At 48.2% G+C, this 57,061-nt stretch carries 57 protein-coding genes (2 of these 57 only partly in view); 30 read left to right on the top strand and 27 right to left on the bottom strand.

Annotation, left to right across the window (positions count from 1 at the left end):
• Both K384_RS02210 and K384_RS02205 read right to left on the bottom strand, forming a co-directional pair.
• Positions 1–33 carry the start of a mechanosensitive ion channel family protein gene (locus K384_RS02210; RefSeq protein ID WP_071837411.1) on the bottom strand. Its footprint begins 1,608 nt before the window's first position, so the window shows 33 of its 1,641 coding nt (coding positions 1–33); it begins with the start codon at positions 31–33; its stop codon lies beyond the left edge, outside the window.
• Positions 34–78: 45 nt separating this feature from the next.
• A complete protein-coding gene (locus K384_RS02205) occupies positions 79–825 on the bottom strand; it encodes a class I SAM-dependent methyltransferase (protein ID WP_038028856.1) in 747 nt (248 codons plus the stop codon).
• A 44-nt stretch (positions 826–869) separates the two neighbouring features.
• Between K384_RS02205 and K384_RS02200 the strand changes: the two genes are divergently transcribed.
• Entirely contained in the window at positions 870–1,625 is a 756-nt protein-coding gene (locus K384_RS02200) for an ABC transporter ATP-binding protein (RefSeq protein WP_038028854.1), read from the top strand.
• A gap of 30 nt (positions 1,626–1,655) precedes the next feature.
• On the top strand, positions 1,656–2,462 hold the full coding sequence (locus K384_RS02195; RefSeq protein WP_038028852.1) for a thymidylate synthase: 807 nt from the start codon (positions 1,656–1,658) through the stop codon (positions 2,460–2,462).
• A gap of 40 nt (positions 2,463–2,502) precedes the next feature.
• On the opposite strand, the gene K384_RS13205 is transcribed toward K384_RS02195, so the two are convergent.
• Positions 2,503–2,979 carry a J domain-containing protein gene (locus K384_RS13205; protein ID WP_051633027.1) on the bottom strand — a complete coding sequence of 159 codons (477 nt, stop codon included), beginning with the start codon at positions 2,977–2,979 and terminating at the stop codon, positions 2,503–2,505.
• Positions 2,980–3,091: 112 nt separating this feature from the next.
• Between K384_RS13205 and K384_RS02185 the strand changes: the two genes are divergently transcribed.
• On the top strand, positions 3,092–3,991 hold the full coding sequence (locus K384_RS02185) for an SDR family oxidoreductase (protein ID WP_038028849.1): 900 nt from the start codon (positions 3,092–3,094) through the stop codon (positions 3,989–3,991).
• Between the two features lie 73 nt (positions 3,992–4,064).
• Here the strand turns inward: K384_RS02185 and K384_RS02180 are convergent, their stop codons facing one another.
• Positions 4,065–4,583, bottom strand: coding sequence for a Spy/CpxP family protein refolding chaperone (locus K384_RS02180; RefSeq protein WP_038028848.1), 519 nt, complete (start codon positions 4,581–4,583; stop codon positions 4,065–4,067).
• 78 nt (positions 4,584–4,661) lie between these two features.
• Complete coding sequence (locus K384_RS02175; protein ID WP_038028846.1) at positions 4,662–5,126, bottom strand: hypothetical protein; 465 nt, start codon at positions 5,124–5,126, stop codon at positions 4,662–4,664.
• 149 nt (positions 5,127–5,275) lie between these two features.
• Here K384_RS02175 and K384_RS02170 point away from each other — a divergent pair, with 149 nt between their 5' ends.
• The 3 genes from K384_RS02170 (at position 5,276) to K384_RS02160 (ending at position 7,330) form a co-directional block, all read left to right on the top strand.
• A complete protein-coding gene (locus K384_RS02170) occupies positions 5,276–6,520 on the top strand; it encodes a metallophosphoesterase (protein WP_038028843.1) in 1,245 nt (414 codons plus the stop codon).
• Positions 6,521–6,597: 77 nt separating this feature from the next.
• The gene (locus tag K384_RS02165; protein WP_211245208.1) at positions 6,598–6,915 is read left to right on the top strand and encodes an ArsR/SmtB family transcription factor; all 318 of its coding nucleotides are present in this window, start codon (positions 6,598–6,600) and stop codon (positions 6,913–6,915) included.
• A gap of 19 nt (positions 6,916–6,934) precedes the next feature.
• Complete coding sequence (locus tag K384_RS02160) at positions 6,935–7,330, top strand: rhodanese-like domain-containing protein (RefSeq protein WP_038028838.1); 396 nt, start codon at positions 6,935–6,937, stop codon at positions 7,328–7,330.
• Here K384_RS02160 and K384_RS02155 read toward each other — a convergent pair.
• Positions 7,327–8,643 (bottom strand): sensor histidine kinase, encoded by a 1,317-nt coding sequence (locus tag K384_RS02155; RefSeq protein ID WP_038028836.1) that lies wholly within the window; start codon positions 8,641–8,643, stop codon positions 7,327–7,329. The genes K384_RS02160 and K384_RS02155 overlap by 4 nt on opposite strands.
• On the bottom strand, positions 8,633–10,015 hold the full coding sequence (locus tag K384_RS02150; protein WP_038029045.1) for a sigma-54-dependent transcriptional regulator: 1,383 nt from the start codon (positions 10,013–10,015) through the stop codon (positions 8,633–8,635). The genes K384_RS02155 and K384_RS02150 overlap by 11 nt, the downstream gene beginning before the upstream one ends.
• A 35-nt stretch (positions 10,016–10,050) precedes the next feature.
• Here K384_RS02150 and K384_RS02145 point away from each other — a divergent pair, with 35 nt between their 5' ends.
• The 7 genes from K384_RS02145 (at position 10,051) to def (ending at position 15,573) form a co-directional block, all read left to right on the top strand.
• Positions 10,051–10,794 carry an ABC transporter ATP-binding protein gene (locus tag K384_RS02145; protein WP_084147080.1) on the top strand — a complete coding sequence of 248 codons (744 nt, stop codon included), beginning with the start codon at positions 10,051–10,053 and terminating at the stop codon, positions 10,792–10,794.
• Positions 10,795–10,801: 7 nt separating this feature from the next.
• Entirely contained in the window at positions 10,802–11,224 is a 423-nt protein-coding gene (locus tag K384_RS02140) for a hypothetical protein (RefSeq protein ID WP_038028835.1), read from the top strand.
• Positions 11,225–11,369: 145 nt separating this feature from the next.
• Positions 11,370–12,056 (top strand): response regulator transcription factor, encoded by a 687-nt coding sequence (locus K384_RS02135; protein ID WP_038028833.1) that lies wholly within the window; start codon positions 11,370–11,372, stop codon positions 12,054–12,056.
• 43 nt (positions 12,057–12,099) lie between these two features.
• Positions 12,100–13,188 carry a sensor histidine kinase gene (locus K384_RS02130; protein ID WP_071837410.1) on the top strand — a complete coding sequence of 363 codons (1,089 nt, stop codon included), beginning with the start codon at positions 12,100–12,102 and terminating at the stop codon, positions 13,186–13,188.
• Between the two features lie 51 nt (positions 13,189–13,239).
• Positions 13,240–14,523, top strand: a complete 1,284-nt coding sequence (locus K384_RS02125; protein ID WP_038028832.1) for a UDP-N-acetylmuramoyl-tripeptide--D-alanyl-D-alanine ligase — start codon at positions 13,240–13,242, stop codon at positions 14,521–14,523.
• A 12-nt stretch (positions 14,524–14,535) separates the two neighbouring features.
• The gene (gene ruvX / locus K384_RS02120; RefSeq protein ID WP_038028831.1) at positions 14,536–14,949 is read left to right on the top strand and encodes a Holliday junction resolvase RuvX; all 414 of its coding nucleotides are present in this window, start codon (positions 14,536–14,538) and stop codon (positions 14,947–14,949) included.
• 45 nt (positions 14,950–14,994) lie between these two features.
• A complete protein-coding gene (gene def, locus K384_RS02115; RefSeq protein ID WP_038028830.1) occupies positions 14,995–15,573 on the top strand; it encodes a peptide deformylase in 579 nt (192 codons plus the stop codon).
• Positions 15,574–15,670: 97 nt separating this feature from the next.
• Here def and K384_RS02110 read toward each other — a convergent pair whose 3' ends face one another.
• Positions 15,671–16,102 (bottom strand): SpoIIAA family protein, encoded by a 432-nt coding sequence (locus K384_RS02110; protein ID WP_038028829.1) that lies wholly within the window; start codon positions 16,100–16,102, stop codon positions 15,671–15,673.
• A 440-nt stretch (positions 16,103–16,542) separates the two neighbouring features.
• Between K384_RS02110 and K384_RS02100 the strand changes: the two genes are divergently transcribed.
• The 3 genes from K384_RS02100 to K384_RS02090 all read left to right on the top strand — a co-directional run bounded on the left by K384_RS02100 (position 16,543) and on the right by K384_RS02090 (position 18,576).
• Positions 16,543–17,250 carry a hypothetical protein gene (locus K384_RS02100; protein ID WP_157630010.1) on the top strand — a complete coding sequence of 236 codons (708 nt, stop codon included), beginning with the start codon at positions 16,543–16,545 and terminating at the stop codon, positions 17,248–17,250.
• A 152-nt stretch (positions 17,251–17,402) separates the two neighbouring features.
• Complete coding sequence (locus tag K384_RS13200) at positions 17,403–17,840, top strand: DUF3592 domain-containing protein (protein WP_051633026.1); 438 nt, start codon at positions 17,403–17,405, stop codon at positions 17,838–17,840.
• Complete coding sequence (locus tag K384_RS02090) at positions 17,830–18,576, top strand: hypothetical protein (RefSeq protein WP_038028826.1); 747 nt, start codon at positions 17,830–17,832, stop codon at positions 18,574–18,576. The genes K384_RS13200 and K384_RS02090 overlap by 11 nt, the downstream gene beginning before the upstream one ends.
• A 90-nt stretch (positions 18,577–18,666) precedes the next feature.
• Here K384_RS02090 and K384_RS02085 read toward each other — a convergent pair whose 3' ends face one another.
• The 4 genes from K384_RS02085 to K384_RS02070 all read right to left on the bottom strand — a co-directional run bounded on the left by K384_RS02085 (position 18,667) and on the right by K384_RS02070 (position 22,342).
• Positions 18,667–18,993 (bottom strand): HesB/IscA family protein, encoded by a 327-nt coding sequence (locus K384_RS02085; protein ID WP_038029037.1) that lies wholly within the window; start codon positions 18,991–18,993, stop codon positions 18,667–18,669.
• Between the two features lie 59 nt (positions 18,994–19,052).
• Positions 19,053–19,634: a hypothetical protein gene (locus K384_RS02080; protein ID WP_038028825.1), complete on the bottom strand. Its 582-nt coding sequence runs from the start codon at positions 19,632–19,634 to the stop codon at positions 19,053–19,055.
• 23 nt (positions 19,635–19,657) lie between these two features.
• Complete coding sequence (locus K384_RS02075) at positions 19,658–21,607, bottom strand: GAF domain-containing protein (RefSeq protein ID WP_038028824.1); 1,950 nt, start codon at positions 21,605–21,607, stop codon at positions 19,658–19,660.
• 207 nt (positions 21,608–21,814) lie between these two features.
• A complete protein-coding gene (locus tag K384_RS02070; RefSeq protein ID WP_245605269.1) occupies positions 21,815–22,342 on the bottom strand; it encodes a YfiR family protein in 528 nt (175 codons plus the stop codon).
• Between the two features lie 234 nt (positions 22,343–22,576).
• Between K384_RS02070 and prfA the strand changes: the two genes are divergently transcribed.
• The 4 genes from prfA (at position 22,577) to K384_RS02050 (ending at position 27,851) form a co-directional block, all read left to right on the top strand.
• Entirely contained in the window at positions 22,577–23,650 is a 1,074-nt protein-coding gene (prfA, locus tag K384_RS02065; protein ID WP_038029035.1) for a peptide chain release factor 1, read from the top strand.
• Between the two features lie 2 nt (positions 23,651–23,652).
• Positions 23,653–25,008 carry a choice-of-anchor Q domain-containing protein gene (locus K384_RS02060; protein ID WP_038028819.1) on the top strand — a complete coding sequence of 452 codons (1,356 nt, stop codon included), beginning with the start codon at positions 23,653–23,655 and terminating at the stop codon, positions 25,006–25,008.
• Between the two features lie 88 nt (positions 25,009–25,096).
• Positions 25,097–26,476, top strand: a complete 1,380-nt coding sequence (locus K384_RS02055) for a CsgG/HfaB family protein (protein WP_038028817.1) — start codon at positions 25,097–25,099, stop codon at positions 26,474–26,476.
• Positions 26,466–27,851, top strand: a complete 1,386-nt coding sequence (locus K384_RS02050; protein WP_169737599.1) for an LPP20 family lipoprotein — start codon at positions 26,466–26,468, stop codon at positions 27,849–27,851. The genes K384_RS02055 and K384_RS02050 overlap by 11 nt, the downstream gene beginning before the upstream one ends.
• Before the next feature lie 76 nt (positions 27,852–27,927).
• Here K384_RS02050 and K384_RS02045 read toward each other — a convergent pair whose 3' ends face one another.
• Positions 27,928–30,567 carry an AAA family ATPase gene (locus K384_RS02045; RefSeq protein WP_038028814.1) on the bottom strand — a complete coding sequence of 880 codons (2,640 nt, stop codon included), beginning with the start codon at positions 30,565–30,567 and terminating at the stop codon, positions 27,928–27,930.
• A gap of 95 nt (positions 30,568–30,662) precedes the next feature.
• Positions 30,663–31,619 carry an ABC transporter substrate-binding protein gene (locus K384_RS02040; protein WP_038028813.1) on the bottom strand — a complete coding sequence of 319 codons (957 nt, stop codon included), beginning with the start codon at positions 31,617–31,619 and terminating at the stop codon, positions 30,663–30,665.
• A 156-nt stretch (positions 31,620–31,775) separates the two neighbouring features.
• On the opposite strand from K384_RS02040, the gene K384_RS02035 reads away from it, so the two are divergent.
• Positions 31,776–32,930 (top strand): anhydro-N-acetylmuramic acid kinase, encoded by a 1,155-nt coding sequence (locus K384_RS02035; protein ID WP_038028812.1) that lies wholly within the window; start codon positions 31,776–31,778, stop codon positions 32,928–32,930.
• Between the two features lie 41 nt (positions 32,931–32,971).
• Here the strand turns inward: K384_RS02035 and K384_RS02030 are convergent, their stop codons facing one another.
• From K384_RS02030 to K384_RS02020, 3 genes are read right to left on the bottom strand one after another with little or no spacing between them, the layout of a single operon-like run.
• Positions 32,972–33,436, bottom strand: a complete 465-nt coding sequence (locus K384_RS02030) for a hypothetical protein (RefSeq protein ID WP_038028810.1) — start codon at positions 33,434–33,436, stop codon at positions 32,972–32,974.
• A gap of 21 nt (positions 33,437–33,457) precedes the next feature.
• Positions 33,458–34,327: a UbiA family prenyltransferase gene (locus K384_RS02025; protein WP_038028808.1), complete on the bottom strand. Its 870-nt coding sequence runs from the start codon at positions 34,325–34,327 to the stop codon at positions 33,458–33,460.
• A complete protein-coding gene (locus tag K384_RS02020) occupies positions 34,327–34,839 on the bottom strand; it encodes a Sua5/YciO/YrdC/YwlC family protein (protein ID WP_038028806.1) in 513 nt (170 codons plus the stop codon). Before K384_RS02020 ends, K384_RS02025 begins: the two co-directional genes overlap by 1 nt.
• Before the next feature lie 155 nt (positions 34,840–34,994).
• On the opposite strand from K384_RS02020, the gene K384_RS02015 reads away from it, so the two are divergent.
• Together K384_RS02015 and K384_RS02010 are read left to right on the top strand one after the other, a co-directional pair.
• Positions 34,995–37,259: an aconitate hydratase gene (locus K384_RS02015; protein WP_038028804.1), complete on the top strand. Its 2,265-nt coding sequence runs from the start codon at positions 34,995–34,997 to the stop codon at positions 37,257–37,259.
• Positions 37,260–37,344: 85 nt separating this feature from the next.
• Positions 37,345–37,980 (top strand): tetratricopeptide repeat protein, encoded by a 636-nt coding sequence (locus tag K384_RS02010; RefSeq protein ID WP_169737598.1) that lies wholly within the window; start codon positions 37,345–37,347, stop codon positions 37,978–37,980.
• Positions 37,981–38,054: 74 nt separating this feature from the next.
• Here K384_RS02010 and K384_RS02005 read toward each other — a convergent pair whose 3' ends face one another.
• The 4 genes from K384_RS02005 to K384_RS01990 form a co-directional block, all read right to left on the bottom strand.
• Positions 38,055–39,515 (bottom strand): SUMF1/EgtB/PvdO family nonheme iron enzyme, encoded by a 1,461-nt coding sequence (locus K384_RS02005; protein ID WP_051633025.1) that lies wholly within the window; start codon positions 39,513–39,515, stop codon positions 38,055–38,057.
• A 193-nt stretch (positions 39,516–39,708) separates the two neighbouring features.
• On the bottom strand, positions 39,709–41,142 hold the full coding sequence (gene gldJ / locus K384_RS02000; RefSeq protein ID WP_245605268.1) for a gliding motility lipoprotein GldJ: 1,434 nt from the start codon (positions 41,140–41,142) through the stop codon (positions 39,709–39,711).
• A gap of 157 nt (positions 41,143–41,299) precedes the next feature.
• Positions 41,300–44,647 carry a transcription-repair coupling factor gene (gene mfd / locus K384_RS01995; RefSeq protein WP_211245212.1) on the bottom strand — a complete coding sequence of 1,116 codons (3,348 nt, stop codon included), beginning with the start codon at positions 44,645–44,647 and terminating at the stop codon, positions 41,300–41,302.
• A gap of 120 nt (positions 44,648–44,767) precedes the next feature.
• Entirely contained in the window at positions 44,768–45,361 is a 594-nt protein-coding gene (locus K384_RS01990) for a NifU family protein (RefSeq protein WP_038028798.1), read from the bottom strand.
• A 54-nt stretch (positions 45,362–45,415) separates the two neighbouring features.
• Between K384_RS01990 and K384_RS01985 the strand changes: the two genes are divergently transcribed.
• Positions 45,416–46,087: an acetyltransferase gene (locus K384_RS01985; RefSeq protein ID WP_051633024.1), complete on the top strand. Its 672-nt coding sequence runs from the start codon at positions 45,416–45,418 to the stop codon at positions 46,085–46,087.
• Here the strand turns inward: K384_RS01985 and K384_RS01980 are convergent.
• From K384_RS01980 to recO, 4 genes are all read right to left on the bottom strand, one after another.
• Positions 46,078–46,917 (bottom strand): transglutaminase-like domain-containing protein, encoded by an 840-nt coding sequence (locus tag K384_RS01980; RefSeq protein ID WP_038028797.1) that lies wholly within the window; start codon positions 46,915–46,917, stop codon positions 46,078–46,080. The genes K384_RS01985 and K384_RS01980 overlap by 10 nt on opposite strands.
• Before the next feature lie 97 nt (positions 46,918–47,014).
• On the bottom strand, positions 47,015–48,661 hold the full coding sequence (locus K384_RS01975; protein ID WP_038028795.1) for an acyl-CoA carboxylase subunit beta: 1,647 nt from the start codon (positions 48,659–48,661) through the stop codon (positions 47,015–47,017).
• 101 nt (positions 48,662–48,762) lie between these two features.
• Positions 48,763–49,650: a ChaN family lipoprotein gene (locus K384_RS01970; protein WP_038028793.1), complete on the bottom strand. Its 888-nt coding sequence runs from the start codon at positions 49,648–49,650 to the stop codon at positions 48,763–48,765.
• Positions 49,651–49,670: 20 nt separating this feature from the next.
• Positions 49,671–50,354: a DNA repair protein RecO gene (recO, locus tag K384_RS01965; protein ID WP_038028791.1), complete on the bottom strand. Its 684-nt coding sequence runs from the start codon at positions 50,352–50,354 to the stop codon at positions 49,671–49,673.
• Positions 50,355–50,448: 94 nt separating this feature from the next.
• On the opposite strand from recO, the gene K384_RS01960 reads away from it, so the two are divergent.
• The 6 genes from K384_RS01960 (at position 50,449) to K384_RS01935 (ending at position 55,676) form a co-directional block, all read left to right on the top strand.
• Positions 50,449–51,411, top strand: a complete 963-nt coding sequence (locus K384_RS01960; RefSeq protein ID WP_245605272.1) for a thioredoxin family protein — start codon at positions 50,449–50,451, stop codon at positions 51,409–51,411.
• An 83-nt stretch (positions 51,412–51,494) separates the two neighbouring features.
• A complete protein-coding gene (locus tag K384_RS01955; protein WP_051633023.1) occupies positions 51,495–52,538 on the top strand; it encodes a DHH family phosphoesterase in 1,044 nt (347 codons plus the stop codon).
• Between the two features lie 7 nt (positions 52,539–52,545).
• On the top strand, positions 52,546–53,466 hold the full coding sequence (locus tag K384_RS01950; RefSeq protein WP_169737596.1) for an FKBP-type peptidyl-prolyl cis-trans isomerase: 921 nt from the start codon (positions 52,546–52,548) through the stop codon (positions 53,464–53,466).
• 3 nt (positions 53,467–53,469) lie between these two features.
• Positions 53,470–54,423 carry an FKBP-type peptidyl-prolyl cis-trans isomerase gene (locus tag K384_RS13195; protein WP_051633022.1) on the top strand — a complete coding sequence of 318 codons (954 nt, stop codon included), beginning with the start codon at positions 53,470–53,472 and terminating at the stop codon, positions 54,421–54,423.
• Positions 54,423–55,019 (top strand): RdgB/HAM1 family non-canonical purine NTP pyrophosphatase, encoded by a 597-nt coding sequence (gene rdgB, locus K384_RS01940; protein ID WP_211245207.1) that lies wholly within the window; start codon positions 54,423–54,425, stop codon positions 55,017–55,019. Before K384_RS13195 ends, rdgB begins: the two co-directional genes overlap by 1 nt.
• Positions 55,020–55,097: 78 nt before the next feature.
• The gene (locus K384_RS01935; RefSeq protein WP_051633021.1) at positions 55,098–55,676 is read left to right on the top strand and encodes an LPP20 family lipoprotein; all 579 of its coding nucleotides are present in this window, start codon (positions 55,098–55,100) and stop codon (positions 55,674–55,676) included.
• Between the two features lie 59 nt (positions 55,677–55,735).
• Here the strand turns inward: K384_RS01935 and K384_RS01930 are convergent, their stop codons facing one another.
• Positions 55,736–56,137: an Hsp20/alpha crystallin family protein gene (locus K384_RS01930; RefSeq protein ID WP_038028782.1), complete on the bottom strand. Its 402-nt coding sequence runs from the start codon at positions 56,135–56,137 to the stop codon at positions 55,736–55,738.
• A 168-nt stretch (positions 56,138–56,305) separates the two neighbouring features.
• Positions 56,306–57,061: the 3' portion of a succinate--CoA ligase subunit alpha gene (gene sucD, locus K384_RS01925; protein WP_038029028.1), read on the bottom strand. The gene runs 129 nt beyond the window's last position; only the last 756 of its 885 coding nucleotides appear in the window; its start codon lies off the right edge, out of view — the gene reads right to left on this strand; its stop codon occupies positions 56,306–56,308.

Genomic DNA, 57,061 nt, shown 5'->3' with positions numbered 1-57,061 from the left:
AAGAAGGACAAGAAGGCGAAATGGTTTTTTCATTGCTTTTTTGTACAAAATTAAGAAGGCACCTTTGTTTATCCCAAATTATTTGCGGGCAATTAGTACAATATAAGGTGAAAACCACCGGGTTTTTATGGGGATGAGCTTGGCAAGTACCTTTCCGCCCAGCCAAAGCCCTTTGACCATGGCACGCACATACCATGGTTTGGGGGGTTGTTTTTCGAGCCACACGCTAAACACCTTATAGTAGTCACAATGCAATACACTTAAGCCCACGGCTTCGGCAGCGGCACGCAAATGCGCTTTCGACATGCAAGGGATATAGTGCTTATCGTAATTTTCACGGTCAAATGTCTTTTGTACCCACCCGTTGAGCCCTCGAAAATTGGGGACGGCTACCATCAAATGCCCCCCGGGTGCAAGAAACTTGACATGCTGCTGCAAGATATGGGCCGTATCGGAAAAATGCTCCACCAAGCCCACCGAAAACACCAACTCATAAAGGCGGGCAGGTGTATGTTCAAACAAATCGGCGTGGATAATCTCTACATCATCGAGCGATAAACCATTGCGCTGCCACAGGTCTTGCATCAACGGGCGATCTATGAAGTAGTCGAGCAAAGCCACCTCTGCCACCTGCATGTGTTTTTTTAAATAGAGCGCATAGAAACCGGGGAACCCGCCCAACTCCAAAGCAGAACGAAACGGCGCTGAACGGTATATTTTTTGAAACACGTCGCCAAAAATGTAGTTTTGTTCTATGGCTTTATAGAGCACCGGATGCTGCAACCAGTAGTCACGCCAGAAATCCTTTCCGGTAAGCTTTTCCATAAGCTTGGATTATTTCGTATTTTTTCAACACAAAGCGCAATCTAATGATAGAAATCCGGAATATAAAAAAGAGCTTTGGCTCAAAAGAAGTGCTCAAAGGCATCAGCGGGCGCTTCGAGAAAGGGCGCTGCAACCTCATCATTGGCGCCAGCGGCACCGGCAAAAGTGTGCTGCTCAAGTGCATTGTGGGGCTGATTCAGCCCGATGAAGGCGAAGTGCTTTTCAACGGAAAAAACTTTTGGGAAGCCTCCAAAGAAGAGAAGCTTGCCATCCGGCGGGAAATAGGTATGCTTTTTCAAGGGGGCGCCTTGTTTGACTCCATGACCGTAGAGCAAAACGTCATGTTTCCGCTGAATATGCTCACCAACATGCCTTTGAGCGAAAAGCGCGACCGCGTGTTTGAGTGCCTGCGGCGTGTAGGGCTTGAAGATGCCGCCCATAAGATGCCTTCGGAAATAAGCGGGGGCATGAAAAAACGCGTGGGCATTGCCCGCGCCATCGTCATGAATTCCAAATATCTGTTTTGCGACGAGCCCAACTCGGGGCTTGACCCCCTCACCTCCATCAAAATAGATGCCCTGATTAAAGAGCTGACCGAAGAGTATGACACCACTACCATTGTGGTAACGCACGACATGAACTCCGTGCTTGAAATTGGCGATTACATTATGTTTCTGTACCGGGGGCACAAGTTGTGGGAAGGCAACAAAGAAACCATTATCGATGCGGAAGTACCCGAACTGCAGGAGTTTGTCTTTGCCAACAAAATTTTGCGCTCAATGAAAAAGCATTTACATTAGCGGGCTGTATCAAGTCAAAAAAGAGTTGTCATGTCGAAAAATGAACAACAATATTTAAACCTGCTGAAGCACATTCTGCAGAACGGAACCAAAAAAGAAGACCGCACCGGCACCGGCACAATCAGTGTGTTCGGCTATCAGATGCGTTTCGACCTGCAGGAAGGTTTTCCCCTGCTTACCACCAAAAAAGTGCACTTCAAGTCTATTGTGCACGAGCTGCTGTGGTTCATCAAAGGCGACACCAACGTGCGCTACCTGCAAGAAAATGGTGTTACCATTTGGGATGAATGGGCAGATGAAGCCGGCAACCTGGGACCTGTTTACGGCAAGCAATGGCGCAGCTGGGGCACTGCTGACGGGCAAAGCATAGACCAACTCAAGCAGGTGATTGAAGACATACGACGCACCCCACATTCGCGCCGTCTGCTGGTAAGCGCCTGGAATGTGGGCGAACTGCCGCAAATGGCACTGGCACCTTGTCATGTGCTCTTTCAGTTCTATGTAGCCGACGGCAAGCTCTCTTGTCAGTTATATCAGCGCTCGGCAGATACCTTCCTGGGGGTGCCGTTCAATATTGCCTCCTATGCCCTACTTACCATGATGATAGCACAAGTGTGCGGTTTGGAAGCCCACGAGTTCATATGGACGGGCGGCGATGTGCATCTTTATTTGAACCACCTGGAACAGGCGCGCCTTCAGTTGTCGCGCACACCACGCCCCTTGCCGCGTGTGCGTCTCAATCCTGAAATAAAAGACATCGATGCCTTCCGCTACGAAGACATCGAGCTGATAGGCTACGATCCACATCCGGCAATCAAAGCGCCGGTAAGCGTATAGCATAACGACGCGGCAAGGTACAAGACTGCTTGCCGCGCTTTTATTTTACTTTGTGTTTTTTCTCGAAGTAAGTGTAGGCTTCGTTGAGCTTGCGGCATACCTCTTCGGCTATTTGCCGCTTTTTTTCATCTTGATAAAAGCGGTCCGGATGATATTGTTTCATCAGCTTTTTGTATGCCTTGCGTATGTCTTCGAAAGAAGCGCCGGGCTGCAACTCCAAATAAGCGTAATAACGCGCCTCTACGCTTTGCGTGGCGGTGTTCTTTGTGAATGAAGACTGTTTGTAATCGTTTTGTTGATAGGAATATTGTTGATAAAACTGCTCGTAGCGCTTTTGTTGATATTGCTGATAGCGCGCATACTTCTCCTCAAACTCTTCGAAGGGGTCTTTGCGCTTGTATTGCTGTTGGCGCCCGGCAGTGTCTTCTTCCTCCCCAAAAAGCAAGTCATCCAAGTCCTTGTCGAGGGCGTCTATCATGTGCGACATAAAAATTTTCCAAAACTTATCGGCAAGCATACTTTATTAGGTTTTTTGTGTATTTTAGAGCAAGTATTCGGGCAAAGGTTTGCAATTAAAACAACTATTTTAAAGGTGTAATTTCATCAAACAATTAAAATTATAGAAAATTATGGCATTGTACACACAACCTATGTTGCCTGAAGGCAGCATGAAAGACCGCGTGATAGTAGTAACAGGCGGCGGTACCGGCCTGGGGCGCTCCATGACAAAATATTTTTTACAGTTAGGCGCTCACTGCGTCATCACCAGCCGTAAGCTGGAGGTGTTGCAAGAAACAGCCAAAGAGCTGGAAAAAGAAACCGGCGGCAAAGTGCTGGCTGTAGCCTGCGATGTGCGCGACTACGAGTCGGTGGAAAATATGCTCAAGCAAGCAGTGGAACATTTCGGCAAAGTAGATGGCTTGGTAAATAACGCAGCGGGTAACTTCATTTCGCCTACCGAGCGTTTGTCGCACCGGGCATTCGACACCATCGTAGATATCGTATTGCGGGGCAGCTATTACTGCACCTTGGCGTTTGGCAAGTACTGGATAAAAGAGCAAATACCGGCTACGGTGCTCAATATAGTCACTACCTATGCATGGACCGGCTCGGCATATGTGGTACCTTCGGCTTGTGCCAAAGCGGGCGTGTTGGCAATGACGCGTTCACTGGCTGTGGAATGGGCAAAATACAAGATACGTATGAACGCCATTGCGCCCGGTCCGTTCCCCACCGAAGGAGCATGGAGCCGCTTGTTCCCGCCGGCATTGGCAGAGACAGAACTGGGACAAAAGCTCAAGCCTGAAAATAAAATACCGGTAGGGCGTGTAGGCGAACACCAAGAGCTGGCAAACCTGGCAGCCTATTTGATGTCCGACTTCTCTGCTTATATAAACGGCGAAGTGGTCACCATCGACGGCGGCGAATGGCTCAAAGGTGCCGGTGAGTTCAATATGCTGGATGCTGTACCACAAGAAATGTGGGATATGCTCGAACAGATGGTGAAAGCCAAAAAAGGAAACAAATAAACCGGATAGGCATAAAGCAAAAACGGGCGCCATTCTGCGGAAGGTGCCCGTTTTTGTGTGCTTGGCCGTTTTTTTAGTCTTCTATTTCAATTTCTTCCTCTTTCTCCTCTACCGGCTTGCCTCTTTTTCTCTCACCGCGACGGTGCTTGCGTACATCTTTGCGTTTTTCCACGCGCTCATGATGTTTTTCTTTTCTCTCTTCTATCCACCGGTCATACTTTTCGCGCTGCTCCTCGTTCAGTTCTGCGCGTATAGCTTCCTCTCTTTCTTTTTGCACTTCTTTCCATGCCTCATGGTGTGCTTTCATTTTTTCACGCATGGCTTCACGCTCTCCCTTCGCCTCTTCGCGCATGGCTTCGCGCTCTTTTCGCAATTCTTCCAGCTGCTTTTCAGCTTTCAGGTTAATGTCGTACACCTGTTGGTACTGCTCATCGCTGAGGGCAAGCTTTTCTTTCATGCGGTCGGTTACTGCCTTGGCGCGTTCTTCGGGTGTTTTATGTTCTTTTTGCGGTGGCTTGGGCGCTTCTTGTGCAAATACAGACAAGCTAAAACACATAGCTGCCAACAACATCCATACTTTTGTCAGTTTCATAGTACTTTCTGTTTTTGGTTTACATGCTATTAGAGCCGTTCAAAGCTCAAAGGTTTAAAGCGCCATTGAAAGAATAGCTCACTCTCTCATCTCCGTTTCTTTCATCTTTTGTTGCATGAGCCGGTCTCTCAGACGAAGCAGCGCCTGTTCTGCTTGCAAAATTTGCGATACCAGTCCGTTGATGGCTTGTTCTTTTTGCAGACGTTCTTCAAGCCATTGATTCGTTTGCTCGAAAATCTCTTTTTGAATCGCTTCCATCTGCTCCCGCAGTTCCTCCATCTTTTGATGCAGCTCCTGAGCCTTTTTTTGATATGCTGCGTCTTTTTGTGCAAGCTCTGCTTGAATTAGTTGCATCTGCCTGTGAAGCTTTTCGAGATGCAATTCAAGTTTGGCCGTTTCTTGTTGAATCCGGGCTTCTTCTTTTTGTAAGTCAGCGGTTGCCTCTTCTTGCCCGCTGTTCTGCGGATTTTTCTCTTGGGCAAAGCTATTGCCCACGTAGCCGCAGAAGAATAACATAAACGAAATCAGGAAAATTGCTCGCATGGTAACCTTATATTTGGTTCTTCTATCAAGTTACTTTTTTCCAAGCAGATAAGCAATCTATTTTGCTTTTATTCATTCAAAATAAACCTCCTTGCTTTTTGATGTGTTGTTATGAAGGTTTTTCCCTTTAACAAAACTAAAAAGTATAGATGCAACAGGGTAGAATTATCTTTCTTGTGGTACTCACCACTATTTTTTTGCTTTTAGATTGGTACGTATTTCAAGCCGTACGCACCGTATGGCACGACAGCCCTCCCACCACACGCCAACGCATTTATACCCTTTATTGGTCTATTTCTGTATTTAGTGTGCTGAGCGTGCTTTCCTATAATTTTTTAGGCACCGAATGGGCTACGTGGAAAACACTTAGCATTGGCTTTACTTTCGTCTTTTTCGTATCGAAACTGCTGGTGGCCGTGGTGCTGCTCATAGACGACCTCGGACGTCTATTCCGGTGGACTGCCCAAGTGGCTGTTTCGCATGGCAGCAACACGCAAGGCATCAGTCGCAGCGAATTTTTGAGCCAAGCTGCTCTGGTTACGGCTGCAGTGCCCTTGGCCACCATGAGTTTTGGTATTTTATCGGGCGCACATGATTATCGCGTACGCCGCCGGCAAATATACCTTCCCAACCTTCCCAAAAAGTTCGATGGTATCCGTTTGCTCCAAATATCCGACATCCACAGTGGCAGTTTTTTCAACAAACGCGCCGTGCAGGGCGGCATTGAAATGATTCTCAACGAAAAGCCCGATATTATTTGCTTTACCGGCGACTTGGTGAACAACGAAACCAAAGAAGTCAACGATTACATACAGCTGTTTGAGAAGCTAAAAGCCCCCTTGGGCGTATATTCCACGCTGGGCAACCACGATTACGGGGACTACCGCGCGTGGGCAAGCGCTGAAGACAAGCGCAAAAACTTCGAAGATATGTTGCTGGCACACCGCCGCCTTGGCTGGCGCTTGTTGCTCGACGAGCACCTGCCCATACAGGTAGAAGGCGAAGCCATTGCCCTCATAGGTGTGCAGAATTGGGGCACCGGGCGCTTTCCCAAATATGGTAAACTGCACAAAGCCTATCAAGGCGCCGAAGAATATCCGGTAAAAATTTTGCTTTCGCACGACCCCAGCCATTGGGACGCGCAAATACGTCCTGAGTTCCCGGACATAGACCTCACCCTTGCCGGGCATACCCATGGCATGCAGTTTGGTATAGAAATTGGCGATTTTCGTTGGAGCCCGGCCAAGTACCGTTACAAACAATGGGCAGATCTTTACCGCGAAGGGCAGCAGTATTTATATGTCAACCGGGGCTTTGGCTACATAGGGTTCCCCGGGCGGGTGGGCATTCTTCCGGAAATCACGGTATTGGAGCTGCGCAGTGGTAGAGCCTAAAAAAAACGTAGCTTTGTTTTTACATGAACATATTTTCATTTAAATTTGTTGCTTAAATGAGTTGAATACAGAAGCATATGACAACGATGGAAGAAGTAAACCTGCAAGGCCTTAGTGCAGAAAAAATCGAGAAGGTAGCTTTCATATTGAAAGCCATTGCCCACCCCATGCGTTTGGGCATTGTAAAATTGTTGGCAGAGCATGAAGAACTATCGGTGTCTGCCATTTGTGAAATGATGGGCTCGGAGCAATCGCTCACTTCACATCATTTATCCAATATGAAGTTGAAGGGCATTCTTGAGTGTAAGCGTGAAGGGAAAAATATTCTTTACTCACTCAAGATGAAAGAAGTGCTGGGCGTACTGAAATGCATGAGCAGCTGCGATGCTTTATAAAATAAAACCCCCGATAAATATGAAAGCCTTTGCCGTTTCTATCATAAGCATTCTTTTCTTGTTGCTTACTGCCTGCTCCGGTTCTTCGCAATCGCAGGGCGTAAAAGACTTAGACGCCCAAGCTTTTGCCCAACAGCTAAAGAAAGAACCGGGCGTGGTGCTGGATGTGCGCACGCCCGAAGAGTATAGCGAAGGGCATTTACCCAATGCCCAATTGCTGAATTTCTATGACGATGATTTCCGCAGCAAGTTGCAACAGCTGGACAAAGACAAGACCTATTATGTTTATTGTCGCAGTGGGGGGCGAAGCAGTCGCGCCGTTGCTCTCATGAAAGAGCTTGGCTTCAAGAAGGTATATAACCTAAAAGGAGGCATCATGCAGTGGCAGGCGCAAAAGTTGCCGGTAGAGCGCTAAAAATCGATACGGATGCGTGTACCCTTGCCCCATTCCGATTGCACACGCAAGCGCCAACCATGTGCCCTTACGATCTGTCGTGAAAGGCTCAGCCCTATGCCTGAGCCTTTTTTCTTGGTGGAAAAGAAAGGGACAAAAAGCCGCCTCATTGCCTCGGGGCTGATGCCCGTGCCATTGTCTTCTACTGCCAAATAACGCTCGCCCTCTACGGCCGTCAATTGCAGCTTGCGCACCCGTTCTGTTTCTGCCAAAGCATGCAAAGCATTTTTGCACAGATTGATAAGCACCTGCATGAGCAAGCCTCTGTCTGCCCACAGCTGCATATGGGCAGGCTCTACTCTTATTTCAATACTTGCCTGTATGGCTTCTGCCTCTTGTTGCATCAGCTGCGCCACTTCTTCAAACAACTGACGTACCTGCACCCACCGGCGGTTGGGCTCCGGCATCTTGGTTAAATTCCGGAACTCCTGCACAAAATGGATGAGGTCTTGGGCGCGGCGCTCCACCAAAGCCAATGCTTGTTGTATTTCGGCATGGTCTTCTGCCGTCAAAGCTTCGGCTTGCATCAGCTCGCGCACCGAAGACAATATGGAAGCAATGGGCGTTACCGAATTGCTGATTTCGTGCGTAAGCACCCTGGTCAGCTGTTGCCAGGCCATCATTTCTTTGTCTTCCATCAAATGCTGCAGGTTTTGAATACCTACGGCTATGAATGCTTCGCCCAATACTGCAAAGCGGCTCACTTTCGAAGCGAAACTCATCAAGGAATGGTCCATGGCTATTTCAAACAAACGCTCTTCGTGATGCGCAGCCTGCAGCACCCACTGCTTCCATGCTTCCCATGCCGGGGGCAGCTGCTGCACATGCCGTGCGGCCGGGGGCAGTTGCAACCAACGCATGGCAGCCGGATTGTGCCAGTAAATGCTGCCATCGGGGCGCAGCACCACAAGCCCCACCTCTATATTGGCAAGCAAAGTTTCTAAAAACAGCTGTCGTGCTTCTTGTTTTTCTTGTTGCTGTTGCAATGCCGCCATGCTTGCCAGCCAACGGTCATGGGCTTTCGCATAGTAGCGCTGAAAAGCAGCCGGCCGGCGCGGCTCACCTGCTTCCCATGCATCGAAAAGCAGCCACCATCTGCGCTCGATACGCCCCAAAACACGCCACATATGCACCAACGCCACCATAGCAAGCAGCATAAGCAACAAGGCTGTCAGTGGGCGCCCCTGTTCATAGCTCCACGTGCTTGTGCCCACAAACACACATGCCAGCACCGCATACACAAACAATTGCCGGTAGGGAGATTTAAAGTCCATATTTTTCCATACGTCTATATAAGGCGGCACGTGTGATGCCCAATTCTTTTGCGGCGCGGCTCACATTGCCCTGATGCTTCTTCAAAGCCCGCTCAATAGCTTGGCGTTCCAAGGCTTCCAAGTTCAAAGGCAAATCGCCGGGCAAGGCAGCAGGCGCCGCGGTCTTTTGCAGGAAGGCGAAATCGCTGCTGTCCAAGCTGCTTTTATCTGCCATGATAACAGCCCGCTCGATGGCATGCTCCAGCTCTCTGATGTTGCCGGGCCAGTGGTACGCCGTTAATGTCTTAAGTGCTTCGGCAGAAAACTGCTTTACTTCTTTTCTATACTTTTGGGCGAAGCGCTTGAGAAAGTGGTCTGCCAAAAGGGGAATATCCTCATTGCGCTCACGCAGAGGGGGCAAGTAAATCTCCACGGTATTGATACGATAAAGCAAGTCTTGGCGGAAGCTGCCTTCCCGGACCATATCATGCAAAGGCATATTGGTAGCACAAATCAGGCGCACGTCTATGTCTATCCAGTCATTGCTACCAAGCCGGCGAATGCGCCTGTCTTGCAGCACGGTCAACAACTTGGCTTGCAGCGACAGGGGCAAGTTGCCAATTTCATCTAAAAAGAGCGTGCCGCCATGCGCCAGCTCCATCTGTCCTATACGGTCCTGCTTGGCATCGGTAAAAGCGCCTTTTTTGTGCCCAAACAGCTCACTCTCAAAGAGCGTTTCGCTTACGGCGCCCATGTCCACACTGATGAAAGGCTTGGCTGCGCGCTTCGACCTGCGGTGAATCATCTTAGCCACCAGCTGTTTACCGGTGCCGTTTTCGCCCAAAATCAACACATTGGCATCGGTGGCAGCCACCTTGTCAATAAGCAGACGCACCTTTTGCATGGGGGCGCTCTCACCCAGCATTTCCACGTCTGCCCGGTTGATAAGGTCTGTGAGTTGCTCGTTTTTGCGTTCCAGCTGCTCCACTTGACGGTAAGAATCGCGCAACTTAAGCGCTGCCTGCACGGTAGCAATCAGTTTTTCATTTTCCCATGGCTTCAGCACAAAATCAGTGGCACCGGCCTTCAAAGCCTGCACAGCCGTATCCACATCGCCATAGGCAGTAATCATAATCACTACGGCATGCGGATCTATCTCCAATATCTTAGACAACCACTCAAAGCCTTCTTTCCCCGAAGTGGTGTCTTCGCGAAAATTCATATCCAACAAAATAAGGTCAAAAGCATGCTGCGACACCAAGAAAGGGATGCGGCGCGGATCCTGCTCGGTGCTCACCTCCCACCCTTGCCTTTTGAGCAGCATTTTCACTGCCCATAGCACATCCTCGTCGTCATCCACAATCAGTATTTTCTTTTTTGCTGCTTGTGCCATATCTTGCATATTTGAGCGTAAGCCTCTTCTTGCGAATGTACAAATTTTATAAACTATTTGACAGGTCTTCATTTCGACAGCCCACCACTGCCGACGAGCTCTACCCTATTCAACTGAAAGACGTGCACAAATATTATGACTCGGGCGGCATACAAACACCCGCTTTGCGTGGGCTCAACCTGCGCATAGACCACGGCGATTTTCTGGCGGTCATGGGACCTTCGGGCTGTGGAAAAACCACCTTGCTCAATATGCTGGGCTTGATAGACGTGCCCTCGTCCGGCAGTATATACTGGGGACAGCAGCCGGCGCCGGCTACCGAAAAGGGACGTACCACGCTGCGCCGCGACTACATAGGCATGGTGTTTCAGCAATTCAATCTGGTGGAAGAGCTGAATGTGTATGAAAACATCATGCTGCCGCTGCGCTATAAAAAGCAAAAAGCGACTTTCGACCCTGCCGAGCTCAAAGAATGGATGCAGCGGCTGCGCCTGTGGCACCGGCGCCATGCCTACCCTTACGAGCTTTCCGGCGGACAACAGCAAAAAGTAGCACTGCTGCGTGCTTTGGCAAGCCGCCCTTCTCTGCTGCTTGCCGACGAGCCCACCGGTAATTTAGACAGTACCGAAAGTGTGCAGGTCATGCAGCTGATGCAAGAGTTGCATCGAGCCCAACGCCTCACTATTGTGATGGTTACCCATGCCGAGCAATGGGCACACTATACCCAACGCATCGTGTATATGCTGGACGGAAAAATTATTGGCGAAAAACAAACATAGGGAACCCATGCAAACAGTTTTCCGGAGCGAACACAGCTGTATAAAAATAGATGCTTCTAAAGGATTGATTACGGTAGAATGGTGGGGCTTTGCCCCCTCAAAAGAGCACCGGCAGGTGTGGAATGAAAGTGTGCGTCTGGCAAAAGAGCAGGCACTAAAACGCTGGCTCATTGACTTGCAAGATGCCGCCTTGCAGACAGTCGAAGAAATACGCTGGACCTACGAAGAGTGGTATCCGCAAGCCATTGCCCGCATCCCCTTCCCCTTTCGCGTAGCTATTTTGCCATTCCGGAATGCTTTCGGCGAGCTGAGTTTGCACGTACAGCTCAATAAGAAAGTACCGGAGCGCGGCTTGTCGCTTCCCCCCATTCGCTATTTCCAAGACGAAGAAGAAGCCCTGCAGTGGCTATTTGAAGACATAGTACATTGATTTCCGCGCACTTAGCTATGGCAGCCGTAAGGGGGCGTAAAGAAATCATTACCAAAGAGTTAAAATTTTGTCAATCAAACACTTGTCACTTATCATTTGATTAAAAAAACTTAATTTTACCACAAAACAAAAACACACATACACTATGAGCACAAGCCCTTACAAGGTGTTAGTAGTTGACGATGAACGGGATATTGTTGATTTATTGAGTTATAACTTAAAAAAGGAAGGCTACGAAGTAAGAACGGCCTTCGACGGACAAGAAGCGGTAGAAGTAGCCCGGCAGTTTCGTCCCGACCTCATCATCATGGATATCATGATGCCCAAAATGGATGGCGTAGAAGCCGGACGACGCATCAAAGAAGAAAACGAAGACACCTACTTGCTCTATCTTACAGCCCGCAGCGAAGAGTATTCCGAAATAGCAGCCTTTGGCATTGGCGCCGACGATTACCAAACCAAACCCATACGCATACGGGCACTCATGTCACGTATTGCCACCGTATTGAAGCGGGAAACCAAGCGTAGTCGTGAGTTTCAGGGCAACCGCATAGAAATTGGTGACCTTGTCATTGACCGCGATAAGTATTTGGTTAGCTTGCGCGGCCAGGACATGGAACTCCCCCGCAAAGAGTTTGAATTGCTTTTCTTTTTGGCACAACACCCCGACAAGGTATTTAGCCGCGAAGAGCTGCTGCAGAACATATGGGGCGATGATGTGTTCATTCTCACCCGCACCGTAGATGTGCATGTGCGCAAAATACGCGAGAAAATCGGCGACAACTATATTAAGACAGTCAAGGGCGTGGGCTATAAGTTTTCCATAGAGTAAAAAAAGCCAAAAGTAGTTTTGAACTGTTAAGACCATAAATCATATGCTTCGTTCACCCAAACGATGGGCTGTGTTCATATCGGCATGTATTGCCGGCCTTACGACCCTTTTTGTCTCGCTGTTTCCTGAAAGCCACCCCTGGTTGCTTGTTACGTGCTTCGGCATTGCCTTTGCGGCCGGTGTCATACTCAACACTTTGGCTTTGGAGTTGCTCATCTTTCGCGAAGTGAATCAACTGTACACCTCACTCAACAAAATCAAAAAGAAAGACTTTAAGCTTGCCAAGCGGCAATTGGCTACCATATCGGGACCGCTGCAAGACCTGCACAAAGAGATATATAGCTATGCAGCCAAGAAACAAAAGGAAATTGACGACCTGGTAAAGTTGGAAGCCTTCCGGCGCGAGTTCATTGCTGACATATCACACGAGCTCAAAACCCCTATTTTCGCCGCACAAGGTTACATACAAACCCTGCTGGATGGCGCCATTGACGATGAAGAAGTGCGCTATGTGTTTCTGGAAAGGGCAAACAAAAGCCTCGAAGGACTCGAGCACCTGGTCCAAGACCTGCTCATGCTCTCGCAGATGGAAACAGGTGTCATTCAAATGAATTTTCAAGAAGTGGACCTGCACCGCATCTGTGCGGATGTGTTCGAACAACTGCAAAATAAAGCAGCGGCACGTGCAATCGAGCTGAAGCTGGAGTCGCCCGGACAATGCAAGGCATGGGCTGACCCACAGCGTATCCGGCAGGTTTTTGTAAACCTGGTAGAGAACGGCATTAAATATGGTAAAGAAGGCGGCTTTGTGCGTGTGCGTTTGCAGCCAAGCAAAGACTTTTGCCAGGTGGTCATTGAAGACAACGGCGTGGGCATTCCCAAAAAGCACCTGCACCGCATATTTGAGCGCTTCTATCGTGTGGAAAAAAGCCGTTCGAAAGAGAGCGGCGGCAGTGGGCTGGGGCTTGCCATCGTCAAGCAAATCATCTTGGCGCACCACAGCGAAATAGAAGTAAAAAGCAAAGTAGATGAAGGCACCCGTTTCAGCTTTTATCTTTCTACTCATGCGAAAGCCCTGCCCGTTTTACAGACTTCAACCACACAAAGCCAAAGCATGGAAGCAGGCAATTAGCTGCAAACTTTCGTATCTTTGGCGGCAGCATCCGGCTCTAAATAAGACGACATGTACACTTCCATTGCGGAGCTCTACCGGCTCTATAAAGAAAGTCAAGGCATTTGTACCGACACGCGCAGCCTGCAAGCAGGGCAACTCTTTTGGGCATTAAGGGGCGAGCGCTTCGATGGCAATCAATTTGCTTTACAAGCACTGCAGGCAGGTGCCATGGCGGCGATCGTCGATGACCCTGCCATAGCCCGGGCAGATGCGCGCTGCCATCTGGTAGAAGACAGCCTGCAGGCGCTACAAGCGTTGGCGCATCATCGCAGAAAACAATTCAATATTCCTGTCATAGCCATTACCGGTTCCAATGGCAAAACAACGACCAAAGAGCTCACCCGGCTGGCACTTGCCTGCCGCTATCGTGCTTTTGCCACTCCGGGCAACCTCAACAACCACATAGGCGTGCCGTTGACCCTCTTGCGCATGCCCTCTGATACCGAGATAGCTGTCATAGAACTGGGCGCCAACCACGAAGGCGAAATAGCAGCCCTGTGCGAAATAGCAGCCCCCACCCACGGACTCATCACCAATATAGGCATGGACCATCTCGAAGGCTTCGGCAGCTTGGAAGGTGTTGCCCGTGCCAATAGCGAGCTGTATTATTACCTGTTGCAACACGAAGGGACTGCCTTTGTCAATAGCCGCGATGAGTGGTTGATGCGCATGGCAAGCCGGCTGCCCCATCGAATAGAATACCCGGCGGGCATTGCGCTTGCCGAAGGAAACTACTTTGTCAGTATCCGGGACAACGAAGGCAATGTATTTCAAACCCGGCTTTTTGGTGAATACAACTTCGACAACATAGCTGCTGCCCATTGCATAGGCTTGCACTTCGGCGTGCCGGGGCACGAAGCGCTACAAGCGATTGCCACTTATACTCCACAAAACCAACGCTCACAGCTTATTGAGCAGGGGCAAGTGCGCATCATACTGGATGCCTACAATGCCAACCCAAGCTCTATGGAGCAGGCTATCCAGAGCTTCGCACGTCTGCCACAACGCCCTAAAATGCTGATTCTGGGCGACATGCTTGAACTGGGCACTTATAGTCAACAAGCGCATGAAGAGCTGGGGCGCTTGGTAGCCTCTTTCCAATTCGACAAAGTGGTGCTTTACGGTAAGGAAATACAAGCAGCCTTGCGCCACCTGCCGGCTGCCTACTATTTTCCCGATAAGTTTTCGCTGCATAACTGGTTGTCGGACCAACACTGGCACGGCTACCATATACTTATCAAAGGCTCGCGGGGCATGCAGCTGGAAAGTGTTCTTCCTTTTATTCATGACTAAACAGGCGGCATTATGGCGCGTATTTTGGCATTTGACTACGGCATGAAAAGAACCGGCTTGGCGGTAACCGACCCGCTTCAAATCATCGCCTCGCCTCTGGAAACGGTAGCCACTGCCCACCTTTGGGACTTCCTGCACGGTTACATGCAAAAAGAAGAAGTAGAAGCATTTGTTGTGGGCTACCCGCTCAAAGCCGATGGCAGCCCTACCGACTCCACCGCTGCCATCGACGCCTTCATCCAGGAATTAAAAAAACGATACCCCTCGGTTCAGGTACACCTCGTAGATGAATACGGGAGTTCCAAAGATGCCGTGCGGGCAATGATTGCCGGTGGTACCAAGCAAAAATACCGCCGCCGCAAAGAGAACATAGACCGCATGGCTGCCACATTGCTGCTGCAAGAGTTTCTACAGCAGCGCCTCTAAGCAATTTTGTTTGTATCTTTGTTACAGCAAACAGTTCATAAAAATATGATTTACCCTATTGTAGCTTACGGTGACCCCGTGTTGCGTAAAAAAGCAGAAGATATTGCTCAAGGCAGCGACCTCAAGCAGCTTATCGAAGATATGTTTGAAACGATGTACCAAGCCCATGGCGTAGGCTTGGCTGCTCCACAAATAGGCAAAGCCATTCGCCTGTTTATAGTGGACACCCTGCATTTGAAAGAAGAAGAAGAGGAAGCAGATACAGAGGAGCAGTATATTAAAAAAGCGTTCATCAACCCCGTCATAATCGAAACCGGCGGTGAAGAGTGGACAATGGAGGAAGGCTGTCTGAGCATACCGGATGTGCGTGAGAATGTAAACCGTCCGGAACGTGTTAAAATCCGCTACTTTGACGAAGATTGGCAGCTACATGAAGAAGAATATGACGGCTTTACTGCCCGTGTGATATTGCATGAATACGACCACATCGAAGGCAAGCTGTTCATTGATTACCTTTCACCTCTGAAGAAACGACTGATTAAGCGCAAATTGCAAAAAATAGTAAAAGGTGAGGTGAATACTTCCTATCCCATGAAATTTGCTGCGAAAGAGATTGCCCTGTAATTCTGCCCGCCGGAAAGGATAAAGGCATGCAAACCCCTTCCGGTGAATGTTTGCATGCCTTTATTTTTTTCAAAAGCGAAACAGCTGTAAGCAGCTCTTAACTCAGAGCCATGGTTCGCAGCCAGCTGCGCGCTTCTTCCACGTCTTTAAAGATGCGCACTTTTCCTTCCAACTCCGGCCGCCGCCGCATCAACATGCGATACAAATTGTCCAGTGAAATGCGTGGCAACAGTTCTTCCGGTGCCACAAAAGCAACGTATCGAAGGCGTAAGCTCTGGGCATCGCTTACCCATTTTTCCACAATCCAGCGGTTGGCTGAGTCCCAAGAGTTCGTTACTGCCCTGTGGTCTGAAAGCAACTTGTTGCTTTTCACTTCTTTTAAAATCTTCAATGCCTTCTGCATGGCTTCCTGCACTTCAGCAAACGAAATGTGCCCCTTCCATCGCATCTCCAACCAGTTTTCAGGGGCAGACACGTAAAACATATTCACGTGTTCGGTATGATAATAAGCGCTTGACAGGTCTATCATAAAATTCAGCTTTGAATAAGATTGATGAAGAAGAAACAGGCTTGCAAAGATAAAATTTCAAAGTAAACTGATGTGTTTTTGCCTTGGCAATATCCCTTTACATAATTTACAAAATCATTGGCACATAAGCAACTAAGCTACTGCAAAACAAAGCACTTATTCTCATATTTTTCTTTTTAAAAGAATATAAACTTATTATAACCTCTTCAACAGGTATTCTTTCTTTTTTGACAAGCGGCATTTTTTCAAAAAAGGGCATATTTCACTTTTGCATATTTGTTACTCAGCCTAAAAGTTTCTATCTTATAATTAGAAATCCCACTACATCGGTGCAGTGTGTCACGGTTGCCTCAAATAGAACGTACCTCCCGGTTGCCATTCGCTCTGCCACTAATGCAACATCCAGCTGTGCCATTCTTTCAACAAACAATCCAAAGACTATGGTCATTAAAAAAATCACTACTGTATTATTCGCATGCTTAGCTGTTGGCTGCTTTTTATTAATAAGCAGCTGCTCTGGCGACGGTGAAGATAGCGGCGACCGGTTATCGAACACCCTATCTGAAAAAATGGCAGATGCTGCTCTTGAAGCCGGCATGGATGAAGAACAACTTCAGTTTTTGGCCAACATCAAAAAACACACCCTGACAGAAAAAAAACTGCTTTCGTTTATAGAAACCATGCAGACGCTAAAGCAAAAAACGGGTAGGGAGGCCCTGCTTCGTTTTACTCAAAAAGAGCAGAAGTCGAGCCCGGAAGTAATTCAGGCTATCCGGGAAGCAGGCTGGGAGCCGGATGAGTTTTACTGGATATACCACAAAGTAGCCGGCATATGGACACTTGTCGGAGCGCACTCAACAGCTGTGTCAAGCCTTGAAAGCGCCTCCGATATGTACGAGAAAATGCTTCAAGATCCCAATTTTCCGGAAAGCCAGAAAGAACACATCAAGGAGCAGATGGAAGAGATAAGGCAAAAACAAAAGGAGCTACAAAGCAAAGAATCGAAGGAAGGCTTTGAAGCAGGTGAAAAAGCAATAGGACAAGTCCTTTACAAAAAAATGGCAGCACCAGAAGAAGTTGAGCTTATCAGGAAGCATAAAAAAAACATCGAAAAGGTAGCAGATCTCCTAAGCCCCGCTATCTATTAAGAAACATTTTCTTTGCAATAGTCAATAGTTTGCATAAATAAAACACTGCGGACGGGGTCAAGTATCGCCTCTCACCTTCTGGCAAAGCCCCCGCGTGTTTGAAAAAGCACACTCCGGCAAGAGATATACGTTTACCCTAAAACACCTCGACTATGAATGCTTATCGAAGAGTTTCTTTTGTAGGTATAGTATTGATGTTTATGGGTGCCGGCCTCATGTTTTGGGGAGCGCAGGCCTTGCTGCAGGCGCGTGCACTCAACAGTGGCGGAATTCGCACACAAGGGACAGTAGTCGATATCTATGAGAACGGTATTTATCGCTCTCCCGCCGTGGAGTTTTATACCCAATCGGGCGAAAAAATTACTTTCAGGAGTGATCTGGAAGTAAATCAAGACATGTTTAAGTATAGTATAGGCGATAAGGTACCGGTTATTTACAACCCGGATAATCCGGCTGAAGCACAAATAGACGCTTTTTGGGAACGTAATTTCCTGCATCTGTTTTTGCTTCTTTTGGGGGGCATCATCGCTCTGATTGGATGGCTTGTGCGGCGCAACTTCTTAAAAAAAGCAAGAAACTATGAAAGCTAACTCTTCGATATGGTCTTTTCTGTTTTTCATGCTTTGCCTTCTGACAGCCGGCTGCGACAGCAGCAATGGTAGTGAAGGCATGGGAAGCCTCACGGACAAAACGAAATATGCCCACCTGGAAGCACAACTGGATGCAAGCGAACGCAAGTTGTTGGCTATACTCAAAGCACAGCGTCTCACTGAAGACAAGCTATCGTCTTTTATTGATGCAACACAAACCGTAAAGGAGGTTGCCGGCGAAGAGGCACTGACGGCGTTTACGCGCAAGCATCAATTACGTAGCGAAGTAAAGCATGCTATAGAAGCTACCGGATGGGATGCGGAAGAGTTCTACCGGACAGGGCGTAAAATTGCTTTTGTTTTTACAGTACTAAAGGGCAAAGAAATGGCGGACCCGCGACATATCAAAGAAGAGTATGAGACACAAATGCAGGAATATAGCCACGCCATGGAAAGCATGCTTCAGGACCCCAACATAGATGAAAGCACAAAAGAAGAAATAAAGAAGTCTATACAACAAGCCAAAGAAAGCAGCCGTGCTTTCGACAACTTCGAAAGTAAAAAGTGGCGCAAGAAAGTCGAGAAAACACAACAAGAGCTTGATTATATATTACAAAAAGCCGCCTCACCTCAGGAAATTACGCTTGTAAAGAAGCACATGCAGCAGATAGAACCCATTATAGGGCTGCTGGACCCTTCCCTTGTTTTGCAGGGCGTGGACAATGCCACTGATTAATCATCGAAAAGCTCAATAAATAAAAAAAGAGCCTTCCCGCCTATGGAAAGGCTCTTAATCCATAACAGAAGGCATCGCATTGGTTATGTGCTACACGGCGAAGCTTTCGCCACAGCCGCAAGTACGCGACGCATTGGGATTGATAAACTGAAACCCTTTACCATTCAGACCGTCGGAATAATCGAGCGTAGTCCCCAACAAATAGAGCAGGCTGCGCTTGTCCACTAAGATTTTAATGCCTTTGTCTTCAAACACTTCGTCACCGGGCTGTATTTGGTTGTCAAAAGAGAGGTCATACATCAAGCCCGAACAGCCGCCGCCTTTTACTGCCACGCGCAAATGATAGCTTTCATCTTTGCCTTCGCCGGCGCGCAGTTGTATGAGTTTTTCTTTCGCTTTATCGGTAATCGTTACCATAGTGAGTTTTATTTTGAGGTCTTCTATTTTCAACTTTCCTGCTTACAGAATAGTTTCCTTTACTTGAATCGCTTCACAATTTCTTTCTGCGGAAACCGCAACAGCCACAAGCCGCTCACCACTTCTTTGGCTTGCGACTTTTCACGAAACTCTTCATACAACACAAAGGGCGCTGTGTACCAATACTCCCTGCGTGCTTTCATAAACTGCACGTTGGTATGCAAGTCATTGTCTTGTTCGAGCGCATAGAGATAAGCCGTCCACAGTTGCTTTTCTTGTTCGCTTTTGGCTGCACGCACCTTTTCTTGTAAGTCTTGGCTATCCAAGTACTCGTAACGAAAGCCATGAACGCGGGCAAGGCTGTCGGCATAAGGCCGCATTTGCTGTTTGCAGGCTGCAAAAGTAGTCTGTTGCAAACAGGTGCCCAAATAGCGATTCAGTGCCACCACCGCTTCGCTACCATGCTCATCTACCCAAGAAACAAACTCTGCCGGCGTGATGCGCTTGACTTTGCGCAACTCCATTTCTTCCCGGATGGCTTCTACATCATAGCCTGCCTCTTTGATGGTTTTCACCTCGCAAGCGCAACAAAAAGTGGATAGCAAGGCTATCCACCCACAGAAAAAAACCACTCGTTTCATTTTCCTGTTTTTTTTAAAAACACTTAGTTCACATGCAGCAAACGGGCTTCATTGATATCATCAAGCACGATCATATACTCAGTGCTTTCTCCGTTTTGAATGGTGCCCGCCAGTATTTTCACCCACAACTCATCGCCCGACTTGGCACGGATGGTTACAATACCGCGCCAGCTTTGTCCCCGTGACAGCTGCATGCGCATTTCTTCGTATTTGGCTTCGGAAGCGAACAGTTCATTCAGTGTCATGCCTTTGAGCTCCTCGGGTGCATAGTATAGCACCTGCGAGGCCAGCTCGTTGGCTTGCGTGATTTGGAACCGTTTGTTGACATGCAACACAATGGCATTGGAATAAATAACCCGCTCTTTGCTTTCAGCCAACAGCTGACGTTGTGCCAATTCTTCCTGCGTTGCCTGCATTTCTTCAATATACTGGCGTGTTTGCTCTTCCTGCGCTGCCATACGCTCAGCCAGCATCTTACTTTCTTCAAGCAGGCGCTGCGTTTGTTCGGTGTTTTTGAGCATGGCCAAGGTAGCCGCAATACTTTCTGCTACTTTTTCCACAAACTCCCGCTGATAGTCTTCAAACTTATCGAAAGAAGCCAACTCAATGACTCCATACACCACATCGGCTGCTTTCAAAGGCACAATCAAAATGCTATTAGGATTGGCTTTGCCAAGACCGGAAGTAATCATGACATAGTCATCGGGCACGTCTTCGAGGTAAAGCATTTCACCTTCCTGCCATACCTGCCCGGTCAATCCTTCGCCTTTATAAATTTTCTTTTCAAGAAAACGTTTTTTATCCCATGCATAACAAGCCACCAGCTCCAAGTAAGGCTCTTCTTCCCCCTCTTCGTCTTCGCGCACAATAAAGAAACCGCCTTGATTGGCTTTCAGATAAGTAACCAACTCCGAAATTACCACATCGGCCATGTGCTCCACATCATCACTGCTTTCGCGCAGAATTCTACTAAACTCTGCCAAACCACGGTTTGCCCAGTTTTGGCGTGTCTCCAGCGTGGTCATTTTGGCGAGGTTGTCACGCATGTTTATGAGGGCGTTCCCCAAAACGTCATTTTCACTGAGTGGCTTAAAGGGCACATCGTACTCTTTGCGACCAATGCTTTCGGCAAAGGCAGCTACCGAACGCAGCCCGCTCACCAGGTTATACACCGAACGGGCTATCTCGCCCACTTCATCGCTCCGCTTGCTTATCGTATCTATTTCGCTTTCTTCGGGCAGTTCCCCACGGCTCAGGCGCGCAATTACTGCATTGATTTTTTCAATGGGCAATACGATATCGTTGGTTACCAACCATGCCAATATCAAACCTACGAAGGTAATGAATAACACCAGCAAGATGGTCTGCAGTTTTAGGTTTTGAAATGCCTCCACCACGTCGTCGTGATAGATTTCTTTCTCCTGCTTCTTGGCTTGCTCGATTTTGTCCAGGTCGCCCAAAATGACAGAGGTAGCCGGCAGCAGTTTGTCTTCTACCAACTGGTTCAGATTCGATATTTTCAGGAAGTCGTTCCGGTCATCTACCGTCCGGAAAGTGCTAAGTGCCACTTTTTGATCTGCCATGAGCGCTTCCACTCTCTGAAAGGCATTCTCCATTTGCTCTACCTGTGTGCTGTCTTTCCAAAAGCCGGTGAGTGTGCTGATACGCTCTTTCAATTGAGGATATTCCTGCTCGTGCAAGTTCTGCAGCGCCTGCTTGTCTTCCTCGAGTGTGGGTGCTTGCGGGGGCGAATAGATGAAAGAGAAGGTAAGACGCTGCGAGTTGACTACCAGCAGTTTTAAGTCTTTGATGGCATCCAAAGAGGGGTCTATGACCCGGTTCCATTCATCTATTTTTACCGCATTGTTCTGTACGGTAACAATACCATACACACCATAAACAGCGAAAATAAGTACTTCCAAAACAAAGCCTAAAAGTATTTTTCCGCGTATAGTTAGCCCTTTTCGTTTCATATGTTTGCCTGTTGATGCGACTATTTTGCTTAAAAATACGCTTTTTTAACAAAAAAGAAAAAGAACTACAAGCTTAAGAGTGCATTCGAAAAAATAAATATTTTCCTGAAGTGCTTAGCTTCAATCAAGCCATCGCACCGGTTTATACAAAAATACCACCTCACCATTTGACCGGCAAGGTGGCAGCAAATACAAGACGTTTTTCGGTTAGCGTACCCGAATGGCTACCCGCAGCAGCTGGCTCGATACTTTTAAACCTGCTTTTTCCGTGGCTTCTTCATTGATTTCGAAGGTCCAACGCCCATTACGCACCACAAAGTTGATCATGCTTCCCTGGAGCGCCAAGCCGTTTTTCTCAGTGATAATCAGCGTGGGTTTCCCGCTCACGGCTTCCTGCACATATTTCAAGTAGCCACTTTTCGAGTATGGAATAAATATCATGTGCACTTTTTCGTTGCGCAAATCGTTGGGCGATTCGTATTGCTTCACTACAATAGGTTGCACACCGCGCACTTTCTTTTTACCCGCCCAATACTTCAACTGATTGGTCAAAGGCGACGCCCCCAAAACACCTATTACGAAATCGCCTTGTTGATAGTCAGAGGGCCAAACAATGTACTTTGTAAAGTTGTAAATAAAAATGTTGTGGAACTTGTAATCCCCCCCTTGCGCCTGTGCATATTGCACGAACAGTGTCATTACAGCCGATAAACACAACAATCGAATTGTCTTCATAGTATTTATGTTTGCTTTTTTCTTATAAGCGATTGGTTGACAAAGATAAGGCAATTTATGTGAATCGTAAACGCCAATCAGTCAAGTTTTTGTATGTTTTAAAATGGTTTTTTCAATTTTTTGCCTTGCTTGCTCCAAAGGTAGGGCTTCCGGCCCGTTTAGGAATATCAATTTAGTTAAATTTTAGTTAATTTTGCAAAAGCTGTTTTTTAAAGACGCAAAATTTATATGGACCTGATAGCTAAATTAGAGGCGATTGTTGAACGTTTCGAAGAAGTAAGTCGCCAAATGAGCGACCCCAATGTCATGAGTGACATGGACAACTACACCAAGCTCAGCAAAGAATACAAAGAGCTGGAAAAAATCGTAGATGCCTATAAAAAATATAAATCTGTTTTATCAAACATTCAAAATGCCAAAGACATTTTAGCCAACGAGAAAGACGAAGAGTTTCGCGAGATGGCTAAAATGGAGCTCGATGAGCTGCTGCCTGCCAAAGAGCAGTTGGAAGAAGAGCTGAAGCTGCTGCTTATCCCCAAAGATCCCAACGACGATAAAAACGCCATCCTTGAAATACGGGCGGCAGTAGGCGGCGATGAAGCAGCCCTCTTTGCCGGCGATCTTTTCCGCATGTACCAGCGCTTTGCGGAGAAGCAGGGATGGAAGATGGAAATACTCGACTACACCGAGGGCACTTCCGGCGGATACAAAGAAATTGTTGCCTCGGTAATGGGCAGTGGCGCCTATGGCACTTTGAAGTATGAGTCGGGGGTACACCGCGTACAGCGGGTGCCGGCTACCGAAACCCAAGGGCGGGTGCACACCTCTGCCGCCAGTGTGGCGGTGCTTCCCGAGATGGAAGAAGTAGATGTAGAAATCAACCCGAACGACCTGCGCATCGATACGTTTTGTTCTTCGGGTCCCGGCGGGCAGTCGGTAAACACTACTTATTCGGCAGTGCGTATTACCCACCTGCCTACGGGCGTGGTAGTAAGCTGCCAAGATGAGAAGTCGCAGATAAAAAACAAAGAAAAAGCAATGAAGGTGCTGCGTGCCCGCCTTTATGAACTCGAGCTGGAAAAGCACAACAAAGAAGTAGGCGAGCAACGTCGTTCGATGGTAAAAACGGGCGAGCGTTCCGAAAAAATACGCACCTATAACTTTCCGCAAAGCCGCGTAACCGACCACCGTATTGGTCTGACCCTCTACAACCTGCCGGCAGTGATGGATGGTGAGCTGGAAGAAATCATTGATGCCCTGCGCATTGCCGATAATGCCGAAAAACTGAAGGAAGGAAGCGTGCAATAAAGATGAGATTCAAAGGGCGGTATTCGTATGTTTTTTTGGCTCTTTTAAGCCTATTGGTTGCATGCCAAGGCTTGGAAGAGCCTGTTTCTTCCGATGGAAGCCTCAAGCTTTCATTCTCAAATGATGCCATCATATTGGATACGGTATTCACCGACCTGACCACCCCCACTTATCGTTTCAGTGTTTACAATAAAAACAGCAAAAACGTACGCATCCGGCGCATTACGCTCCAAGGGGGCAGCACTTCGCCCTATCGGGTCATCATCAATGGCAAAGAAGGCAGCCTTTGGGAAAACGTGCTTCTGCGTGCCGGCGACAGCCTGCGCGTGCTGGTGTCGGCCACCCTGCCGGGCAACAGCCAAAACCAAGAGCCGGAACTTTTTTATGATGAACTGCTTTTCGAAACCAACAGCAACCAACAGAAAGTGCCGCTCATCAGCTGGGGGCAGACCGTAGCCCATATCAGCGGCACCATTGCCTGCGATGCCGTATGGGACGCCGGCCGGCCTTATATTCTCTACGATTCGGTGAGTGTGGCGCCGGGCTGTAGCCTTACCATAGAAGCCGGGGCACGTGTTTATGCTTATAATCGCGCTGCCCTGCATGTCTTCGGTACGCTCATCATCAATGGCACCCCGGCCGACTCGGTGGTGATAGGTGGCTTCCGCCAAGAGCCGTTGTACGAAAGAGCTGTAGGCACTTGGCGCGGGCTTTTGCTCTATCCCGGCACCGGTCGTCACCTGTTGAACTACTGTACACTGCGCAATGCCGAAATAGGCATCTTATGCAGCGATACGGAAGTAGATATAAACGCTTGTCAGATTTATCATGCCTCCGTGGCCGGTTGCATTGCTTTTAACACGCAAATGCGCCTGTACAATACCATCATCAGCAATTGCATTGAACGCCTTTTTCAAGCCAACGACGGGGGCAGTTATGAGCTGGTGCATTGCACTTTTGCCAATTATGAATACAATTTCTTCCGGAACAACGAGCCGGGCACTGTCTTTTTTCAAAACGACGACGCCCCCCCCATGAGCATCAGCTTGTTTAATTCGGTATTTTGGGGCAGTCTGTCCGATGAAATATTTTTCATTGGACCCGGTCTAAGCTTACAAGCGGCTCATAATGTATTCAAAACAGCCACTTATTCTGCCGAAGTACTGAACCCCGGCAACAATCAAAATCAGGTAAACCCTTCCGGCGTACTTTTTCAAGATGAACGCGCCTTGAATTTGCGGCCGGCTGAAAACTCACCACTCATTGACCGGGGCTTACCCACCTCCATAACCAACGACATAGAAGGCTTGCCCCGCGATAACCAACCCGATATTGGGGCTTTTGAATACCGCCCTTGACATTTTTTGTTTTTTATGCTTCAAAAAGACACTTTTTGGCACATTTTTTCTTAGCTTATTGAAGCAAAGGAACCAATGTCAAAAGATTATGAAGAACTACTTACTTTTTTGTTGCTTATGCATACTTAGCCTATTGGCCGGCTGCAGCGGTGCTAAAAAATATCTAAAGCAAGGCATTGCCTTCGAGCAATCACGCATGTATCTGGAAGCTGCCAACAGCTATATGGAAGCCATCCGGCGCAATCCCCGCAAAACAGAAGCCCAAATGGGACTGAAGCGCGTGGGCGAACGCGTGCTGGACGATTACCTGAGCGAAGTGTTTCAAGCGCATGCCAACGGACAACATCGCGAAACTGTTTACGCTTTTCTGAAGGCGCAAGCGTTTCAACAGCAGGTGGCACAGCATTCCGTACAACTCCGGATTCCACCTACCCACCGCCAATACTTTGAAGAATCGAAAGGTATATATCTTGCACAACGCTATCAGGAAGGGACTAAAAAATTGCTTGAAGAGCAGTTCGATGAAGCAAACAATATTTTTGAAGAAATTCTTAGCATAGACCCCAATTACAAAGACGTTAAAAAGCTTAAACAAACCAGCACCTATGAGCCCATTTATCGCGAGGGCAACCGCCTGATGAACGAAGAGAAATATAAACAAGCCTTCTATAAGTTCGACCAAATATACCGCAACTTACCTGATTATAAGGATGTCCGCCAGCTGCGCGAGTATTGCCGCCGTAAAGCCATGCTCACGGTCAGTGTGCTGCCGGTCATTCCCGGCAATTACAACAACCGCCCCTACGCCGAAAGTCTACGCGGGCGCATCATCAACCGCTTGGTCAACAACAAGCATCCGCTTATAGAGGTAGTCGATCGCGACAACATAGACAAATTTCTCAACGAGCAGCAATTGGGCATGACAGGCGTAGTGAATGAAGGCACGGCTGCTGAAGCCGGCAAGCTGTTGGGCGCCAAAGCCGTATTGGCTGCTCGAATTATCAATGTTTCTATAGAGCAAACGCCCCTGCAAGCAGTAAATAAAATAGCTTATGAAGCCTATAAGGTAAAAGTTACCGATACCACTACCAATAAAACCGTATATGAGGTGCGTTATCGTAAAACCAACTATACAGAGTACCAACAATCCAAAACCGTAGAAGTAAGTGTGCAGTATTATTTGATTTCTTCGGAAACGGGAAAAATCATTTTCTCCAATATCGCACGCCAATCCAGCAGCGACCACATTCACTATGCCACTTATCGCGGCGACTATAAAAACTTGTATCCCGGCAGCGATGTCGGCGTGAACACCTCTTCCTCTGCTCGCAAAGAGTTGTATAACCTATTCACTGCCAAGCGGCAACTCAACTCCACCCAAGGCATGCTCGATCCGCTTTTAGAACGTATTGCAGAACAATGTGTAAATAATGTCATTCACTATGTTGAAACGGAATATGAAAACTAAATCGATTTACCTGTTTTGTATGTGGGTACTGCTGTGGGGCACGCTCGCCTGCCAAAAGCAGAGCGTGCCGGCATCTGCCCAAAATATTGAAGACGACCGCCCGGAGTGGGTCAAGGCACGCCCCATCTCTTCGGTCTATTACATAGGCATTGGCAGTGCAAGCATGCGGCAGCCCGACTACCAGGAAACTGCCAAAAAAAATGCACTGCAAGACCTCATTTCGGAAATAAAAGTAACTGTTTCCAGCACTTCCTTTCTTTATCAGTTAGACAAAAACGGCAGCTTTCGCGAAGAGTATGAGTCGAACATAAAAACCACTGCCACTGCCGAAATCGAAAACTTTGAAATAGTAGATACCTACGAAGACGGCGAGCGCTATTGGGTATATTACCGCCTGTCGAAAGCCGAGTATGCACGCCAGCAGGAACAGAAAAAAGAAAACGCACGCCAGACCGCCTTTGCTTTTTATCAAAAAGCCAAAGAGGCAGAGCAACGCCGCCAATGGACAGAAGCCATGGAGGGCTATTTTCAAGCCTTGTTTGCCATAAAAAATTATTGGGGCGAAAACCTTGAAATAAATGTAAACGGCGAATCCCGCTCGTTGATGGTAGAAGCTTACTACGGCATTCAAAACATATTGAATAAAATCGACCTTCAAATAACACCGCAAGAGGTGCGTCTTAAGCGTCGCAACAGCCGGCCTCAATTGCTGAAATTGAAAGCCACCGTGGCTAATCAACAAACATTGGCTTATTGGCCCCTGCACAGCTATTTCCAAGGCGGTGAGGGCTTGTTGAGTTGCCCCCCCACTACTGACGCAAACGGCACTGCCGGTCTCGAACTCAAAAAAGCCATCAGCGCTACGGGGACTCTCCACCTCATCGTAGCACCGGACCTCATGCAAATTGCCAAGGTCAAAGAAAGCGACAAGCTTGAACGTTTTCTTATTGAGCGCTTTTCCACCCCCAAAGCTACAGTTACCATTCATATTGAAAAGCCCGTCGTTTACATAGAATCAAAAGAATACAACTTGGGCAAAGCTCTCGACAACAATATTGTAGAGCAGTACATAAAAAACGAGTTGAGCAAAAAAGGAGTGGAATTCAGCCGCACACCCCAAGGTGCCGATGTGGTGCTGTCTATTGAAGCCAACACCGAAGCGCTTTCACGCAGCGGAGCTATTTATATCAGCAAGCTCAGCATTAAGGCGGTAGCGATAGACCCTGCCACACAACGCGAAATCATGAGCACCGTACTGGACAACATCAAAGGTTTTCAAACCGACTACGAAAAGGCAGGCTTGGATGCCTACAAAAAAGCCCAGCAGGAAGTGAGTCTACAGTTGGTAAGAAAGCTTACCGAAGCACTTTTGTAAAAAAGCTGTCAATAAATGGCAAGAGAGGGCAAATGCCCTCTTTTTTTATTTCCATACGAAGAAGGTGAAATGAAACCTAAGCCCCCCCACCACTCAAACGGAAGCCCAGCCCTTCCTCTTTGTCATTCGAAGAAGTCATCAGGTCGCGCAGGTCTTCTATAGTAACCGTTTCCAGCACTTCAGGTGTGCGCGCCTCTTTGGGCAAAGAAGCCATACGCAAATGCTGATGGCGCACAGCCTGCTGTACCACTTTCCTTACGGAGCGGGCATTGCCAAAGTATTTATTCCTTGTCCGGTAAAGATGTTCCAAGTAGCTTCTTAATTGTTGTTGTGCCGCCAGGTCTAAATGCAGACCTTCCTGCTCAAACATGCTCAGGGCAATGTCGTAGAGCTCATCCACCTTGTAATCGTCAAAATGAATGGTCATGTCGAAGCGGGAAAGCAAACCGGGATTGGCATGCAAAAACTCGTGCATATTATCAGGATAGCCCGCCACTATCACCACAAATTCACCCCGGCGGTCTTCCATTTGTTTAAGCAGCACTTCCACTGCTTCTTTGCCAAAGTCTTGTTCCGACTTGCTGGTTAAGGCATAGGCTTCGTCGATAAACAGCACCCCGCCTATTGCCTCATCTATTTTTTGCTTGGTTTTGATGGCTGTTTGCCCCACGTAAGCGGCAACCAGCGACTGGCGGTCGCACTCTACCAAATGCCCGCGTTCCAATATGCCCAAAGCCTTGTACACCTGCGCTATGATGCGCGCTACGGTTGTCTTGCCCGTACCGGGATTGCCCGTAAACACCATGTGCATAGAGAAGCGATTCAGTACATCACGCCCCGATTCGCGGTAAAAGCGTACCAGCTTCACCAGCTCATGAATTTCATTTTTTACATTCTCCATGCCTATTAAGGCATTGAGCTGCTGCATGGCATCGTGCAACAGCTCTTCATCTATGGGTATATCGGGCTTCTTTGCATGTTGCTTGCCAAAAATAGCCTTTACGTCTTCCAGCAAGATGGTTTCCAAGGCTTCTTTTGATAATTCCTTGGCATTTGCTTGTTGCATAATCCGAAGCCCCATATTCAGCTTTGCTTCTTCCACCAAAGAAGTTACCAGGCGGGCATTGCCAAAGGTGCGGTCCCGGTTACGATACAACTCTACCAGCTGCTTGTATATATACTCTTTGGCTTCCGGGGCAAAAACAACCCCTTTCTTCCGGGCTTTCAACTCTAAAATCTCCATCAATTCCTGCGGCGTATAGTCAGGGAAATGATAAATCAGGTTGATGCGGGATTTCATGCCCGGGTTCGACTGTAGCATGTGCTGCATCTCTTCGGGATAGCCCGCCATGATAATGGCCAAATCGCCGGGACCATCCGACATCTCTTTTATCAATATTTCAATGGCTTCCTTGCCAAAGTCCTGCCCGCCTTCATCGCCCTTCCGAGCCAAAGCATACGCTTCATCGATAAACAAGATGCCGCCGCGTGCTTTGTTGATGGCTTCTTGTGTTTGTGGAGCCGTCTGCCCGATAAATTTACCTACAAGATCAGCGCGCGACACCTCGTGAACGGTACCTTTGGACAAAAGCCCCATCTTATGGTAGATTTTACCCAGCATCTTGGCCACGGTAGTTTTGCCGGTGCCGGGGTTGCCCAAAAAAGCGGAATGTAAACTTATGTGGGTATTTTCTTCAAACCCCTGCGCTTGACGCAAACGCAAAAATTTCAAATAATGAATAAAGTCATTCAAACGCTTCTTGACCGGCTCCAAGCCTATCATTTCGTTCAGTTCCTGAAGCAGCTCTTCCAATGATTTTTCATCCATGGATGCTTCTGCGGCGGTGCCTCCGGCTATATATGGTTTATTTTCTGCCGGAAAAAACACTTCCGGCTCCCCCTCCACCTCCACCGTTTCGTGTACACGTAGGGGTGCCACTGCCACCAACTCCGACATAAACACTATTTCAACGCGATAGTTATCAGGCAGCCAAGAGCCGGGCGTATTGTTTCCCCAGCCTGCCAGAGAATAGAAAGTGGTAGTACCGGGCGCCACATATAACAAGTCGCTCACGCTGCCTTTCAGCTGTCCCGCATCATCGAAATAATTGAAAAATATTTCACAGTACCACGAGCGCGTCTGCTTATTGCGTAAGGTCAGCTCTGTCCATATGTATTGTGTTTTGTCGGAAGCAAACTGAGTCAAGTAGCGTCGCTTGCCGCCTGCCAGGTCATCAAGGCTATAAGGACCATTGAAAAAACGAAGGCTTTCAATATCGAAATAGGGGTTATTGCCCGGTGTCACTTTTCCACCTTCCTCAACGTATATTTTTTGTGAAGCCACCAGTTCTCCATCGATAAAGGCTTCCCAAAGGTAGTCGCCACGTTTCCAAAAGGCACCGTATTCAGGTGTGCCCCAACCTTCGCGCACATACACAATATTTTCTTCTTTGCGCACCTCCCGGTGAATGTCAATACTACACAGCTCTATTTTTTCATTGTTCTTGATGCGGTAAGCTTTCAACACACAATCACAAGCCCAATCTTCTTCATCGAACAGCTTGTTGAAAAAAGACAACTCGGCATACAAATAATTGACTTCTGAGGCTTCAAATACGCGGCGGTATTCATACTGATTGCCCATCAGTGCATTGCGGGAAGCATAGCACCGCAGGTCTCGAAGCTTGTAGTTTTTATCTAACTTCTTGGATGTCATGCACACATAAATTCTATGCTTGAAAAAAGGAATACCTTACTAAAAGGGTTTAGTAAGGTATAAAAGAGCTGTATGAAAAGCAAAACAAACAAGTATTATATAGCTGTTTCTTTTTGTAGAACGGGTTGTATGACCTCCTCTATGGCAAAAGGCAGGTGGTCAAGTACTTTTTTGTCGGGTCCTAACAGCACTTTGTGCTCCAACATCACCTCCCACAAGGCACGCCAATCCTGAATATCCATTTTGCCCCAATCTTTGCCTCCGTAGTACGGCAAAGCTCTTAGCTGACTTTGATACAGAAAACGAATATTGTTCAACGAAGGATGCCGTGCCCCTTCCATCAGCAGATTGGCGGCGCTGTCGGGGTGCTCAGTAGCAAAATAATAGCCCTCGGCCACCACCCGCAGGAAAGCACGAATGGCTTCTTGCTTTTGTTGCCACACATCATCGCGCACACACAACACATGTGTATAACGATAAGGCACGTGCTGCTCGTTTATCATAAAAGAAGTAAGGGGTATATGCCTGCATGCGGCATCTACCCCCTCCCAGATTGTATGATAACGCACCACATCTACTTGGCGACGCAGGAAGGCACGCCATGCCCCCGCTGTACCGGTTTCTATTGCTTCATATTTCCCCTTCCCTCTATCCTGTTTGATAAGACAACGTAAAAAGCGATGCTCATAAGGCAGCCCCATATAGGCATAGCGCTTGCCATCGAGATGCGCCAAACGCGCCACGCCCATTTCTTTTCTTATCCCAATTGCTTGTGTGTTGTCTTGCAAGAGAGTAGCCAAAGCTATAAAACGATGTGCCGGCTCCGAAATATTCAGACAGGTAAGCTCTTCCGGCCTCAAAATAGCCAAATCAACCTTCCCATGCCATAATTTCTGGGCAGGTGTCATGTAGTAGTTATCCTCGTCCGGGCTAATGAAGCGAACAGCCAGTTCTTCATCGTTGAACCAGCCTTTTCCTAAGGCAACATACATGCCTGTGTGAAATACAGCAGGTGTAGAATCCAAGGCGATTTTGAGGCAATAGCTTTCCATAGTTTTTAATTAAGTTAGTTTTGGTGATAAGAAAGGGCATAGAAAATTCTTCCGAAAAAGGAAGCAAGAAGCCATACCGACTTAGTTGTATGAATGTAATAAAAAGATATTATTTATTCAAGTTTTTTCACCAACTTTTTAAAAACGAAAGTAGGCATGCATAAGGTTTTAGAGGTATTGCAAAAAAAGGAACTTACAATTATAGGTTGCATGTCAGGCACATCGCTCGACGGCTTGGACATAGCCTTGTGCCATGTCAGTCAATCTGAAAAAAATAAAAATATTACACTACATCGTTTCAAAACACAGCAATACAGTAAGGTTCAAAAAGAAAAATTACAAAAAATTGTCTTCCAAAAGTATGTCAATTTCGAAGAGTTAACCCGCCTCCACCGTTTGGTGGGCGAGTGGCATGCCCAAATGATACTAAGCGCACTCAAAGAGTGGCAGCTTACCTCCGGGCAAATAGACCTTATCGCAAGCCATGGGCAAACGGCTTACCATGCACCGGACCCCGGGCATGGCTTACACAGCACCCTGCAAATAGGCGATGGTGACATCATTGCCTTACGAACCGGCATTCTCACCATCAGCGACTTCCGCCAAAAGCATATTGCAGGGGGCGGCGAAGGTGCTCCACTGGCCCCCTACGGCGATTACTTGCTGCTTGCTCACGAGCAAGAAAGCCGTTGGCTGCTCAATATTGGCGGTATTGCCAATCTCACCTATCTTCCGCCACGCGATAGTGGGCAAAGCTTGTGGGCAAGCGACTGCGGCCCCGGCAATACCTTATTAGATGCCACCACCCGCCACTTTTTACAACAAGACTACGATGCTTCCGGATGCCTTGCCCGCAAAGGGCATTTCTTGCCGGATTTGTTCGATGCCCTTACCGCCCACCCTTTTTTTCAACAAGCCTTTCCCAAGAGTACCGGTCAAGAGAGTTTTTCATGGCAATGGCTTGCCGCCTTGATAGAAGGCAAGAGGTATGCAGTACAAGATATTTTACATACCCTTTGCTGTTTTACAGCCTGGGGCATTGCCCAAGCCATCTGCCGGCAGCCACAATACAAAGCGCAGAAAATTTATGTAAGTGGCGGCGGTGTGCATAATCATTTTTTAATGGAAAAACTGCAGGAATATTTACCCCATCATGTTATTCAGAGCACCGAAGTGCTGGGCATTCCTCCCGATGCCAAAGAAGCAATGCTGTTTGCCCTTTTGGGCTATGAATGCTTACAAGGCAAGCCCGCCGGTTATCCGCCTCCTCTCATTCAAGTAAGACTTGGAAAAATTTCTTTGCCCGAATAAAAAAAGCCCCAAAGGGGGCTCTCTTAAAACAATACTACAAATTAAAAGCTTCGAAACAAGCGTGCACTTTCGTGCCAAGGAATACGGCTCAACATAAGTATCAAACTAATCAGGAAAAACACAAAAGCGTGTTTAAACTTTTGCTTGTGTGCCCGGGCACGTTTCGACTTCGTACGCCCTACCTGTGCCAAAATAACAGCCAACAGCATCACTGTTGCATGTTCCACTGCCCAATAGCGCAAGCCTGCATTTTTCATCACTACCTTGGCACCTTGGGCAAAGGCATCCAAACCGAAGGGGCTAAAAACAAAATAAAGCAGCAAACCCAACACCAACTGCAAATGCATCATGCCTACAAAGGCTGCCTGCATGCCATTGTCTGACTTTTTGAAAGGCAGTCCCATTTGCCATCCGCGAAAAGAACGGATGAGTACCCAAAGGGCTGTCAGCAAGATAGCCCACCGTAGCCATGAGTGCAAAAAGAGTAAAATTTGATAAAAGCTCATAGTTCTATGCATTTTGATGAATCAAACGACAAGATACCGCAAAGCCAATAAAGTTGCAAAGGCTATATTCATGCTCATGGCTCCGGTAATATTCATGCGCATGGCCTCTTCGTAGGTGGCCTCTTGGCGCCTGTATGCCCGGCGCATCCAATAAAAAAAATAGATACCGGGCAGCAACAAACATCCCGACAATACTAATAAATAAAGCCTGTCGGCGAAATAATAGGCATATGCAACATGGCCCAAAGCCGTGAGTAAAAGAAAAAATGATGCCCAAAGGAATGTTCCCTTTACCCCCAAACGCAAAGAAAGTGTCAGGTCTCCCCTTTGGCGGTCTTCTTCATGCTGATACACCTGCGTGAGCGGATACGTAGCCGCCAACATGAGACTACTCAACAGAGCGGCTGCCCGGTGCTGCTGCTCTGTTTCCTCGCCCGGTGCCACTGCCACTACGGTAGCCATATAAACCCAAGCCCCCTGGAAAAGGACCACTGCCAACCAGCCTAAATAAGGATGGCGCTTAAGACGGATAGCCGGATGGCTGTAAGCCTTCGATACCAACACATACACAAGCACCATGCAACCGTAGAGTACATGCACGACAAAAGCCAACCCCACTCCTAAGGCTGTCCATAGTAAGCTTATCCAATACAAAATTTCTGTTACAGGCGGTGGGCTCTTTAAACCGCCAATACTTCCCTCGTCTTTATCGAAATAACTATTGTAGGCGTTGCTTGCAGGATAAATAAACACATGCCACACAATGAAGCTTCCCCACACAGCCCAGCGGTCTTCAATGCGGTGCACCTGGCTCAGAGCGTATAAATACACCGGCATCAAAAACAATGAAAAAGGGAAGCGGAAGTGCAATATAACATCGCGTAATTTCATCAGCTTCCTTTTTCCAAGCTTTGAATAGTTCCATTATTTAGCAGGTGCACTTTATCAGGTCGATGCCGCTGCTTGGGTAACGTCATCGCCGGCACATAAACATTCCAAGCATCGTCAAGAATATAAGTATCTCCCAGCAGAATCCCCACCACCGGGTGCCCTATGCGGTTGAGCAGCTTATGCCAGCTTTCTTCCTTACTCAAAGAAATCCACAATTCATCAGCTGCCACCCCTTCCGGCAACAAATGGTATTGCTCAAACTTCACCCACAAAGGACGGCGGTTCATCTCCATCCAGTCCCAAGCTATATCCGGCACCTCGGCAACATATTGTGACAGCAAGCCGATGGACTCGATATGCAACACCACTTCTTTTTGTGCCAGTGTGCCTTTAATGTGCATCAGTCGTCCGGTTGCCTCTTTTTTCCAGCTGTCGGCAATCAACCACCAGCCCAAAGAAGAAGGATACAGGCACAAATTTCCGGTTTTTAATTGCTTTACAGTCTCTATCATTATGGTTTCTCTTATGCTGTTTTCCTCGCAAAGATACGAGGAAAGTCATGTAATACCCTGTTTTCTTTTTCAAACGCACTCATGCTTATTATCACTCGATATTTACTAACTTTGCCATGAGTTTTTAGTTTACAACTTCTTAAAAAGTAAGCCTTATGCTATTCGACTTTGATATGATTCAACGGGTGTATCAGCAACTGCCCGAGCGTGTGAATCAAGCGCGCAAAGTGCTGAACCGCCCTATGACCTTAGCCGAAAAAATTTTATATGCCCACCTCTATCCCGGGCAAGAAATCCGTGAGTTTCAGCGTGGAAAAGAGTACGTAGAGTTTGCCCCCGACCGTGTGGCTATGCAAGATGCCACTGCACAGATGGCGCTGCTCCAGTTCATGCTGGCAGGCAAAGACAAGGTGGCGGTGCCTTCTACCGTACACTGCGACCACCTGATTCTGGCCAAAACAGGTGCAGAGCAAGACCTGGAAGAAGCCTTGGGGCGAAACAAAGAAGTTTATGACTTTTTGGCTTCTGTATCCAACAAATACGGTATTGGTTTCTGGAAACCCGGTGCCGGTATCATCCACCAAGTGGTGTTGGAAAACTACGCCTTCCCCGGTGGCATGATGATTGGAACCGACTCGCACACCCCCAACGCCGGCGGTTTAGGTATGATTGCCATTGGTGTGGGCGGTGCCGATGCTGTGGACGTAATGACCGGCATGGCTTGGGAATTGCTCTTCCCCAAGTTGATAGGTGTAAAACTGACCGGCAAACTGAACGGCTGGGCTTCGCCTAAAGATGTGATTTTGAAAGTGGCCGGTATTCTCACCGTAAAAGGTGGCACCAATGCCATCATCGAATACTTTGGTGAAGGTGCCGACTCTTTGTCTTGTACCGGCAAAGCTACCATCTGTAACATGGGCGCCGAAGTAGGGGCTACTACTTCTGTTTTTGCTTACGATAGCCGTATGCGTGCATACCTCGAAGCGACCGGACGCAAAGAAGTAGCCGACTTGGCAGAAAGCATAAAAGACTATCTGCGCCCCGATGCGGAAGTATATGAAAACCCTGAAAAATACTACGACCAAGTCATTGAAATCAACTTATCGGAGCTGGAACCGCATATCAACGGACCTTTCACGCCCGACTTGGCATGGCCCTTGTCTAAGTTTGCCGAAGCTGTAGAAAAGAACAACTGGCCCGATAAGCTGGAAGTAGGTCTGATTGGCTCTTGTACCAACTCTTCTTATGAAGACTTGACGCGCGCCGCTTCCGTGGCAAAACAAGCCAAAGAAAAGAAACTGAAAGTACAAGCAGAGTTCACTGTAACGCCCGGCTCCGAAATGGTGCGCTACACGGCTGAACGTGACGGTCTGCTCGACGAGTTCGAAGCCATCGGTGGCGTGGTGCTTGCCAATGCCTGTGGTCCTTGCATTGGGCAGTGGCAGCGTCACAACAACCCCGACCGCCCCAACTCTATTATGACTTCATTCAACCGTAACTTTGCAAAGCGCAACGACGGCAACCCCAAAACCCATGCGTTTGTGGCTTCGCCTGAAATCGTAACCGCTTTTGCCATTGCCGGTTCTTTGAAGTTCAACCCCATGACCGACACCCTCATCAATGAGGAAGGCAAAGAGGTGAAGTTGGACGAGCCCAAAGGCATTGAGCTGCCCGAGAAAGGTTTCGACGTCAAAGACAACGGCTATATAGCCCCCGCCGAAGACGGAAGTCAAGTGGAAGTAAAAGTAGATCCGAAGTCGGAGCGCTTGCAGCTGTTGACACCATTCCCCGCATGGGAAGGTACCGACCTGAAAGGCATGAAACTGCTTATCAAAGCCAAGGGCAAGTGTACGACCGACCATATCTCAATGGCAGGTCCTTGGTTGAAATACCGTGGTCACTTGGACAACATCTCCAACAACCTGCTCATTGGTGCGGTCAATGCCTTCAACGGTGAAACCAACAAAGTGAAAAACCAGTTGACCGGCGAATATGACGAAGTGCCCAAGGTAGCGCGTGCCTACAAAGCCGCCGGCATCGGCTCGGTAGTAGTGGGCGACGAAAACTATGGCGAAGGTTCATCGCGTGAACACGCTGCCATGGAGCCCCGCCACTTGGGCGTGCGTGCCGTTATCGTGAAGTCGTTTGCCCGTATTCATGAAACCAACCTGAAAAAACAAGGTATGTTGGCGCTTACCTTTGCCAACCCGGCAGACTACGACAAAGTACAAGAAGATGACACCATCGATATCTTGGGTCTGGAGTCGTTTGCCCCGGGCAAGCCGCTGACCGTGGTATTACACCACAAAGACGGCAGCACCGACGAGATACAAGTAAACCACTCTTACAATGAAGCACAAATCGAGTGGTTCAAGGCAGGCTCTGCCCTCAACTTGATTCGTCAGCAAAACAACGCTTAATGCATTGCTTGACAATACATACATAGACCTATGGGCTGCGTGTCCATAGGTCTTTTTCTTTCATTTCCCAAAATACATGAAAGCCATGAAAAAAAGCACCATTCTTTCGCTGCTGTGCTGGCTTGGCTTGGCCATTGCTTGCGATATGCAGCCCCATTCCACAGAAGCAGACCCGGAGCAGTTGCGTGCACGGGCTGTCAGCGCCTTGCAAAAAGAAGACTACGCCACTGCATTGGCAAGGTATGACAGCTTGATTCTGCTTACCGACACTGTGGCTGATTACTTCTTTGAGCGCGCACTCGTAAAGGAGTTTCTTGCCGATACAACGGGCGCTCTACAAGACTATGAACGTGCCATTGAGCTGAAACAAGACTTTGCCGATGCCTGGTGTAACAAAGGGGAGCTTCTCAGGCTTCAACAGCACTACCCCGAAGCCATCGAAGCCTTATCGAAAGCCATTCAAGCACAGCCCAAAATAGCCATTCTTTACTACAACCGCGGCCTGGCCTACATGGCCACAGATAGCCTGGATGCTGCCCTCGATGATTTTACTACTGCCTTAGATTTAGCGCCTGCTTTTGCCTATGCGCATTTGGAAAGAGGGAAAGCCCTTTACAAGAAAGGGCATCACGAGCGGGCTTGCCAAGAGTGGGCAGAAGCTTATGAAGAAGGACTATCCGAAGCCGCAGACTGGATACAACAATATTGCCTTTCACAGTAGTTGTCTTGAAAAAGCAGAAGCCTTGAGTAGAGTCAAGGCTTCTTTCTTTTTTTATGTGAATATTGAAAAGGAGCTTATTCCCTGTCTCTTTTCAACTGCCACCACTTTTTCTTTTCCTGCTCTGTATAATCCCCCTCAGGCAAATCCTGTCCACCCATATAACTCATAGCACATCGGAACCCTACGGTAGCAGAGCTTTCTGTCATTTTCATAAAACGACGGGTACCGGGCGCCAACCAATAAGCCACATCTTTCCAAGAGCCGCCTTTATATACCCGGTAAATCTGTGGGTTTGCCGGATCGATATAGTCTTTGAAAAAACTATTGGGGAAGGTCATTAAATTCTCGTGCATCACCAAGTTAGAGTCCTTCAATGCCCCGTCTTTGCCCAACACTTCTTCATCATAAAGCAATACTTTCATGCGGAACTTGGCTGCCGAAGACGAGTCGGTAAAGCGCTCGTAGCGTTTGATGGCTTGTATATCTACAATATCTTCCCAACCTTCGGGCACATATACATCCTCCACCCACTCATTGACGTTACCTGCCATGTTGTATAGCCCGAAATCGTTTGGTGCATAGGCATAAATCCACTCAGTCATTACTGCCCCATCGTTTTGGCGGCCGGCTATGCCGGCATAGTCGCCCCGCCCACGCTTAAAATTAGCCATAAAATAACCGCCATGCCTTTTGTAAGGGTTGCGCAGCGCGCGCCCATCCCATGGGTATAGGCGCTTGGTTTGGTCGCGCTCGTCATCATAGCGCACACCCACCCGGGCCGAAGCCGCATATTCCCACTCTGCTTCGGTAGGCAAACGGTAATCAGGCAAGCGCAAACCATCTTTGGGCTGGGTTTGCACCACTTGCCCTTCGTCTATTTTATTGTTTTTCTTCAGACCTGTAACGTAAGTTTGGGCTTCAATGGCCTTATTTACCATCATGGTTCGCCACTTGCAAAACTCCTGTGCTTGAATCCAAGACACCCCCACGACCGGATACATCCGGAAACCGGGATAGCGCAAGTAGTTTTTCACATAGGCGTCGTTGTAGGCACCTTCGGATGCCCAAACGGTTGTGTCGGGCAACAAAATCAACTCACGATATTCTTCATAGGTTACCCCTTGAGGCACATCGCCGGGATTTTTTTCATAGTAGTTCATAAACTCGAGCCAATGCAAGTTGGCTACTTCCGTGCGGTCCATATAAAAAGAAGGTACAGTGACCCGGGTAAGCTTACTTGACGAAAGGTGCATGACGTCTTCTTCGGTAACGCCCATCACAAAACTCCCCCCCTCGATATAGACCAGTCCCGGCCCGGCTATTTGTCCGGAAAATTCACGCAGTTGATAGCTGTTTTCATAAGTAGAGTCATTGTAAGGAATGCCTGTCACTTGGCTTACTGCCCCTTTTTTGGGACCTTTGGCTGACTGCTTCTCAAAGTCATCTTTTTTCTGAAAGACTTTGCAGGAAGTCATAAGCAGCACCAACAGCATCATTCCTCCAAGACGCACCCTTACCGCAGGCATTTTCATCATTGCAATCACGGTTCTTTTACTAAGTGTAAAGTACAGGAACTGTACCAAATGCACCTTTCTTCTTTACGCAAAAAGATGCAAAAGGTTAAACAAATTTACATAAGCCCAATTTCAAATTTAGTTTTGCAGAATGCTCTTAAACAAGAAAAGGCTTTGCAAACAAAGCCTTTTCTTGCAATTTTTATACTTTTTCTTACTTCTTTCTATATTTTCTGGGATCGTTTTTCCGTCTGTTTTCCCCTTCTTTCTCTCCTGCCATGATCATGGCGCAACGGAAACCTATATCGTTGGTTGCTTTGTCTTTGTCGAGGAAGCGGCGTGTACCGGGTGACAGCCAGTAAGCCACATCTTTCCAAGAACCGCCTTTGTACACACGGGCATCATCGTTGATGAGCGAGTTCAGCTCCTTGCCTCCATCGGCTTTGCGTATCAAGTAGTTTTCTTCATCGTCGCCATATACGGACAAAGTAGAGTCCGGACGCAAGCGGGTGCTATCGAGACGTTCACGGCGTACGGGGTTCAGGTCGTCAAAGTCTTGATAAGCCAACGGACGGTACACATCCTCCACCCATTCGTTTACGTTACCTGCCATGTTGTACAAACCGAAGTCATTAGGCGGGTATGCGTAAATCCATTCGGTAATCAAGGCACCATCGTTTTGTTTTCCGGCAATACCGGCATAGTCGCCGCGTCCACGCTTAAAGTTGGCTAAGAAAGTACCCATTTCCTTCCCATAGGGGTTGCGCAGAGAGTGCCCGTCCCAGGGGTAAATCCGGCCATTGGACTGGTTCTCATCGTTATATTGAGTACCAATCAAGCCTTTGGCTGCATACTCCCATTCTGCTTCGGTAGGCAGACGATAGTCGGGCAATACCACCCCGCTTTCCAAGGGTACCTGTCCGGGTTTATATTCGTTGAGGCGCCCGTCTTTGTCTTTCTTCTTGGCTTCTGCAAACAAGTATTCGTTCACAGCTTTGGTACGCCACGCGCAAAATGCTTTTGCCTGCACCCAAGAAACTCCCACAACCGGGAAAAAGCGGAAGCCGGGATAGCGCAGATAGTTTTGTACATAAGAGTCGTTGAAGGCTTTATCGCTTGCCCAAACGGTAGTGTCAGGCAAAAGGATACGCTTACGGAACACTTCATAGCTGCTGGTGTAATCAGGGCTCAACACCAGTTTAAAGTCTTCTTGTATGGTTCCTTGGTTTTGAGGTTTTTCGTAGTAGTGCATAAACTCCAGCCAGTGGATGTTGGCCACTTCGGTCCGGTCCATAAAGAAAGACTGGATACTGATGGTGCGCTCTCTGTTGTCGCGTGTATAAAGGATGTCTTCTTCGCCTGAGCCCATTACGAAACGTCCGCCTTCAATAAATACCAGGTTGGGTCCGTCGGGTTGGCCAAGATATTCATTTACAACCAGGCTGGTTACGTTATTTACGGTGTCTTCGTAGTTATAGGGGATGCCCGTCACCTGGCTAATCATGCCCTTGCGGTGCACATCCGTACTTTTTTGAATCTGAAATTCAAAGCCCTGCTCCTTTTTCTTGAAGAGCTTACAAGAAGTAGCACCAAATAGCATCGCACCCGTCAACAGAAGGCTTCCGGCTAATTTCCCATGTTTTCTCATAACTTGTTTAACTTTTTGATAGCACCAAAGCTGAAGTTTCTACCACATGAATTGTACCAAACAATATAAATGATCGTCAGAATTTTGCAATATCTTTTAACTTTCTATTTACAAATAAAAGAAATTTTAAAGTTTATCGATAAGTCAGGTATGAAATTTACGCATTTTTTTCCATATCGCGCAATAAGTCAATCGCTTGCTTGACATTCATCACTCCTTGCGCTATCAAAACGGGCTTTCCCTTCGATTCCTTGAGACGTATTTTGTCGGGGTTTTGTTGCACGAAGCGCAAAATATGCCCGAATACTTCCGACTGAAAGTATTCTTCTTTGTCCAGGAAATAGGCTTTCATTTTATTGTTTTTCAAAACCAGCTTTTCAAAACCAAGCTTTTCGGCTATCCAGCGCAAGCGCACGGTTTCGAGCAAGTCGTTCACTTCATTGGGCAGAGGACCAAAGCGGTCGGCCAAAGCAGAGGCAAATTGCTGCAGGTCTTCTTCTGAGTGCAGGTTATCCAGTTCATTGTAAAGACGCAGACGCTCGGTGATATTGCTTACATACTCTTCGGGAATGCGCAGCTCCCAATCGGTTTCAATGATGCACTCCTGCGGACGCAACAGCTTTTGAGACAGTTCTTCGCTAAACAACTCTTTGAATTCTTCTTGCTTGACTTCCTGAATGGCTTCATCCAGTATTTTGTGGTAGGTTTCAAATCCAATATCATTGATAAAACCGCTTTGTTCGGCGCCCAACAGATTGCCGGCGCCCCGTATGTCCAAGTCGCGCATGGCTACTTTAAAACCATCGCCCAAGTCAGAGAACTCTTCCAAAGCTTTGAGGCGGCGGTGTGCTTCACGGGTAAGCGCCGTTTGCGAGGGAATGAGCAAGTAGCAAAAAGCCTTTCTGTTGGAACGCCCCACTCTGCCCCGCATCTGATGCAGGTCAGACAAACCGAACATATGCGCATGGTTGATGATGATGGTATTGGCGTTGGGAATATCCAAACCGGCTTCTATAATATTGGTAGAAAGCAAGATATCGTATTCGCCTTCGATAAAGCGGGTCATCACCTTTTCCAGATGCTTGCCGTCCATTTGTCCGTGGGCAATACCGAGTTTGGCGTCGGGCACCAGGCGCAAAATCATGTCGCCCACCGACTCGATGTCGTTCACGCGGTTGTGTACAAAGAAGACCTGCCCGCCACGCTCCAACTCAAAACGGATGGCATCGCGTATAAACTCTTCGCTGAAAGTGTGTACTTCCGTAAGGACAGGGCGGCGGTTTGGGGGCGGGGTAGCAATCACCGACAAATCGCGTGCCCCCATCAGTGAAAAGTGCAGGGTACGGGGAATAGGTGTTGCCGTCAGTGTCAGGCAATCCACGTTCACGCGCATCTGCTTCAGCTTTTCCTTTGCCTGCACACCAAATTTTTGTTCTTCGTCGATGATGACCAGTCCCAAGTCTTTGAACACCACGTCTTTGTTGAGCAGCCGGTGGGTACCAATGATTATGTCTATTTCGCCTTTGGCAAGTGCTTCAAGGGTTTGTTTAATTTCTTTCGACGATTTAAAACGGTTGATATAGGCCACCGTGCAGGGAAAATCTGCCAAGCGGTTGGTGAAAGTGTGGTAATGCTGCATGGCTAAGATGGTAGTGGGCACCAGCACAGCTACCTGTTTTCCGGCACAGACCGCTTTGAAAGCCGCCCGTATGGCCACTTCGGTTTTTCCAAAGCCTACATCGCCGCACACCAGGCGGTCCATGGGGTAAGGCTTTTCCATGTCGCGCTTCACTTCTTCCGTGGCGCGGGCTTGGTCGGGCGTGTCTTCATACATGAACGAAGATTCAAGCTCAGCCTGCAAGTAGTTGTCCGGTGGGAAGGCAAAGCCTTGTGCTGCACGCCGCTTGGCATAAAGTGTAATCAGCTCTTTGGCTATGTCTTTTACTTGCTTTTTGACGCGCTTTTTCTTTTGCTCCCACTCGTTGCTGCCCAGCTTGCTGATTTGGGGCACCTGCCCTTCTTTCCCGGCATATTTGGCAATTTTGTGCAATGAGTGCACATTGACATACAAAACATCGTTGTCTTTAAAAATAAGGCGCACGACTTCCTGCTTGCGCCCATTGGTCTCGAGGGTTGTCAAGCCAGCAAAGCGGGCAATACCATAATCGATGTGGGTAACGTAATCACCGGGCTGGAGTGACTGCAGCTCCTTGAGTGTGATGGCTTTGCTTTTGTTGAAAAGACTGCGGGTTTTGTAGCGATAATACCGGTCAAAAATTTGGTGGTCGGTATAGCATACAATACGCAATTGGTGGTCAATGAAGCCGCCCCGCAGCCCTATGAGCCACTCGTGGAATTGCACTTCGGCTTGAATGTCTTTAAAAATACGCCGCAGGCGCTCTATCTGCTGCGCAGATTCAGCAATAAGCACGCACATATATCCTTTTTGCTGCCACTGTGCCAGGTCTTCGGCAAGCAACTCAAAGCGTTTATTAAAAGAAGGCTGCGGTGCGGAAACATATTCCCAAAGCCGGCTTTCCTTCAGGAAGGCAGTGGATGAAAACTCTACGACCGCATGTGCATTTAATTGTTTTATGAAAGAAGTGGCGTTATCGAAAAGCTGCACGGGGGCTGTCACCACGCTGCTCTGTGCTGTTTTTTGCATGATGACATCGAAGGTAGCCGCCACTTTTTCAAAGGCTTTGTCCAGCAGTTCAAGCGTGTATTCCAAGCGGCTAAACCAAAGTACGCTTTCTTTGGGCAGGTATTCCAAAAAAGACTCGCGCGCCTCATGCAAAAACTTGGTTTGCAGGTTGGGCACAATATTCACTTCGCTCAGCTGCTCTTTGGAAAGCTGCGTTTCGGGGTCAAACTGCCGGATACTCTCCACTTCGTCATCGAAGAGCTCTATGCGGTAAGGGTATTCGTCGGCGAAAGAAAAGACGTCGATGATGCCGCCCCGCACAGCAAACTGCCCCGGTTCATATACAAACTCGCTTGCTTCAAAGTCATAGGTGCTCAAAAACTCCGTTAAGAAGGCAGTATCCAGCTTGTCGCCTATCCGTATGGGGAAAGTATTCTCTACCAACGTACGTTTGTTGACTACCTTTTCAAACAGTGCTTCGGGATAGGTGACTATCAAAGGCGCCTGTACCGTGCGCTTGCGCAAGGCATTCAGCACCTCCGAGCGCATCAATACATTGGCGTTTTCTACTTCTTCGTAGTGATAAGGGCGCCGGTAAGACGAGGGGTAAAGCATCACCTGACGACCGGGCAGCAGATTTTGCAGGTCATTGAAAAAGTAAATAGCCTCTTCCCTGTCGTTCAATACCAACGTATGCACTTTGGAAGGCTCAAGACGCGCCAAAGCAGCCACCAGCACTGCGGGCAAACTGCCGCTCAGCCCTTTTGCGTGTACCTTGGCATTTCCTTGCGAAAGATGGTGGTGCAAAAGCTGCACCAGGCTGTCGCGTTCGTAGAAAGTCAGTAGTTCTTGGGTTGTCAGGCTCATAGTTTCATTTCCTTCTCAAAAAAAGCAGCACCCTATAACAGGCCGGGCTGATATAGGGCGCAAAAAGGGTTATGACAAGATGTTTATTCACTGAGTACCGGTTGTTCGTCGTATTTAAACACCTTCGGCAACTACCTCTTTCACTTCGGGCACCATACGTTTAAGCAGGTTTTCAATACCGGCTTTCAGGGTCATGGTAGAAGAAGGGCAACCACTGCACGCCCCCTGCAACAATACCTTCACCTGTCCGGTGGCTTCGTCGAAGGAATGGAAGGTAATGGCGCCACCGTCTTGCTCTACGGCCGGGCGCACGTACTCGTCCAAGATGCTTTTTATCTTTTGCACTATCAACGAATCGCCTTCGCGGATGGCATTGCTGCTTACGGCCGCACTTTGCGCCAATACCGGCTTTTCTTCTTCCAAATACTGCTGCACAAACTGTTTGATTTGACGCACTACTTCTTCCCACTCGATGCTTTCGTTACGGGTCAGTGTGATGAAGTTGGCAGCAATAAACACTTTTTCTACAAAAGGGAACTCTTTAAAAATGGTTTCTGCCAAGGGCGAACCTTCTGCATGCTCCGGCGTAAACTCATAACTTTCACCATCGGCAACCAGCATAAAGTTCACCACAAACTTAAGAGACTGTGGGTTGGGGTTCGCCTCTGTGTACACATTCACATAGCGCTTTGGCTTCAGGGTTTGCATAATATTGTCCGTTGTTTTTATTTACAAACGCACAACAAAGGTAGCTTGTTCATTATGAGAATACAAAAGCAGCGCAAAGAAAAGCAGTTGGTAATTGTGGGTAAGGGCGGGCACGCCGCCGTCGTTGCCGATGCCGCTGCCTTGAGTGGTATGTATGCCACCATCACGCATGTTGAGCTCGATGCTCAATGGATGGCACAGCATCCTGAACAAGCTGCCGGAATGATTGCAGGGTGGCAAGCCCGCTGCGCGCCCTGTGCATGGATTGTAGGCATAGGCGATAATTACCGGCGGGCGCAGCTCATGACTCAAATAGAAGCACTTCATGCCGTAGAGTGGGCTACCGTGTGCCATCCGGACAGCGTAGTGGCTGCGTCGGCACACATCGATGCCGGCAGCTTCGTAGCAGCCATGGCCGTGGTGGGCGTTCGTTGCCATGTAGGGCGCGGCTGCATCATCAATCATCACGCCTCGTTGGACCATGACAGCTATATGGATGCATTCAGCAGCCTGGCACCGGGGGTAATTACCGGCGGACAAGTGCGCATCGGACAGCGCGCAGCCATAGGATTGGGGGTACGTCTGCTTCAGCGTGTTTGTATAGGTCATGACACGGTCATAGGGGCGGGCGCTTTGGTGCTACGGCATGTGCCTGCGGAAGTGGTGGCCTATGGCACACCGGCCCAAGTGATACGCCGACGCCGGGTGGACGAACCTTATTTATAATGCTCCACTATTTCCAAGAGCTGCTCTACTTCTGCCACTTTGTGTGTTTCGCCCAGCTCTTTAAATGAAAAAATAAGATTCCGGCAGGCACGCGCCAAAATATCGGCATGCGTGCAGGGCTCAAAGAAAGCAGGTTGCGGCTCTACGTTCAATTGTTTGAGATATTCTTCTATGTCGTTCCTTACAAAGACAGAACCTTGGTTAAAAACATTGATGTAGCACTCTAACTCACGACTGCGATAAAGCAAAACAAACACCACGGGCAAATTCACGCCGTACACGGGCAGGTTCAAGCGCTGTGCAACCAGCAGGTAAAGCACACAGAGCGTCAGGGGGTTGCCCTTGCGGCTTTCGAGCACCAAATGAATCATGCTGTTGGAAGGGGCATGAAAGTTTTGGGTGTTGCCCGTGAATTTCCATTCTTTAAAAAATACGCGATTGAGCAGCTGTATTTGGTCGAGCGGGTGCAACCCTTCACGAAACTGAAACCATACATCATAATACAGGCGATTGAACTCTTGGGCAAGGTCTTCAAATGACAAGTCGGGATATTGATAGCGCGCCAGCAACCACATCCCCTTGAGCAAATTTTCTTGTTCGTACTCCATCCATGCTTGCAGGTCTTCTTTTAAAGATTCGAACTGCATGCGGTGGATGAGTCCTTCAATACGGCTCTGCACCAAAGGGTTCAGAGAAGCCTCCCATGCCCGCTCGAGATAAGGGATGGCTCTTTCGCCTAAGGAAAGCAAACGGTTGCTTACTTCCCGGTACACCACTTCGTCTTCGTCGTCCAATAGTGTAATAAGAGCCTGTAGTTCGCGTTCGTTCATGTATTCATTGGGTTTTGACATGCATTGACAGGTGGTCAAAAGACCTGCCGGAGTGTATCGGGCAGGTCTTCCATATGAGAAACAGCCACTTGGGGCTTTAAGTTTGTATTACGCCCACATTGAAGCGCTTGGTGATGGGCGCATGATTTGCTGCTTCTATGCCCATCGATATTACTTTGCGTGTTTCGAGTGGGTCTATGATGCCGTCGACCCACAAGCGGGCAGCCGCATAGTAAGGCGACAGCTGCTCGTTGTACATGGTGGTGATTTCTTCCAATAGTTGCTTTTCTTCCTCCGGGCTGATTTCTTTTCCTTTGGCTTTGAGTGATGCCACCTTGATTTGCAAGAGTGTTTTGGCAGCCGATGCCCCGCTCATCACAGCGATTTGTGCCGTGGGCCAGGCATAAATCAAACGGGGGTCATAGGCTTTGCCACACATGGCGTAGTTGCCGGCACCGTACGAGTTGCCCACAATGATGGTAAATTTGGGTACCACAGAGTTCGCCACGGCATTCACCATTTTGGCACCGTCTTTAATGATGCCGCCATGTTCGGACCGGCTCCCTACCATGAAGCCGGTTACATCTTGCAAAAAGACCAAGGGTATCTGTTGTTGGTTGCAAAGCATGATAAAGCGGGCTGCTTTGTCGGCAGAGTCGGAATAAATGACACCACCCATCTGCATTTCGCCTTTTTTCGATTTCACAATGGACCGTTGATTGGCCACAATGCCCACAGCCCAGCCATCGATGCGCGCACGGGCACAAATGATGGTTTTGCCGTACAGGGGCTTGTATTCCTCAAACTCAGAGTTATCGACCAAACGTTTGATGATTTCGCGCATGTCGTAAGGCTTCACGCGGTCGGCCGGCAACAGGCTGTAAATTTCTTCCGGGTTTTCTTTTGGGAGCGCCGGCTCCGCACGGTCAAAGCCGGCTTTGGGGAAGTGCCCCATCTTATCCATAATTTTTTTGATGGCATCCAGGCACTCCTCATCCGAATCGTACATATTGTCCGTAACGCCCGATATTTCGCAGTGGGTGCTTGCCCCGCCCAAAGTTTCGGCATCTACGTCTTCACCTATGGACGCCTTCACCAAATAAGGACCTGCCAGGAATACCGAACCGGTACCTTTTACGATGAGTGCCTCATCGGACATGATGGGCAAGTAGGCGCCACCTGCCACACAGCTACCCATGATGGCAGCAATTTGCGGGATGCCTTCTGCCGACATGACCGCATTGTTTCTGAAAATGCGCCCGAAATGCTCTTTGTCGGGGAATACTTCGGCTTGCATGGGCAGATATACGCCGGCACTATCGACTAAATAAATGATAGGGATGCGGTTTTCCATAGCTATTTCTTGCGCCCGCAAGTTCTTTTTGGCGGTCATGGGGAACCATGCGCCTGCTTTCACGGTAGCATCGTTGGCAACCACTATGCATTGGCGCCCACTCACGTAGCCCATCACCACCACCACACCGGCCGAAGGGCATCCGCCCTCTTCCTCATACATGCCATAGGCAGCCAGCGCCCCAATTTCGAGCCGTGGCTTGTCTTTATCCAACAAATAATCGATACGTTCGCGGGCTGTCAGTTTGCCTTGCTTATGCTGTTTTTCAATACGCTTCTCTCCTCCTCCCAAATATACTTTCTCCAGGCGGCTTTTGAGTTGAAACAGTTTTTGTTTCATTTCGTCGGCATTGCGCTTCTGCTCCAAGTCGGTTGTTGCTGTGTTTTTCATGGCTTAGGTATAAATTGTTTTAATACAACTTTTTCTTTTCAAAATTACATAAAAACACATTCAATTCAACAAAGAGCATTCGAAATAGCGCAAGCCCGTATTCAATAGCTCTTGTGCATGCCGGCAGGGAAGACAATTATAAAATCGGCTTTTTCCTGATGTACTTCCTCCAACTTTTTCAACTGCTCTTGCTCCACGCAGCTGATGGTCAGCAAGCGCAAGCCGGGGCGCAAGCGCCGCAGATACCACACAATGCCTTCGTGGTAGTCGGAATGGAAGCTGCCATGATAATGAATGAGCTTACTTTTTTGTTCAAGTGCCTGCACAATAAAATGAGCCATGGTGGCATCTTTCAAAGCTTGTGCCGCTACGAAGTTAGTGGCTTGCATGCCTTGTCCGTGGTTTCCGCCCATCATCTCGCGCATTTGGCTGTAGCTGCGCAGCTCTTGGTCTATGGTGATGGGCAAAGGGGCCATCCATGCTTTGGCTTGCGCCGGCAGGCTGTCGAGTATGGCCGGCCCGTGGTGTGCCACCATGTGGGCATAGCGGCGGGGCACATTGGTTGCCCAAACCGGTATGCTGTGCTGCTTTGCCCACTCTATCAAGGGGCGATAGTCGGTGCGGTAGTTGTCCCACACCTTGGCTTCTTTTAGGAAGTAGGATTCTTTGATTTGTCCACGCAGGTATTCATCCAATATCAGTTGGTCGTCGGCTTCGAACATTTCCAGCCCCAAGGCATAGGTCCCGGGCATGGCGGTGGTCAAATCGCGCAGCAGCTCCCACTCCAGCCAATGGGCAAGGCTATTGTTGTGCTGTTCGCCGAACAATACCACGTCGGCTGCTTCAAGGCGTTTCAGCATGGTGCCATAGGCTATTTGCTTGCCTTTGGCATCAAAGATGACGTATGCCGGTTTGTCTTTGTCTTGTGCATATGCCTGCATGACTACCGATAACAAAGTGAAATAAACAGCAAGTGCAATTGTTCTCATGGTACTCTTTGTTTTACAACTTACATAATATCGCGCAGAATAGAAAGACTGCGTATTTCTTCAAAGTGTGTGGTGTGCTCGCTAATCAAGCGAGGCAAAGCCTCCAGCAGGTCGCTGCGCAGGGCAGGCGGCAACGGCACCTGCTGTGGTGGCATTGGTGCATTCAGGCAAGCAAGCGCAGGGGCAAGCGAAGCATCGAAATGATAAGGTGTGTGTGCATTGAGTTCTTGCAGCAGCTGCGTCTCATGAGCCGGCATTAAGCCCATTTGTGCCAAATAGTGTAGTAAAAACCAAAGGGCATAGGTACGCAGCTGTGGTGTTTCTTCCAATACCAGCAATGCATGATGCACGAAATCAAACATGGCCGGGTCAGCCGTCTCTTCTTTGCGCGTTTTATAAAGCAGCTCTGCCAGAAAATACAGTATCGACACTTTTAGCGGATGAGAGAGGCGCACCATGGGAAGCCATAAAGGCGTGGCTTCTTTTAGCCGTCCTAAGCCGCCGCTTTGCTTGGGCAGATACACCACCATATCCAACACACTCATGTGCTGAAACCAACCCATAGGAAACGACGGTTTGGCTTTACGCACACCATTCACCACTAAGGACAACCTGCCCTGCTCCCGGCTGTAAGTATGTACAATCAAAGAAGATTCTCTATATTTCAGTGTATGAAGAATAATCGCCTGAGTTTTGCTTAACATGTATCGTCCGGGATTTGCGCTTATCTGCTGTCTTTTGCTTCAAAGCTTTGCCGCTTGGTCGCAAGAAGTAAAGCTATCAAAAAAATATTATTTGGTGCATTGGTACCGCGAAGGATGCCGCCCTTGTGCCCGGCTGGATAGCGTGCTTGCTTTGTGGGTCCCCACACAAGACAGCCTGCATTATGAACGGCGCCTTTACACAGAGCAAAAAGACGTTGCCCTCACCCACCTGCCGGCTTTATCGCTGTATGCCCCCAACGATTCGTTGCTATGGACCCAAAGCGGCTTCCGGGCATATGAATGGGCGCAGAAGCGCCATACGCATTTTTTAAGAACACAAATGGCAGCCCGCTATGATTCGGCAGCCGCCGCCATGAGCGGCGAATGGCAAGAAGCGCTCAAGAGCGCCAAACGAAGCGGCAAACTTATTCTGGCATGGATGACACACCCGGAATGCTATGCCTGCCATCAGTTATTTGTAGAGACATGGCTGCAAGACAGCCTGTATCAACGCTTAACGCCCTATTTCGATGCCTACCTGATAGATATCACACGCGATGCTAATCGCTACTTTCGCAACCTTCTGAACTACCGCTCTTTGCCTGCGGTCTTTGTGCTCAACGACAAAGAGCGTACACAAGCCGAAATTACGGGCTACCTGCCCGCTCCCCTGCTCACCGACAGTCTCTTACAAACAGCTGCCAATATTGGTGCGGCGGCTTCGTTTGTTTATGAACAGAGTTATAAGGCGGCGCTTAGGAAAGCCAAAAATAACCGGCGTGCCCTGGTGTGGGCAGTGATAGGCGAAAAGAACTGCGAAGCCTGCGAATCTGTCTTTACTCAATACTTGCAATATGCCCCTTTGCGAAGCTGGACGCTCCGGTATGCCATAGCCGGTTATTTTCTGTTTCGACAACTGCCCGACCGCCACAAGCTGCGTTTTCTGAGCGAAGAGCGCCCCTTTGTGTTGGTACTCACGCCCGAAGGGAATATTATTGAACACCTTTCACCCGCACCTGCTCCACAACTGCTTTACGACCGGCTGCAGAACTATTGAAGCCCCCCCGGCAAACACAAACAGACCGCACAGCTTTCTACTTTTTTTCCGATATTTGCTAATTCGAACACAATAAAACAGTTATGTTAGAAGGTCCGTCGATACAAACAGACATGGTCAAAGCATTGGAGGACTTCCTTTCAGTGCCCAGAAAAGTAGCCATTACCATGCATCACAACCCCGATGCCGACGCCTTAGGCTCTGCTTTGGGATTGGCCCGGTATCTGAAGAAGAAAGGACATCAAACGCTCGTTATTAGCCCCAGCGCTTATCCCGGCTTCTTGGAATGGCTGCCTCAGGACGGCGAAGTCATTGTTTTTGAAGAAGCCGAAACCGAAGATATAAAGCAAGCCATTGATGCGTGTGATTTGGTCGCTTATCTCGATTTTTCGGTACCCTCCCGTATGGAAGCACTCGAACCTTTGTTTAGCGGACTCGACAAACCCAGTTTGCTCCTCGACCACCACATAGCCCCGACCATACAGGCCACCTTCCATTTTTGGGACCCGGCAGCCGCTGCTACCGCACAAATGGTGTATCGTTTAATAGCTGCCATGGGCGACCTCGAACTGCTTGACCCTCACATTGGCGAAGCCATTTATGCGGGTATAGTAACCGACACAGGCTCTTTCAAATACCCTTCCACCAGCCGGGAAGTGCATGAAATTGCCGGGCATATGATAGATATTGGCGTACCCACCTCCACCATACACTATCGCATCTACGACAACAACTCTGAAAACCGCCTGCGCCTGCTCGGCTATCTTCTATCGGAAAAATTGCGGGTTCTACCTGAATACCGCACCGCTTACTTTACCCTAAGTGCCGATGAACAGGAACGCTTTTGCACCGAGAAAGGCGACACCGAAGGCTTCGTAAACTACGCTCTTTCTATTCGGGACATTGTATTTGCTGCCATCTTCATGGAAAAGGAAGGGAAAATAAAAATATCTTTCCGTTCGATTGGCAGCTTCCCCGTAAACGAGTTTGCACAAGCCCACTTCAATGGCGGCGGGCATAAAAATGCCGCCGGTGGTGCTTCTCATGTGTCTCTTGAAGAAACCGAAAAATTATTTTTAAGTTTGTTACCTCAATACAAAGAGCAACTGTTAAATGTCAAAAGGTAAAAAATTTATGCTGAAGCACCTATATGCCTTGTTGAGTGCAGCCCTTTTTCCGGCTCTGCCCATCAGCTGCGACCAATTTACCTCCACGGTAGCAAAACTCCCCTCGGGCGTACGTTATGAAATCCTGTCACAACATCCCGACTCCACTGCCATCACGGATGGCAGCTTGGTATCTTTTCATCTTCAGGTAAAAGGCACCACACCCAGCGGTAATGATACCATCTTGCAAACCACCTATCCTTTCAACACGCCTATCCTTTATCGCCCTATTAAGAACCCGCCGAAAGGCTCTTTCATGGAGCCGTTTTTGCTGCTGCACAAAGGCGACAGTGCCCGTATTTGGGTACCCGCCGACTCGGTCGTCAAGCAAATCAGCATGCCCGAATTTCCTGAATACCTCAAACCCGGCAGCGATATTGAATACACCGTTACCATTCTGGACGTAAAAACGCCGGACTACTTCAAAAAGCAATTTGAACAGATGCAACAGCAGCAACGTGCCCAAGTAGAGCAAAGCGAGCGCGCTCAAATACGTGAATATTTAAAGAAGAACGGGCTAAAAGCCGACTCCACTGAAAACGGCTTGTATTACATCAAAGAAGTAACCACCGACGGACCACTTGCCCAAGCCGGCGATGTAGTGAGCGTGTATTACTCTTTACAGCTGCTTGCCAAACCCGACACACTTATCGAGTCAAACAAAGATGCACAGCCGTTCGAGTTCGTCCTGGGCAAAGGTGAAGTCATCAAAGGATGGGACGAAGGCATTGCCCTCTTCCGCAAAGGTGAAAAAGGCAAACTGATTGTTCCTTCTTATTTAGGCTACGGCGCAAGACGCATGGGCGAAGCCATTCCGCCTAACTCCATTCTTATTTTTGATATAGAAATAGTGGACATACGCAAAGAGAAAAAAATAGAAAAAGAATAAACTATGAAGCGATTCTGCACGGCAGCCGGCCTGCTGGCGCTCTTTGCTCTGGGCGCATGCAAAAATACCAACGAGCAAGCGGAGTTTCTCGACAAAAAAACCAAAGAAAACGAAAGCATCATTCAGCAGTATATTGCAGACAAGGGGCTGCAAATGCAAAAGACGGAAGATGGTGTCTATTATTATGTAGAAGGCACGCCCACAAGTACTCAAGCTGCCAACGACTCACTCTTTCATCATGTGTTCATTCAATATGAAACCTATCTTTTACCCTACGAAACCTTAATTGATGACCGCTATAAGCGTGCCGGCAACGACACCTTGCGCTTCCCTTATGGTACCACCTATGCCTACAACACACTGACCCTGCCCATCGGCATCAGTCAAATGGTTGATTTGATGAAACCCGGGCAAAACGGTATATTTTTGGTCAACTATTTGCGTGGCTATGGCGAAAGGGGCACTCCCTTCATGCCCCCTTATTCGCCCATACGGGTTGACCTGGCTTTGAAAGCAGTAAAAACCGACGCGCAGCTCATCGACGACTATATTGCCCGGAAGGGCTATTCCAATGTAGTGGAACTGGACGAAGGCGTGAAATATGTGCGTTTGATAGCTCCCCCCGATGGGGCTGAACAAGTAGGCGACTCCGTCAATGTAGTGGTGAATTACATTCTGCGCTCTGTAGAAGATAAAACCTACGACAGTGGCAGTGACTTCAAGTTTTTCTTGTTCCCGCGCGATACGACCCAAACAGACGAGAGTGACCCTGTCAACCTGAGTACTGTGATAGAGGGCTGGCAGATAGGTGTTTCGCAAATGTATGTAGGCGAACGGGGGGTGCTGTTTGTACCTTCCGGCGTAGGTTATGGCAAAAATGGTAGTGGCAGTATCCCCCCCTATGAACCGCTGGTTTTTGAAATAGAAGTAAAAGAACGCATATTACCCGGTGAATAATGGAAAAGATTTGCTTTGCTACCCATAATGCAAACAAACTAAAGGAAGTCCGGCAGCTCTTTCAGGAAGCGGGGCTTCCTTTTTTGTTGGTCAGCTTAGACGACATAGGTTGCACCGAAGACATTGCCGAAACAGCCGAAACCCTTGAAGGCAACGCCATGCTTAAGGCGCGCCATATATGGACACATTACCATATGCCTGTTTTTGCCGATGATACCGGCCTGGAGGTAAAGGCATTGCAGGGTGCACCGGGCGTGTATTCGGCACGCTATGCCGGTCCCCAAAAAAGTGATAGCGACAATGTGAAAAAGCTACTCGAAGCGCTACGGGGCATAGAAAACCGGCAAGCCCGTTTCCGCACTTGCATTGCCTTCATCGATACAGACGGACAAGAGCACCTATTCGAAGGAATCGTAGAAGGGCACATCACACATATGCCTCGCGGCACACAAGGTTTCGGCTACGACCCGGTATTTTGCCCTGCAGGCGATACGCGCACTTTTGCAGAGATGCCACTCGACGAAAAAAATAAAATCAGCCACCGTGCCAGAGCTTTTCAGGCTTTTTGCCGGTGGCTGCGCAGTCAAGTCTCGTGATTTTTTTGATGCTTATACATCAGTTTGGCATCAAAAATGCATATAGCATAAAATGTCGAACATCAAACGAATATAGTTATGAAAAAGATCATCTATTTAAGCGTATTTCTGTTGAGTGGCACTTTGCTTTTCAGTGCATGTAAGAAAAAGGCAAGCCTGCCACCCGACGAGCAGGAAGTGATTGTACCTTGCTCCGGTCCCGAGTACTGGACCAGCAAAGATGTTTTCCGTGCCAATGCCATTGGCGAAAGCTATGACCAAATGACAGCCAAGAAGAAAGCCCTGAGCAACGCACGCGCTGAATTGGCTGCCAGCATCTCTACCGTCTTAAAAGGTGTTACCGACAACTATGTGAACTCGCGGGAATTCAATAACCGGGAAGAAGTAGAAGAGCGCTACGAGAGCTTAAACCGCGAAGTAGTAAATCAGGAGCTGAATGGCATTCGCACCATTTGCGAAAAGCAAGTAAAAACCAAAGAAGGTAAATACAAAACCTATATTGCCATAGAATTGGCTTCTGAAAAACTGCTGGAAGCTTACAACGAGCGTATGCAAAAGCTATCACGTGAAGAACGCATGCGCATCGATTATGATTATGAGAAGTTTAAGAAGACCTTCGAAAAAGAAATGGAAAAATTCAGCGAAGGCAGACCTTAATCCCTGTTTCTTCCTGCACACAAAAGCAAGGCTCTTTCTACAAAAAGAGCCTTCTTTTTTTAATGGTTGTTGTCTGCTTTTTTGATTTGAATCTTCTTGTTGATATTGCGTATTCCCTCACGAAAAGGTGCTATTACTCGTAAAACCCCATCTTCAAAAATGGCTTCAATACGCTGTGCATCTACATGAGGCAAAATTGGGTACACGCCCATAAACATGGGAAACACCATGCCGTCTTCGCTATGAGTCAACTCATTATGAGTAAATACCACCAGTTGCCCGTTTTGTATCTCTACACCATAATTTTCATACTCCAAGGTAGGCGTGTAGAACTCGGCAACGTAGGCATTGGCCGTTTGTTGCAGTTGCACACGGGTAGGCACAATACCGCCTTGCGTTACCGTCAGGCATTGCGCTTGCTTTGCCAGCTGTTTGGTTAGTTGTTTGTCTATTGCCAACATCACTATTCCCTCCTTTCTCTATTTTTTTAATAAGATAAAACAAACAATATGCCGCCTTGCATTTTCCGACAAAGTGGCACCACAAGCTGACAGTGTGGCGCAAAATAAAAACCCGGCATGCATCCATGCCGGGCTGTTTATGACTTTTATGGCCTCTGCATTGAAACATTAGGCATTGGCTGCAGCTTTTAATGCTTCAACCATTGTGCTGCCTATTTCAGCAGGTGATTTCACTACATGAATGCCGCACTCTGCCATAATCTTCATTTTAGCCTGTGCGGTATCATCTTTTCCGCCCACGATGGCACCGGCATGCCCCATGCGACGTCCTTTGGGGGCTGTTTGTCCGGCAATAAAACCAACTACGGGCTTGGTACCATGCTCTTTAATCCAGCGGGCTGCTTCGGCTTCCATGCCCCCGCCAATTTCCCCAATCATGATGATGCCTTCGGTTTCGGGGTCATTCATCAACAGCTCTACGGCTTCTTTGGTGGAAGTGCCAATGATGGGGTCGCCCCCAATACCAATGGCTGTCGAGATACCCAAGCCGGCTTTTACCACTTGGTCGGCAGCTTCATAGGTAAGTGTGCCTGATTTCGATACAATACCGATTTTACCGGGCTTAAATACGAAACCGGGCATAATGCCTACTTTGGCTTCACCGGGGGTAATCACACCAGGGCAGTTGGGGCCTATCAAGCGGGATTTTTTGCCTTTCAAGTACTCCTTCACATACATCATATCACGCACCGGAATGCCCTCAGTGATGGCGATGATCACCTCAATACCGGCATCGGCGGCTTCCATGATGGCATCGGCAGCAAAAGCCGGTGGTACGAAAATAATAGATACGTTGGCTTGTACTTGTTCTACGGCTTCTTTTACAGTGTTAAACACCGGGCGGTCCAAATGTTTTTGTCCGCC

Source organism: Thermonema rossianum DSM 10300 (assembly GCF_000426825.1).
Classification (GTDB): domain Bacteria; phylum Bacteroidota; class Bacteroidia; order Cytophagales; family Thermonemataceae; genus Thermonema; species Thermonema rossianum.
This window is presented reverse-complemented; position numbering and strand designations above follow the sequence as displayed.

Coding starts and splice junctions, on each gene's coding strand:
- K384_RS01985 (WP_051633024.1), top strand. CDS start 45,416: ATGAGAATACAAAAGCAGCGCAAAGAAAAGCAGTTGGTAATTGTGGGT.
- K384_RS01955 (WP_051633023.1), top strand. CDS start 51,495: ATGTTAGAAGGTCCGTCGATACAAACAGACATGGTCAAAGCATTGGAG.
- K384_RS13195 (WP_051633022.1), top strand. CDS start 53,470: ATGAAGCGATTCTGCACGGCAGCCGGCCTGCTGGCGCTCTTTGCTCTG.
- K384_RS02175 (WP_038028846.1), bottom strand. CDS start 5,126: ATGCGAGCAATTTTCCTGATTTCGTTTATGTTATTCTTCTGCGGCTAC.
- K384_RS02125 (WP_038028832.1), top strand. CDS start 13,240: ATGTACACTTCCATTGCGGAGCTCTACCGGCTCTATAAAGAAAGTCAA.
- recO (WP_038028791.1), bottom strand. CDS start 50,354: ATGTTAAGCAAAACTCAGGCGATTATTCTTCATACACTGAAATATAGA.
- K384_RS02170 (WP_038028843.1), top strand. CDS start 5,276: ATGCAACAGGGTAGAATTATCTTTCTTGTGGTACTCACCACTATTTTT.
- K384_RS01930 (WP_038028782.1), bottom strand. CDS start 56,137: ATGTTGGCAATAGACAAACAACTAACCAAACAGCTGGCAAAGCAAGCG.
- K384_RS02050 (WP_169737599.1), top strand. CDS start 26,466: ATGAAAACTAAATCGATTTACCTGTTTTGTATGTGGGTACTGCTGTGG.
- K384_RS02145 (WP_084147080.1), top strand. CDS start 10,051: ATGTACAAATTTTATAAACTATTTGACAGGTCTTCATTTCGACAGCCC.
- K384_RS02040 (WP_038028813.1), bottom strand. CDS start 31,619: ATGGAAAGCTATTGCCTCAAAATCGCCTTGGATTCTACACCTGCTGTA.
- K384_RS02080 (WP_038028825.1), bottom strand. CDS start 19,634: ATGAAACGAGTGGTTTTTTTCTGTGGGTGGATAGCCTTGCTATCCACT.
- K384_RS02135 (WP_038028833.1), top strand. CDS start 11,370: ATGAGCACAAGCCCTTACAAGGTGTTAGTAGTTGACGATGAACGGGAT.
- def (WP_038028830.1), top strand. CDS start 14,995: ATGATTTACCCTATTGTAGCTTACGGTGACCCCGTGTTGCGTAAAAAA.
- K384_RS02010 (WP_169737598.1), top strand. CDS start 37,345: ATGAAAAAAAGCACCATTCTTTCGCTGCTGTGCTGGCTTGGCTTGGCC.
- K384_RS02110 (WP_038028829.1), bottom strand. CDS start 16,102: ATGATAGACCTGTCAAGCGCTTATTATCATACCGAACACGTGAATATG.
- K384_RS02195 (WP_038028852.1), top strand. CDS start 1,656: ATGTCGAAAAATGAACAACAATATTTAAACCTGCTGAAGCACATTCTG.
- K384_RS02100 (WP_157630010.1), top strand. CDS start 16,543: ATGGTCATTAAAAAAATCACTACTGTATTATTCGCATGCTTAGCTGTT.
- K384_RS02025 (WP_038028808.1), bottom strand. CDS start 34,327: ATGAAATTACGCGATGTTATATTGCACTTCCGCTTCCCTTTTTCATTG.
- K384_RS02045 (WP_038028814.1), bottom strand. CDS start 30,567: ATGACATCCAAGAAGTTAGATAAAAACTACAAGCTTCGAGACCTGCGG.
- K384_RS02090 (WP_038028826.1), top strand. CDS start 17,830: ATGAAAGCTAACTCTTCGATATGGTCTTTTCTGTTTTTCATGCTTTGC.
- K384_RS02060 (WP_038028819.1), top strand. CDS start 23,653: ATGAGATTCAAAGGGCGGTATTCGTATGTTTTTTTGGCTCTTTTAAGC.
- K384_RS01980 (WP_038028797.1), bottom strand. CDS start 46,917: ATGAACGAACGCGAACTACAGGCTCTTATTACACTATTGGACGACGAA.
- K384_RS02205 (WP_038028856.1), bottom strand. CDS start 825: ATGGAAAAGCTTACCGGAAAGGATTTCTGGCGTGACTACTGGTTGCAG.
- K384_RS02005 (WP_051633025.1), bottom strand. CDS start 39,515: ATGATGAAAATGCCTGCGGTAAGGGTGCGTCTTGGAGGAATGATGCTG.
- K384_RS13205 (WP_051633027.1), bottom strand. CDS start 2,979: ATGCTTGCCGATAAGTTTTGGAAAATTTTTATGTCGCACATGATAGAC.
- K384_RS01935 (WP_051633021.1), top strand. CDS start 55,098: ATGAAAAAGATCATCTATTTAAGCGTATTTCTGTTGAGTGGCACTTTG.
- K384_RS02070 (WP_245605269.1), bottom strand. CDS start 22,342: ATGAAGACAATTCGATTGTTGTGTTTATCGGCTGTAATGACACTGTTC.
- K384_RS01990 (WP_038028798.1), bottom strand. CDS start 45,361: ATGCAAACCCTGAAGCCAAAGCGCTATGTGAATGTGTACACAGAGGCG.
- K384_RS02180 (WP_038028848.1), bottom strand. CDS start 4,583: ATGAAACTGACAAAAGTATGGATGTTGTTGGCAGCTATGTGTTTTAGC.
- gldJ (WP_245605268.1), bottom strand. CDS start 41,142: ATGAGAAAACATGGGAAATTAGCCGGAAGCCTTCTGTTGACGGGTGCG.
- K384_RS02185 (WP_038028849.1), top strand. CDS start 3,092: ATGGCATTGTACACACAACCTATGTTGCCTGAAGGCAGCATGAAAGAC.
- K384_RS02030 (WP_038028810.1), bottom strand. CDS start 33,436: ATGAGCTTTTATCAAATTTTACTCTTTTTGCACTCATGGCTACGGTGG.
- K384_RS01970 (WP_038028793.1), bottom strand. CDS start 49,650: ATGAGAACAATTGCACTTGCTGTTTATTTCACTTTGTTATCGGTAGTC.
- K384_RS02055 (WP_038028817.1), top strand. CDS start 25,097: ATGAAGAACTACTTACTTTTTTGTTGCTTATGCATACTTAGCCTATTG.
- K384_RS02160 (WP_038028838.1), top strand. CDS start 6,935: ATGAAAGCCTTTGCCGTTTCTATCATAAGCATTCTTTTCTTGTTGCTT.
- K384_RS01975 (WP_038028795.1), bottom strand. CDS start 48,661: ATGAAAAACACAGCAACAACCGACTTGGAGCAGAAGCGCAATGCCGAC.
- K384_RS02200 (WP_038028854.1), top strand. CDS start 870: ATGATAGAAATCCGGAATATAAAAAAGAGCTTTGGCTCAAAAGAAGTG.
- K384_RS02130 (WP_071837410.1), top strand. CDS start 12,100: ATGCTTCGTTCACCCAAACGATGGGCTGTGTTCATATCGGCATGTATT.
- K384_RS02165 (WP_211245208.1), top strand. CDS start 6,598: ATGACAACGATGGAAGAAGTAAACCTGCAAGGCCTTAGTGCAGAAAAA.
- K384_RS02155 (WP_038028836.1), bottom strand. CDS start 8,643: ATGGACTTTAAATCTCCCTACCGGCAATTGTTTGTGTATGCGGTGCTG.
- K384_RS01950 (WP_169737596.1), top strand. CDS start 52,546: ATGCTGAAGCACCTATATGCCTTGTTGAGTGCAGCCCTTTTTCCGGCT.
- rdgB (WP_211245207.1), top strand. CDS start 54,423: ATGGAAAAGATTTGCTTTGCTACCCATAATGCAAACAAACTAAAGGAA.
- ruvX (WP_038028831.1), top strand. CDS start 14,536: ATGGCGCGTATTTTGGCATTTGACTACGGCATGAAAAGAACCGGCTTG.
- K384_RS02150 (WP_038029045.1), bottom strand. CDS start 10,015: ATGGCACAAGCAGCAAAAAAGAAAATACTGATTGTGGATGACGACGAG.
- K384_RS02035 (WP_038028812.1), top strand. CDS start 31,776: ATGCATAAGGTTTTAGAGGTATTGCAAAAAAAGGAACTTACAATTATA.
- K384_RS02085 (WP_038029037.1), bottom strand. CDS start 18,993: ATGGTAACGATTACCGATAAAGCGAAAGAAAAACTCATACAACTGCGC.
- K384_RS02015 (WP_038028804.1), top strand. CDS start 34,995: ATGCTATTCGACTTTGATATGATTCAACGGGTGTATCAGCAACTGCCC.
- K384_RS13200 (WP_051633026.1), top strand. CDS start 17,403: ATGAATGCTTATCGAAGAGTTTCTTTTGTAGGTATAGTATTGATGTTT.
- K384_RS02020 (WP_038028806.1), bottom strand. CDS start 34,839: ATGATAGAGACTGTAAAGCAATTAAAAACCGGAAATTTGTGCCTGTAT.
- K384_RS02075 (WP_038028824.1), bottom strand. CDS start 21,607: ATGAAACGAAAAGGGCTAACTATACGCGGAAAAATACTTTTAGGCTTT.
- K384_RS02140 (WP_038028835.1), top strand. CDS start 10,802: ATGCAAACAGTTTTCCGGAGCGAACACAGCTGTATAAAAATAGATGCT.